The 57095-nt window shown below is 70.6% G+C and carries 48 protein-coding genes and 1 tRNA gene (2 of these 49 only partly in view); 22 read left to right on the top strand and 27 right to left on the bottom strand.

Annotated elements, in window-relative coordinates; all coding sequences use genetic code 11:
* Nucleotides 1-2418: the 3' portion of a serine hydrolase gene (locus OHB13_RS32755; protein ID WP_328379504.1), read on the top strand. It extends 939 nt beyond the left edge of the window; the window shows 2418 of its 3357 coding nt (coding positions 940-3357); its start codon lies off the left edge, out of view; its stop codon occupies nucleotides 2416-2418.
* Nucleotides 2419-2525: 107 nt separating this feature from the next.
* On the opposite strand, the gene OHB13_RS32750 is transcribed toward OHB13_RS32755, so the two are convergent.
* The 4 genes from OHB13_RS32750 to OHB13_RS32735 all read right to left on the bottom strand — a co-directional run bounded on the left by OHB13_RS32750 (nucleotide 2526) and on the right by OHB13_RS32735 (nucleotide 6453).
* Nucleotides 2526-3383 carry a PucR family transcriptional regulator gene (locus tag OHB13_RS32750; RefSeq protein ID WP_328379503.1) on the bottom strand — a complete coding sequence of 286 codons (858 nt, stop codon included), beginning with the start codon at nucleotides 3381-3383 and terminating at the stop codon, nucleotides 2526-2528.
* Nucleotides 3384-3541: 158 nt separating this feature from the next.
* On the bottom strand, nucleotides 3542-5323 hold the full coding sequence (gene dacB, locus OHB13_RS32745) for a D-alanyl-D-alanine carboxypeptidase/D-alanyl-D-alanine endopeptidase (RefSeq protein WP_328379502.1): 1782 nt from the start codon (nucleotides 5321-5323) through the stop codon (nucleotides 3542-3544).
* A gap of 7 nt (nucleotides 5324-5330) precedes the next feature.
* Nucleotides 5331-6194, bottom strand: coding sequence for a hypothetical protein (locus tag OHB13_RS32740; RefSeq protein ID WP_328379501.1), 864 nt, complete (start codon nucleotides 6192-6194; stop codon nucleotides 5331-5333).
* A 185-nt stretch (nucleotides 6195-6379) separates the two neighbouring features.
* Nucleotides 6380-6453 (bottom strand) — tRNA-Pro (locus OHB13_RS32735).
* A 113-nt stretch (nucleotides 6454-6566) separates the two neighbouring features.
* Between OHB13_RS32735 and OHB13_RS32730 the strand changes: the two genes are divergently transcribed.
* The 5 genes from OHB13_RS32730 (at nucleotide 6567) to OHB13_RS32710 (ending at nucleotide 11828) form a co-directional block, all read left to right on the top strand.
* Entirely contained in the window at nucleotides 6567-7064 is a 498-nt protein-coding gene (locus OHB13_RS32730) for a DUF309 domain-containing protein (RefSeq protein ID WP_328379500.1), read from the top strand.
* Nucleotides 7065-7193: 129 nt separating this feature from the next.
* On the top strand, nucleotides 7194-7958 hold the full coding sequence (gene cobF / locus OHB13_RS32725) for a precorrin-6A synthase (deacetylating) (protein WP_328379499.1): 765 nt from the start codon (nucleotides 7194-7196) through the stop codon (nucleotides 7956-7958).
* A gap of 220 nt (nucleotides 7959-8178) precedes the next feature.
* The gene (locus OHB13_RS32720; RefSeq protein ID WP_328379498.1) at nucleotides 8179-10200 is read left to right on the top strand and encodes an NADPH-dependent 2,4-dienoyl-CoA reductase; all 2022 of its coding nucleotides are present in this window, start codon (nucleotides 8179-8181) and stop codon (nucleotides 10198-10200) included.
* 72 nt (nucleotides 10201-10272) lie between these two features.
* Nucleotides 10273-10803 carry a PadR family transcriptional regulator gene (locus OHB13_RS32715; RefSeq protein WP_328379497.1) on the top strand — a complete coding sequence of 177 codons (531 nt, stop codon included), beginning with the start codon at nucleotides 10273-10275 and terminating at the stop codon, nucleotides 10801-10803.
* A gap of 104 nt (nucleotides 10804-10907) precedes the next feature.
* On the top strand, nucleotides 10908-11828 hold the full coding sequence (locus OHB13_RS32710) for a DUF2510 domain-containing protein (RefSeq protein ID WP_328380446.1): 921 nt from the start codon (nucleotides 10908-10910) through the stop codon (nucleotides 11826-11828).
* A gap of 75 nt (nucleotides 11829-11903) precedes the next feature.
* Here the strand turns inward: OHB13_RS32710 and OHB13_RS32705 are convergent, their stop codons facing one another.
* Nucleotides 11904-12218 (bottom strand): hypothetical protein, encoded by a 315-nt coding sequence (locus OHB13_RS32705; RefSeq protein ID WP_266850983.1) that lies wholly within the window; start codon nucleotides 12216-12218, stop codon nucleotides 11904-11906.
* Nucleotides 12219-12417: 199 nt separating this feature from the next.
* Here OHB13_RS32705 and OHB13_RS32700 point away from each other — a divergent pair, with 199 nt between their 5' ends.
* Nucleotides 12418-12975: a GNAT family N-acetyltransferase gene (locus OHB13_RS32700; protein ID WP_328379496.1), complete on the top strand. Its 558-nt coding sequence runs from the start codon at nucleotides 12418-12420 to the stop codon at nucleotides 12973-12975.
* A gap of 73 nt (nucleotides 12976-13048) precedes the next feature.
* On the opposite strand, the gene OHB13_RS32695 is transcribed toward OHB13_RS32700, so the two are convergent.
* Both OHB13_RS32695 and OHB13_RS32690 read right to left on the bottom strand, forming a co-directional pair.
* Nucleotides 13049-13873, bottom strand: coding sequence for a sulfite exporter TauE/SafE family protein (locus OHB13_RS32695; RefSeq protein ID WP_328379495.1), 825 nt, complete (start codon nucleotides 13871-13873; stop codon nucleotides 13049-13051).
* 137 nt (nucleotides 13874-14010) lie between these two features.
* Nucleotides 14011-16680 (bottom strand): glycoside hydrolase family 31 protein, encoded by a 2670-nt coding sequence (locus OHB13_RS32690; protein WP_328379494.1) that lies wholly within the window; start codon nucleotides 16678-16680, stop codon nucleotides 14011-14013.
* Between the two features lie 419 nt (nucleotides 16681-17099).
* On the opposite strand from OHB13_RS32690, the gene OHB13_RS32685 reads away from it, so the two are divergent.
* Nucleotides 17100-18821 carry a coagulation factor 5/8 type domain-containing protein gene (locus tag OHB13_RS32685; protein ID WP_266860541.1) on the top strand — a complete coding sequence of 574 codons (1722 nt, stop codon included), beginning with the start codon at nucleotides 17100-17102 and terminating at the stop codon, nucleotides 18819-18821.
* A gap of 10 nt (nucleotides 18822-18831) precedes the next feature.
* Here the strand turns inward: OHB13_RS32685 and OHB13_RS32680 are convergent, their stop codons facing one another.
* On the bottom strand, nucleotides 18832-20442 hold the full coding sequence (locus tag OHB13_RS32680; protein ID WP_328379493.1) for a glycoside hydrolase family 71 protein: 1611 nt from the start codon (nucleotides 20440-20442) through the stop codon (nucleotides 18832-18834).
* Between the two features lie 383 nt (nucleotides 20443-20825).
* Between OHB13_RS32680 and OHB13_RS32675 the strand changes: the two genes are divergently transcribed.
* Nucleotides 20826-22229: a sugar transferase gene (locus OHB13_RS32675; RefSeq protein WP_328379492.1), complete on the top strand. Its 1404-nt coding sequence runs from the start codon at nucleotides 20826-20828 to the stop codon at nucleotides 22227-22229.
* A gap of 52 nt (nucleotides 22230-22281) precedes the next feature.
* Here OHB13_RS32675 and OHB13_RS32670 read toward each other — a convergent pair whose 3' ends face one another.
* Nucleotides 22282-23220, bottom strand: coding sequence for a GDP-L-fucose synthase family protein (locus tag OHB13_RS32670; protein ID WP_328379491.1), 939 nt, complete (start codon nucleotides 23218-23220; stop codon nucleotides 22282-22284).
* Nucleotides 23221-23345: 125 nt separating this feature from the next.
* Here OHB13_RS32670 and gmd point away from each other — a divergent pair, with 125 nt between their 5' ends.
* The 3 genes from gmd to OHB13_RS32655 all read left to right on the top strand — a co-directional run bounded on the left by gmd (nucleotide 23346) and on the right by OHB13_RS32655 (nucleotide 27897).
* On the top strand, nucleotides 23346-24359 hold the full coding sequence (gmd, locus tag OHB13_RS32665) for a GDP-mannose 4,6-dehydratase (protein ID WP_266850995.1): 1014 nt from the start codon (nucleotides 23346-23348) through the stop codon (nucleotides 24357-24359).
* A 32-nt stretch (nucleotides 24360-24391) separates the two neighbouring features.
* Nucleotides 24392-27130, top strand: coding sequence for a LamG-like jellyroll fold domain-containing protein (locus tag OHB13_RS32660; RefSeq protein ID WP_328379490.1), 2739 nt, complete (start codon nucleotides 24392-24394; stop codon nucleotides 27128-27130).
* An 83-nt stretch (nucleotides 27131-27213) separates the two neighbouring features.
* On the top strand, nucleotides 27214-27897 hold the full coding sequence (locus tag OHB13_RS32655) for a hypothetical protein (RefSeq protein WP_328379489.1): 684 nt from the start codon (nucleotides 27214-27216) through the stop codon (nucleotides 27895-27897).
* On the opposite strand, the gene OHB13_RS32650 is transcribed toward OHB13_RS32655, so the two are convergent.
* A complete protein-coding gene (locus OHB13_RS32650) occupies nucleotides 27860-29020 on the bottom strand; it encodes a glycosyltransferase (RefSeq protein ID WP_328379488.1) in 1161 nt (386 codons plus the stop codon). The two genes, OHB13_RS32655 and OHB13_RS32650, sit on opposite strands and share 38 nt — an antisense overlap.
* Nucleotides 29017-29553: a WcaF family extracellular polysaccharide biosynthesis acetyltransferase gene (locus tag OHB13_RS32645; RefSeq protein ID WP_328334016.1), complete on the bottom strand. Its 537-nt coding sequence runs from the start codon at nucleotides 29551-29553 to the stop codon at nucleotides 29017-29019. Before OHB13_RS32645 ends, OHB13_RS32650 begins: the two co-directional genes overlap by 4 nt.
* Before the next feature lie 194 nt (nucleotides 29554-29747).
* Here OHB13_RS32645 and OHB13_RS32640 point away from each other — a divergent pair, with 194 nt between their 5' ends.
* A complete protein-coding gene (locus OHB13_RS32640; protein WP_328379487.1) occupies nucleotides 29748-31289 on the top strand; it encodes a hypothetical protein in 1542 nt (513 codons plus the stop codon).
* On the opposite strand, the gene OHB13_RS32635 is transcribed toward OHB13_RS32640, so the two are convergent.
* The 3 genes from OHB13_RS32635 to OHB13_RS32625 are packed head-to-tail and all read right to left on the bottom strand — an operon-like array spanning nucleotide 31262 to nucleotide 35417.
* The gene (locus OHB13_RS32635; protein WP_266851006.1) at nucleotides 31262-32506 is read right to left on the bottom strand and encodes a hypothetical protein; all 1245 of its coding nucleotides are present in this window, start codon (nucleotides 32504-32506) and stop codon (nucleotides 31262-31264) included. The genes OHB13_RS32640 and OHB13_RS32635 overlap by 28 nt on opposite strands.
* Nucleotides 32503-34215, bottom strand: coding sequence for a lipopolysaccharide biosynthesis protein (locus OHB13_RS32630; RefSeq protein ID WP_328379486.1), 1713 nt, complete (start codon nucleotides 34213-34215; stop codon nucleotides 32503-32505). Before OHB13_RS32630 ends, OHB13_RS32635 begins: the two co-directional genes overlap by 4 nt.
* On the bottom strand, nucleotides 34212-35417 hold the full coding sequence (locus tag OHB13_RS32625; RefSeq protein WP_328380445.1) for a glycosyltransferase family 4 protein: 1206 nt from the start codon (nucleotides 35415-35417) through the stop codon (nucleotides 34212-34214). Before OHB13_RS32625 ends, OHB13_RS32630 begins: the two co-directional genes overlap by 4 nt.
* A gap of 187 nt (nucleotides 35418-35604) precedes the next feature.
* On the opposite strand from OHB13_RS32625, the gene OHB13_RS32620 reads away from it, so the two are divergent.
* Nucleotides 35605-36090, top strand: a complete 486-nt coding sequence (locus OHB13_RS32620) for an adenylyltransferase/cytidyltransferase family protein (RefSeq protein WP_266851009.1) — start codon at nucleotides 35605-35607, stop codon at nucleotides 36088-36090.
* Here the strand turns inward: OHB13_RS32620 and OHB13_RS32615 are convergent.
* Nucleotides 36050-36772 (bottom strand): CDP-alcohol phosphatidyltransferase family protein, encoded by a 723-nt coding sequence (locus OHB13_RS32615; protein WP_328379485.1) that lies wholly within the window; start codon nucleotides 36770-36772, stop codon nucleotides 36050-36052. The genes OHB13_RS32620 and OHB13_RS32615 overlap by 41 nt on opposite strands.
* A gap of 83 nt (nucleotides 36773-36855) precedes the next feature.
* The gene (locus OHB13_RS32610) at nucleotides 36856-38892 is read right to left on the bottom strand and encodes an ATP-binding protein (protein WP_328380444.1); all 2037 of its coding nucleotides are present in this window, start codon (nucleotides 38890-38892) and stop codon (nucleotides 36856-36858) included.
* Between the two features lie 285 nt (nucleotides 38893-39177).
* Between OHB13_RS32610 and OHB13_RS32605 the strand changes: the two genes are divergently transcribed.
* The 3 genes from OHB13_RS32605 (at nucleotide 39178) to OHB13_RS32595 (ending at nucleotide 41292) form a co-directional block, all read left to right on the top strand.
* Complete coding sequence (locus OHB13_RS32605) at nucleotides 39178-40104, top strand: SGNH/GDSL hydrolase family protein (protein WP_328379484.1); 927 nt, start codon at nucleotides 39178-39180, stop codon at nucleotides 40102-40104.
* Nucleotides 40105-40202: 98 nt separating this feature from the next.
* Entirely contained in the window at nucleotides 40203-40823 is a 621-nt protein-coding gene (locus OHB13_RS32600; protein WP_328379483.1) for a hypothetical protein, read from the top strand.
* 214 nt (nucleotides 40824-41037) lie between these two features.
* A complete protein-coding gene (locus OHB13_RS32595; protein WP_266851017.1) occupies nucleotides 41038-41292 on the top strand; it encodes a hypothetical protein in 255 nt (84 codons plus the stop codon).
* 105 nt (nucleotides 41293-41397) lie between these two features.
* Here the strand turns inward: OHB13_RS32595 and OHB13_RS32590 are convergent, their stop codons facing one another.
* The 7 genes from OHB13_RS32590 to OHB13_RS32560 all read right to left on the bottom strand — a co-directional run bounded on the left by OHB13_RS32590 (nucleotide 41398) and on the right by OHB13_RS32560 (nucleotide 48348).
* Nucleotides 41398-42051: an ABC transporter permease gene (locus tag OHB13_RS32590; RefSeq protein WP_266851019.1), complete on the bottom strand. Its 654-nt coding sequence runs from the start codon at nucleotides 42049-42051 to the stop codon at nucleotides 41398-41400.
* The gene (locus OHB13_RS32585; protein WP_328379482.1) at nucleotides 42052-42762 is read right to left on the bottom strand and encodes an ABC transporter permease; all 711 of its coding nucleotides are present in this window, start codon (nucleotides 42760-42762) and stop codon (nucleotides 42052-42054) included. It lies immediately after the preceding gene.
* Nucleotides 42759-43751: an ABC transporter ATP-binding protein gene (locus OHB13_RS32580; RefSeq protein ID WP_266851022.1), complete on the bottom strand. Its 993-nt coding sequence runs from the start codon at nucleotides 43749-43751 to the stop codon at nucleotides 42759-42761. Before OHB13_RS32580 ends, OHB13_RS32585 begins: the two co-directional genes overlap by 4 nt.
* Before the next feature lie 84 nt (nucleotides 43752-43835).
* Complete coding sequence (locus OHB13_RS32575; RefSeq protein WP_266851023.1) at nucleotides 43836-44789, bottom strand: ABC transporter substrate-binding protein; 954 nt, start codon at nucleotides 44787-44789, stop codon at nucleotides 43836-43838.
* Nucleotides 44790-44839: 50 nt separating this feature from the next.
* Entirely contained in the window at nucleotides 44840-46861 is a 2022-nt protein-coding gene (locus OHB13_RS32570) for a CocE/NonD family hydrolase (protein WP_328379481.1), read from the bottom strand.
* Between the two features lie 167 nt (nucleotides 46862-47028).
* Nucleotides 47029-47349, bottom strand: a complete 321-nt coding sequence (locus OHB13_RS32565; RefSeq protein ID WP_266860545.1) for a hypothetical protein — start codon at nucleotides 47347-47349, stop codon at nucleotides 47029-47031.
* A gap of 147 nt (nucleotides 47350-47496) precedes the next feature.
* Nucleotides 47497-48348, bottom strand: a complete 852-nt coding sequence (locus OHB13_RS32560; protein ID WP_328379480.1) for an alpha/beta hydrolase — start codon at nucleotides 48346-48348, stop codon at nucleotides 47497-47499.
* 734 nt (nucleotides 48349-49082) lie between these two features.
* Here OHB13_RS32560 and OHB13_RS32555 point away from each other — a divergent pair.
* The 4 genes from OHB13_RS32555 to OHB13_RS32540 all read left to right on the top strand — a co-directional run bounded on the left by OHB13_RS32555 (nucleotide 49083) and on the right by OHB13_RS32540 (nucleotide 53831).
* A complete protein-coding gene (locus OHB13_RS32555) occupies nucleotides 49083-50114 on the top strand; it encodes an amino acid ABC transporter permease (RefSeq protein WP_328379479.1) in 1032 nt (343 codons plus the stop codon).
* A gap of 8 nt (nucleotides 50115-50122) precedes the next feature.
* Nucleotides 50123-51139, top strand: coding sequence for a transporter substrate-binding domain-containing protein (locus OHB13_RS32550; protein ID WP_443062981.1), 1017 nt, complete (start codon nucleotides 50123-50125; stop codon nucleotides 51137-51139).
* Nucleotides 51140-51240: 101 nt separating this feature from the next.
* Nucleotides 51241-52485 (top strand): LLM class flavin-dependent oxidoreductase, encoded by a 1245-nt coding sequence (locus OHB13_RS32545; protein ID WP_328379477.1) that lies wholly within the window; start codon nucleotides 51241-51243, stop codon nucleotides 52483-52485.
* A complete protein-coding gene (locus OHB13_RS32540; protein ID WP_328379476.1) occupies nucleotides 52482-53831 on the top strand; it encodes an NtaA/DmoA family FMN-dependent monooxygenase in 1350 nt (449 codons plus the stop codon). The genes OHB13_RS32545 and OHB13_RS32540 overlap by 4 nt, the downstream gene beginning before the upstream one ends.
* Before the next feature lie 45 nt (nucleotides 53832-53876).
* Here OHB13_RS32540 and OHB13_RS32535 read toward each other — a convergent pair whose 3' ends face one another.
* On the bottom strand, nucleotides 53877-54749 hold the full coding sequence (locus OHB13_RS32535) for an SDR family oxidoreductase (protein ID WP_328379475.1): 873 nt from the start codon (nucleotides 54747-54749) through the stop codon (nucleotides 53877-53879).
* 103 nt (nucleotides 54750-54852) lie between these two features.
* Between OHB13_RS32535 and OHB13_RS32530 the strand changes: the two genes are divergently transcribed.
* On the top strand, nucleotides 54853-55608 hold the full coding sequence (locus OHB13_RS32530; RefSeq protein WP_328379474.1) for a TetR/AcrR family transcriptional regulator: 756 nt from the start codon (nucleotides 54853-54855) through the stop codon (nucleotides 55606-55608).
* Nucleotides 55609-55668: 60 nt separating this feature from the next.
* Here the strand turns inward: OHB13_RS32530 and OHB13_RS32525 are convergent, their stop codons facing one another.
* The 3 genes from OHB13_RS32525 to OHB13_RS32515 form a co-directional block, all read right to left on the bottom strand.
* Nucleotides 55669-56517, bottom strand: a complete 849-nt coding sequence (locus OHB13_RS32525) for an alpha/beta fold hydrolase (protein ID WP_328379473.1) — start codon at nucleotides 56515-56517, stop codon at nucleotides 55669-55671.
* A 119-nt stretch (nucleotides 56518-56636) separates the two neighbouring features.
* Complete coding sequence (locus OHB13_RS32520) at nucleotides 56637-56921, bottom strand: cupin domain-containing protein (RefSeq protein ID WP_328379472.1); 285 nt, start codon at nucleotides 56919-56921, stop codon at nucleotides 56637-56639.
* Nucleotides 56922-57041: 120 nt separating this feature from the next.
* Nucleotides 57042-57095: the final stretch of a hypothetical protein gene (locus OHB13_RS32515; protein WP_328379471.1), read on the bottom strand. The gene runs 276 nt beyond the window's last position; the window shows 54 of its 330 coding nt (coding positions 277-330); the start codon falls outside the window, past its right edge — the gene reads right to left on this strand; the stop codon is at nucleotides 57042-57044.

Below are 57095 nucleotides of genomic sequence, written 5' to 3'. Positions count from 1 at the left end.
GTGCGGGAGCGCGGCTGCACCCACCTCTACTCGGTCGGTCTCGACGGCGGCGCGCCGCGACCAGTCGTCGGGGGCGCGGGGAACACCGTCGGCGACCTGGCCGTCGCGGGCGACACCGTGGCGATCCTCCTCGCCACGCCGTCCTCGTTCGGCGAGATCGCGACGGTCGACCCCGCCGACGGGACGGTCGAGGCGCGCACACACCATGGCGAGAGCGTCGCCGACGTGGAGCTGTTCGCCCGTGAGGAGCGGGAGTTCACGATCTCCGACGGCACCGTGGTCCATGGCTGGCTGGTCCGTGACCCGGCCCGTACCGGCCCTTCGCCTCTGCTGCTGGACATCCACGGCGGCCCGCACAACGCATGGAACGGCACAGCCGACGCCACCCACCTCTACCACCAGGTGCTGGCCGCGCGCGGCTGGGCGGTGCTGATGCTCAACCCACGCGGCAGCGACGGCTACGGCGAGAAGTTCCTCACCGCGGCGCTCGGCGCGTGGGGGCAGGCGGACGCGCCGGACTTCCTCGAACCACTGGACCACCTCGTCGCCGAGGGTGTCGCCGACGCCGACCGGCTTGCCGTGTCCGGTTACAGCTACGGCGGCTTCATGACCTGCTACCTGACGAGCCGCGACAACCGGTTCGCGGCTGCGGTCGCGGGCGGGGTGGTCAGCGATCTGACCAGCATGGCCGGCACCTCGGACGCAGGCCACCACATGGGCGTGCGCGAACTGGGCGGCACCCCGTGGGCCGAGGAACAGGCGTACCCGCAGCAGTCGCCGCTCACCCACGTCGACCAGGTCCAGGTACCGACGCTCATCGTCCAAGGTGCCGATGACGTGCGCTGTCCCGTGGGGCAGGCGGAACAGTGGTTCACCGCGCTGCGTGAGCGGGGCGTTCCGGCCCGGCTGGTGCTGTACCCCGGCAGCTCGCACCTGTTCATCCTCGCCGGCAGGCCGTCGCACCGGGCCGACTTCAACCGACGCGTCGTCGACTGGGTGGAGCGGCATGCAAGGCCCAAGGGAAGCGCGGCGCGGGTGCCGATCGACGCCGCGCACTGGCAGCGGCGGCTGAGCGAACTGGCTTGCGCACATCGGGTACCCGGAGCGGCGCTCGGCATCCTGCGCATCGGCGGCGACGGCGCCGACGATCTGGTGCAGGCGAGCCACGGCGTCCTGAGCAAGAACACCGGCGTCGACGTCACCGACGACTCGCTGTTCCAGATCGGCTCGATCACCAAGGTGTGGACGACGACCGTCGTGATGCAACTGGTCGACGAGGGGCTGCTCCACCTCGACGCGCCGATCGCGGACGTCCTGCCCGAGCTGCGACTGGCCGATCCGGACGTGTCGAGGCAGGTGACCATGCGCCATCTGCTGACCCACACCAGCGGCATCGACGGCGACGTGTTCACCGACACCGGCCGTGGCGACGACTGCCTGGAGCGCTACGTCGACCAGCTCGCGGGCGTCGGACAGAACCACCCGCTCGCGGCGACCTTCTCCTACTGCAACTCGGGATTCGTCCTCGCCGGCCGGGTCATCGAGAAGCTGACCGGCAAGACCTGGGACCTCGCGATGCGCGAGCGGCTGTTCACCCCGCTCGGCCTGAGCCACACGATCACGCTGCCGGAGGAAGCGCTGCTGTTCCGCGCGGCGGTCGGCCATGTCTCGCCCGGCGGCGGCGAGCCGACGTCCGCGCCGGTCTGGGGGCTGCCGCGCTCGGTCGGTCCCGCCGGTCTGGTCGGCGCGGCGACCGCGGACGTCCTGGCGTTCGCCCGGCTGCACCTGACCGGCGGGCTGGCACCCAACGGCGAGCGCCTGCTCGCGCGGGCGTCGGTGGACGCGATGGCCGACAGGCAGACGAACCTGCCCGATCCGCACAGCATCGGCGACTCCTGGGGCCTGGGCTGGATACGTTTCGACTGGGACGGGCACCAGGTCATCGGCCACGACGGCAGCACGATCGGCCAGGCGGCGTTCCTGAGGCTGCTCCCCGAGCAAGGACTCGCGGTGGTGCTGCTCACCAACGGCGGCAGTCCACGCGACCTGTACGAGGAGCTGTACCGGGAGATCTTCTCGGAGCTGGCCGGGGTGGCCATGTCGCGTCCACTCGAGCCGGCCGCCGAACCTCCCGCCGTGGACGCGCGGCGGCACGCCGGTGTGTACGAGCGGGCCGGGGTGCGCGCCGAGGTTCTGCTGACCGGGGAAGGGCTGCGCCTGCGCCAGACCCTCACCGGTCCCCTGGCCGAACTCGCGCCGGATCCGACGCAGGAGTACGACCTGGTACCGGTCTCCGACAGCCTGTTCGCGTTCCTCGCGCCGGAATCACGGACCTGGACCCCGGTCACGTTCTACACGCTGCCCACCGGCGAGCCGTACGTGCACTACGGGGTGCGGGCGGCCCCGAAGGTGGCCTGACCGTTCACGGCCGGCGTCTGCGGCTGCGATGTGGAAGGGCCCGCTCGACCAGCCGTCCTGTCGACTGGTCGGGCGGGCCCGCGCGGACGCCCTGGGAGGAGGTGAACTCATGGAGGGTCCGCTCGCATGACGCGGAGTTCGAGCATCGCGGCGAAGCGTTTCCCGGTGTCGTCAAGGTCCGTCCCGGCGATCTCCGCGGCCCGCCGCAGCCGGTATCGGAAGGTGTTCGGATGCACGTCGAGCGAGGCGGAGGCGCCCAGAACATTTCCGAGACTGTCCAGCCGGGCGGTCGGAGTCTCGACCAGGGCGGTGCCGTTTCCCCGGTCGTAGGTGCGCAGACGCTCGATCGGTCCGTCGGGAAGGCCGCCCTCGCTGCGCAGCAGATCCCCGAGTTCCAACAGCAGTGCGTCGACCTGGACTTCGGAGTACCGGGCGACACGTCTCCCGGGCCGCTGGCGGAGCACTCGCAGCGTCCGGTCAGCGTCGTGCCGGGATCGGGCCAGGTCAGCGGGGCCGGCCGAATCGACGGCACGACCGATGCCGAGAACCACACCGGTCAGCCCGTCCGAGGCCCGCTGCAGGAAGTCCCGCGCAGCCGACTGTGCCTTCTCGGGCAGATCGTCGGCGTTGGCGCCCTGTGCGGGACTCGGGACGATCGCGTAGCACACGTCTCCGACCAGAGCCGCCACGGATCCCGGGGTCACGACCGAGAGATGGAACGAGAGCGCGTCGGCAGTCCGCTCCAACAGTTGGCGGCTCATCGGTGCGCCCGCAGCGGAGGCCGCGGTCATCCCGGAAACGGCCATGGCCATCACGGTGTCGCCAATGACATCGCCACACACCGGGACATCGTTCAGGCCGCGAGCGAGGGCGATCCGGACCGGCTGGCGGAACTCGTGACCGCCCACTGGCAGGGGCTCACCGAGTCCCTCCTGCGAGGCCGAGAAGCGGATGAGGTAACCCAAAGGCCGGACAGTCAGCGTTTCCGCCCGGGGCACAAGGGCTCGTAGCACGTATCTGTCAGGTCCAGAACATGAGCGACGCGGCTCCGTTGAGACAGGTAGTCGACCACAACGTCCCTGCCGATGGAGCCGCGTTGTCCACTTGAGTGGGGTCGTGCTTCTCAGGGATTGGGGTTCCGGTAGATGCTTGCGGCCATGGCGCCCAACTGCTTGTTGGCTTTGAGTGCCAGGTCGATGGCACCGTTCACGGTGTTACCCGGTGCGGGGATGTCATTGACGTAGATGGCGAAGGCGTAGCGGCGGCCGTTCTCCGCATCGACATATCCGGCGAGTGCCTTGGTGGTCAGGGCCAACTTCCCGTTGACGGCACCGATCAGGGTGCCGGTCTTGGCTCGGATGTGGCCTGCGGCCGGGTCGGTGGGCTTGATGACGCCGGCCAGCGAGCCGTCTACGCCCATGGTCGGCATGGAGTCGTGCAAGACGCCGAAGTAGTTCTTCCCGGAGAGATTCCGCAGTAGTTGTGTCTGGGCGGCCGGTGTGGCCCTGTCACGGGTGAGGCCCTGGGCGTCCACGAGATCGAAGGAATCACGGTCGATGCCGGCACGCGTAAGAAATTCTCGTTCGGTCTTCATGCCGTCGGCGTAGGTGTGCTTGCCGTTGTGGACGGCCATCAGGGGCGGCAGAAGGTTGGCGCCGAGGTTGTGACTGACCTTGTTGATCAGTTTTGCGTATTCCTTGAAGGGGGGTGACGTGTAGCTTGCGGAGACGGGCAGCCTTTTGACCTTCTGCACCGGCGGGAGTTTGCTGCTGGGATTGTCCCCCAGGGTTGGAGAGGCGACGGAGACGCCATGCTTGGCGAGTGCTTCGATGAGTACCGTGCGGGCGAACGCGGCCGGGTCGGGCACTTGGTACGTCGCGATGAAGGGCGCGGCGGCGTCCGCCGGCACGGAACCCCCTATCCGGATGCGTCCGGCAGCGGGAGAGTCGGTCTTCACGGCCGGCTTCGTCCCGGCGGGAGTCGTGGTGACGCGCGAGTCGACGGTGAACGCGGCGGTCTTGGGGCGCCAGTCGACGGTTGCCTGCCGGCCGGGTGCTGCGGGGGTGATCAGCAGGTCAATGAGGTTGTCGTTGACGACTGTTGGCGTGATGGGTGTGCCTCCGATCGTCACAGGGGCCCAGAGGCGGTCGTCGATGACCACGTCTCCGTCGATGTGCCGGATGCCGCTCGCCGCGACCTGTCGGGCGAGGTCATTGATGCCGGCGAGGGGGTCTTCACGCGTGAGGGTGGCCATACCAGGCACGGCATTTGCATCGGTGTGGTCGAAATCCGGGATGTCGACCTTTCCGAGCGCGTTGGTCCGCCCGCCGAGTGTCAGATCGCCGCTTCCCACCATGATGAGGTTTCCGGAGAGGCGGCCGTCGTGCGATACCGAACCGGAGCGAACAAGGGGGGTGCGGAACCGATGGCTGCTCCCGAGTGTGTCGAGCGCGGCGCCGACGGCGAAGGTCTTGGCGGTCGAGCCTGTCACGAACTTGGACGTGGCGTTCTTGGACTGCACGACCTTTCCGGATTTCAGGTCGGTGACCTGAAGACCCCACTGTCCCGAGGACCATGGGGCACCTCGCATGAGTTTCTGCAGCTCTGCGCTCACCCCAGCAGCGCTCGATGATCCTGGAGCCGAAGGATGCTTGCCGGTTGTGACGGTGTGGCACGCGGAAGCGGTGAGCGCAGCGACCGTCGAGGCGGCGACGACGGCTACGGTGCGGGACCGTCGGCGTCGTCCCTTCAGCTTGACGGCGTGTGCGCCGTTCATGAGAGTGCGCTCCTGCAAGGCGACGCCTTGGCGGTCCGACAGGGTATGACGGCGCACGAAGCCAGTGATCCTGGAGAACATTTGGGGTTGATCCTCATCTTGTTGCGCGGCGGTGACGCGAGTGGTCATGCCGGAGTTACGAACGCAGGGCCCGGGCAGCGACCGTGCGTGATGTGCGGGCAGCCTGGAGGGCCAGGGCGAGGCAGGTGGTCAGGAGGGTCACAGCGGCGAGTGCGCCGAGCGTTTCCCACGGGAGACCGTTCAGAACGCGGGCGATACTGATCCTGGCTCCCGCGGCGATGGTGGCACTCGTGACGGCGATGGAGATCGCGCCGAAGAGGATTGCCGTCCCGGCGTAGATGGCTCCCTCATAGATCGTTGACCGGGTGACCACGCCCGGTCGTGCGCCGGCGACCGTCACGACGGCGGAGTCGCGGGTGCGCTCCCGCCCGACCAGGGCGATCACGGCGAGGCCGCCGACCCAGGACACGACGAAGACCCAGCCCAGAACGACCATGACGTCACCCAGCCCGGCGGTGCTTCCGGGCATGACGTTCCCCATCACCATGAAGAGCCCGACAAACGACAGGGAGAGCGCGAAGGGCAGCACCGTAGTGACGCTTCGAGCTGCCCGTGCACGGCACGAATGCAGGGCAAGGTGCCAGGCGACGCTGCGCGACGGTACGAGTGCGGTCCAGAGCTTCATCAGAGGCGTGAGAACCCACGGCCCCATCAGCAGCGCCAGGCAGATGAGGAACAGGTCGCCGGCGAAAGCGAAGGCCGTCCGCTGTTCGACGCCGCCTTCGAGTTCCAGTCCCAGCCCTGGAATCCACATGCCGACCACTCCGGCGAGGAGACACAGGGCGAGAACGCTGCGTGCGGCACCCGGCCGGGCCGGCGGATCCGAGAGGTCCCGGAAGGCGCGCATCTCCGGTGTCTTGGCGGCGCGGCGTGTGACTCCCCAGCCGCCGAGCAGACACGGAACCACCCCGAACAGCACAGCTACATGGGGACGCCGCTCCCACCCTCGCTTATGTGCGCAGCGGCCCGAGTGGGAGCAATTCGTTAAAGGGACTGGGAGCGAGCGTGCTCCCTCCCATCGCTCCCAGGGAGCGGGCCCGGGAACAGAAAAAGGGCCGTTATGAAAACGGCCCTTCACCTGCGACGTTCGATACGTTCGAACTGTCGGGACGACAGGATTTGAACCTGCGACCCCTTGACCCCCAGTCAAGTGCGCTACCAAGCTGCGCCACGTCCCGATGCCCGTCTGACCTGGGGTTTCCCCTGGCCTGACCTGCATGAGAACCATACCGCACTCCGGCCGCCGGACCGACTCCGCCATGGGGGACCGCGATCGGGAGACAATCAGCGGATGAACGAGAAGAGCGACGGCTCGCGCGACACCACGAGGGATCGCGACGCCGATGGCCGGGCGCGCAATGCCCGGCCCCGGGACGGGCTCGGGCGGCCGCTCCCGTACGGGGCCGAGGGCGTGGAACGGCAGCCGGAGGGGGTGACGCGTGCTCCTGCGGAGACCGTGCGGGAGGCGCAGCGGCTGCTCGACGCCGGGATGCCCTTCCATGCGCATGAGGTGTTCGAGGATGCCTGGAAGGCGGGGCCCGAGTCGGAGCGCGCGCTCTGGCGGGGTCTCGCGCAGCTGGCGGTCGGGCTGACGCACGCCGCCCGCGGCAATACCGCGGGCGGTGCGCGGCTGCTGCTCCGGGGTGCGGGCGGGCTCGCCGCGTACCCGGAGCCCATGCCGTACGGGATCGACATCGGCGGGCTGACCGTCTGGGCGGAGCAACTCGCGGGCGGGCTCCGGGGGCCGGTCGACGCGAGGGCGTCGGCCCCACGCCTGACCGGCGCCTGAACAGCCCTTCCCCCTGCCCCTCCGCCGGTCGGCGTCCGACCGGGCGCGGCGTCGCCGGGGGCGCCGGGCCGGGGCCGATATAAGCCCCGGCGGGCGCCGGACCTGGTGGACATGCGTCAGACTCGGCGGGTGAGAAAGATCTATGTGATCGGCATCGGTGCGGGCGACCCCGACCATCTGACGATTCAAGCGGTGAAGGCCCTCAACAAGATGGATGTCTTCTTCCTCCTCGACAAGGGTGCGGAGAAGTCCGATCTGATCCGGCTGCGCCACAACATCCTCCAGGAGCACATCGGGCACGGCCGCGGCTACCGGCTCGTCGAGGCGCGGGACCCCGACCGGGACCGCGCAGCCGGGGGTTCCGGATACGCCGCGGCCGTCGACGACTGGCGGCGGGCCCGGGCCGGCATCTACGAGCGCATGATCATGGAGGACCTGGGCGATGACGAGTGCGGCGCGTTCCTGGTGTGGGGTGATCCCGCTCTGTACGACTCCACTCTCGCCATCCTCGAAGAGGTCCTGGAGCGAGGCGCGGTCGCCTTCGACCATGAGGTGATTCCCGGCATCAGCAGTGTGTCGGCGCTGGCGGCCAGACATCGCACCGGTCTGAACCGGGTCGGGCAGCCCGTGCAGATCACCACCGGACGGCGGCTCGCCGAGGGGTGGCCCGACGGTGTGGACGACGTCGTCGTCATGCTCGACGCCGAGCAGGCATTCCGTCACCACGTGGACGAGGATCCGGTGATCCACTGGGGCGCCTATCTGGGCACCGAGGACGAGATCCTGGTCTCCGGACGGCTGTCGGAGGTCGCCGGGCGCATCGGGGAACTGCGGTCGGAGGCCCGCGCCCGGAAGGGCTGGATCATGGACACCTATCTGCTGCGCAGGGACTGACCCGCAGGAACTGACCGCAGGGACTGACCCCGCAGGGACTGACCGCAGGAACTGACCGCAGGAACTGGCAGCAGGAGCCGACCGCAGGGACGGAATACAGGACACGCAGCAGCGACATCCACGGCACGGGCAGTGACGCACTCCATTATGCAACTTGTTGCACAACAGGGTGCGGCTGGTCTAGAAAGAGCTGACCACCACTGCGCACCGGAGGCGCCGGATGAGCCCGTACCCCCACCTGCTGAGCCCCCTCGACCTCGGCTTCACCACGCTGCCCAACCGTGTCCTGATGGGGTCGATGCACCTCGGGCTCGAAGAGGCGACGGACGGCTTCGAGCGGTTGGCCGAGTTCTACGCGACCCGCGCACGCGCCGGTGCCGGGCTCATCGTGACGGGCGGGATCTCCCCCAACGAGCAGGGCAGGTCGCGCGACGGCGGCGCCAAGCTGACCACCGAGGCGGAGGCCGCCGAGCACGAGATCGTGACCGCGGCCGTCCACCGGGCGGGCGGCAGGATCGCGATGCAGATCCTGCACTTCGGCCGGTACGCCTTCCACCCCGGTCTGGTGGCGCCGAGCGCGGTCCAGGCGCCGATCAGCCCGTTCACCCCGCACGCCCTCACCGACGACGAGGTCGAGCAGACCATCGAGGACTTCGTACGGGCGGCCGAGCTGGCCCGGAGCGCCGGATACGACGGTGTAGAGATCATGGGGTCCGAGGGCTATCTGATCAACGAGTTCATCGCGGCGCAGACCAACCACCGCGAGGACCGCTGGGGCGGTTCGTACGAGAACCGCATCCGGTTCCCCCTGGAGATCGTCCGCCGGGTACGCGAACGGGTGGGGCCCGACTTCATCCTCATCTACCGGCTCTCCATGCTCGACCTGGTCCCCGGCGGTTCCTCGCAGGACGAGGTGGTCGCGCTCGCCCAGCGGATCGAGGCGGCGGGCGCGACCATCATCAACACCGGAGTCGGCTGGCACGAGGCGCGGATACCGACCATCGCGACGTCGGTGCCGCGTGGCGCGTACACCTGGGTGACGAAGAAGGTCACGGGCGCGGTCACCATTCCCGTGATCACCAGCAACCGGATCAACACCCCCGAGGTCGCCGAGGAGTTGCTGGCCGGAGGCTGCGCGGACATGGTGTCGCTCGCCCGCCCCTTCCTGGCCGATCCGGAGTTCGTCGCGAAGGCCGCACAGGGCCGCTCCGACACCATCAACACCTGCATCGGCTGCAACCAGGCCTGTCTCGACCACACCTTCAGCGGTCTGATCACCTCTTGCCTGGTCAACCCGCGCGCCTGCCGTGAGACCGAACTGGTCCTGTCGCCGACCCGGCGCCGCAAGCGCGTCGGGGTGGTCGGCGCCGGTCCCGCCGGGCTCGCCTTCGCCGTGTCGGCTGCCGAGCGCGGCCACGCGGTGACGCTCTTCGACGCCGCAGAAGAGATCGGCGGGCAGCTGAACGTGGCGCGGCGGATACCCGGCAAGGAGGAGTTCGACGAGACCCTGCGCTACTTCCGGGTCCAGCTCGAACTGCGCGGCGTCGATGTCCGGTTGAAGACCCTGGCCACGGCGGAGACGCTCACCGCGGAGGGCTTCGACGAGATCGTGCTCGCCACCGGAGTCGTCCCGCGCACCCCGGACATCCCCGGCCTCGACCACCCCAGCGTCGTCAGCTATCTGGACGTCCTGCGGGACGGCGCACAGGTGGGACCGCGTGTCGCGGTCATCGGAGCCGGCGGGATCGGCTTCGACGTCGCCGAGTTCCTCACCGACAGCGGCGAGTCGGCGAGCCAGGACCCGGCGGTCTTCTTCCAGCAGTGGGGTGTCGACACCGAGTACCGCACGCCCGGCGGTCTGCGCGCCCCGGTCCGGCCGGCCTCGCCGCGGACCGTGCATCTGCTCCAGCGCAAGACCGCCAAGGTCGGTGCGGGGCTCGGGAAGACGACGGGATGGATCCACCGTACGGAGCTCAGGCACCGCGGCGTCACGATGGTCGCGGGCGTGACGTACGAACGGATCGACGACGAGGGTCTCCATGTCACGGTCGACGGCGCCGCGCAGGTGATCCCCGTCGACACGGTCGTGCTGTGCACCGGTCAGGAACCGCGACGCGAGCTGTACGAGCAGCTGCGCGCCGCGGGCCATCCGGTGCATGTGATCGGAGGCGCCGATGTGGCGTCCGAGCTGGACGCCAAGCGGGCCGTACGCCAGGGGACCGAACTGGCCGCGAGCGTCTGAGCCACCGCATCGAGGCAGCTCCCGGCGCCGCACAACGGCAGCTCCCGGCCGGGATCTCTCTAGGATGCCCGCATGTCCCTCCCGCACGCGATCCTCACCGCCCTGCTCGAAAAGCCGTCGTCGGGTCTTGAGCTGACCCGGCGATTCGACAGGTCGATCGGTTACTTCTGGTCGGCGACGCATCAGCAGATCTACCGCGAACTGGCCAAACTGGAGCAGTCCGGCTTCATCCGCCCGCTGCCGCAGCAGCCCTCGCGCGGGCGGAAGCGGGAGTACGAGGTCCTGCCCGAGGGGCGCACCGAACTGACGGCCTGGGTGGCCAGGCCGGAGGATCCCAGAGCGTCCCGCGATCCGCTGCTGCTGCGGCTGCGGGCGGCGGCCGTGGTGGGGACGGACGGCCTCGGATCCGAGTTGGCGCGCCATCTCCGGCTGCACGAGGGGAAGCTGGCCGAGTATCTGGCCATCGAGAAGCGTGACTTCTCGCGGCCCGGCCCGTCCCCGCAGGACCGTCTCCAGCATCTGGTGCTCCGGGCCGGCATCGATCTGGAGAAGTACTGGGTCGGGTGGCTCACGGAGGTGCTTGCGGAGTTGACCGGCCGCTGAATCCGGCCCGGGTCCGCGTATGACGCGTGGCGCCCGGCGCCCTCCCCCGACCCCGATTCATGTGATTTTCACGCAGCCCGGCTACGGTGGCGGCTGTGACCCAGATGAGCCCGCCCGGATGGCACAGAGACCCCGGGTATACAGGAATAGGCCCAGTCCAGGAACGCTGGTGGGACGGCGCCCAGTGGACCGACCAGCTGCGTGTGCCGCCTGCCGCGGCCCGGCGGCGCCGGTTGCGGATCGGCGCCGCGGTCACGGCCGCCGTGGTGGTCCTGGCGGCCGTCGGGGGCGGTATCTATCTGCTGACGGACGGATCGGGCTCCGGGCACACATCGGATGCGGCGACCGCCCCGTCCAAGGCGCCCTCCGATGCGCCCAGCCGCCCCGGGACACCGGGCGGCGGTGGCGGGAGCGGCCAGAACGGCGGCGGCAGCGGCGGAGACGACGGCCCCGGGTTGCAGGCACCGCCGACCGAGGACGGCTACGCCACCGACGCGGCCAGCGGGATCAGCATCCCCGTACCGAAGGGCTGGGCGGGCCAGTCGGGGACCGTCGGGGCCGGCGTGACCATCGGCAAGTACACCTGCCCGAGCGGGTCCGGCGCGAACGGCAAGACCGCGCAGTGTGTGCGCGGCGGGGTGTTCTCCGAACCCGCGATCGCCCTGAAGATCAAGACGACCGACCCGGAGGCCGCCGCGAAGAAGGACATCGCGGGCAACGCCAAGGAGTCTTACGGGGAGACCTCTTCGGGGATCACCTCGCACCAGCAGCTGAAGTCCGAGGCCGTCACGGTGGCCGGCCAGCAGGGCTATCTGGTGCGCTGGAAGGTGGTGACGAAGAAGGGTGACGACGGGTACGTCCAGTCGCTGGCCTTCCCGTCGCCGGGGGCCGACGGCATGCTGATCGTCGTACGCTCCGGCTTCGACATCAACTCCAAGGCGCCCGCGCTCTCCGTCATGGACCAGATCACCAAGGGGATCAAGGCGGCCTCCACTTCGGGGACCGGGTCGGGCGAAGGCGCCTGACTCCCTCTGCCCCATCCGCACCCGGAACGCGGCCGTCGGCGGCGTCAGGCGTCGGCGTCGGCGTCGGCGTCGGCGTCAAGGCAGTACGAGCCAGTCGGCGGCGACAGCGGCCACCAGGCCCACGCACAGCAGCCAACTCGCGACCCGGGTACGGCCGCTGCGGCTGAGTTCGATGACCACACCGCAGAGGATCAGCGCCATTCCGTAGTCGGCCACGACCAGCAGGGACGACCGGCTGGTGATCCGCTCCGCGAGCACCAGCGCGACCGCGGCCATCATGACGGATGCCACCGCTATCCGTATCCGCCGGGCCTGACGAGGCGTCAGGCCCGGCTTCCCGGGCTCGGTCAGGTCCGTGTCCACCGCTTCGCTCTGGTCAGGAGTGCTCATGAGCGGGAATCGTAACGGAGTGCGTGCGGTCCGCGCCGACGCAGTCAGGACCGGTTCCGGCGGACCGCCCCTGACACCCCCCGAACAGACCGGATCCCTCCGTCACGGCGGCCTCCCGGCGCTGGCCGGGAGATACTGTCCGGGCTGAGTTCAAGGAGGCGCCGGTCTCCACTCCCCCGTACCGAGGTGGGCCGACGCCATGACCCTGCGCTATTTCCGAGAGAACGGCCTGCTCGTTCTGGAGACGGACCGGCTCGTCCTGCGTGAGCAGTCGCCGGCCGCGGCCGCCGTGCTCGCCGAGGGCGGCACGGCCGGACTCGACTGGCTCGACGCGGCTCCGGGCAGCGGGACGCAGATCGCCGCGAAGATGGTGGCGATGGCTGCCGAAGCCGGGGCGTACCTGCCCGGCTGGGGGCTGTTCGTGATCGAGCGCGCCGTCGACGGTACCGCGCTGGGCGGGATCGGATTCCACGGGCCGCCGTCCGAGGGCACGGTGGAGATCGGCTACGACCTGACGGAGTCGGCGCGGGGCGCCGGCTGGGCGACGGACGCGGTGATCGCGCTCACCGGCTGGACGCTGCGACTCCCCGCTGTGCACACGGTGCTGGCCACGACGGACCCGGGCAATCTGCCCTCGCAACGGGTCCTCCTCCGGGCCGGGTTCACCCGGCGCGCCGACCTGGACGGGCTGTGGGCGTACGAGCTGACCGACGAACCCGCCTCAGCCCGGCCCGGATCACCGGGGGCCGTCCGATGAGTATCGGCGTACCGCCGTTCCTGCCCTTCGGCCTGCCGGGCCTGTACCGGGATCCGCGGGACCGGGCGGCTGCTCAGCGCAGCAGCAGCTGAGCGCCGCCCAGTACGGTCGCACCGATCACCAGCCGCTCGAAGAGCCGCTGGTTGATCCGGTGCACACAGGCCCGTCCGATGAACGCGCCGGGGACGACGAAGACCACCAGCACGGCGTCCAGCAGCAGCGACTTGCCGTCGATCAGGCCCAGCCCTGCGCTGAAGGGCACCTTGACGGTGTTGACGATCAGGAAGAACCACGCCGACGTGCCGAGGAAGCCCAGTTTCCGGAAGCCCGCCGAGATCAGATAGAGCGACATGACCGGGCCGCCGGCGTTGGCGACCATCGTGGTGAAGCCGCCGAGCACTCCGTACGAGCGAGCCATGACCCGGCCGCGGCGGGCCGGCCCCACCGCTGTCCCGTCGTCCGCCGCCGTCCCGTCATCCACTGCGGTGCTGTCGTCCGTTGTGGCCGTCCCGGCCGGCTCCGTGGAACGTCTGCGCCACAGGGTGACGCCCGCCATCAGCAACAGGATCGCGCCGATCGAGGTGCGGACCACCGCGTCGTCGGCCCAGAACAGGAAGCCCGTGCCGATCACCACCCCCACCGCCACCGCCGGGAACAGCCGCCAGAGCGTCGGCCAGTGGGCGTGCCTGCGGTAGGTGAGGACGGCGAGCACGTCCCCGGCGATCAGTACGGGCAGCAGCACCCCGGTCGATTCCCGGGCCGGCAGCACCGCCGCGAAGACCGCGAGGCTGATGGTGTTGGCCCCGCTGACCGCGGTCTTGGAGAAGCCGACCAGCATCGCCGCCGCCGCGAGGGCGGCCATGCCCCCGATGTTTCCTGTGATGTTCAGCGTGTCCATAGAGATGAAGGAGATATGCCCCGCCCCCGGGGCGAACACACCCCCGAGGCACCCGAGCCCCGTTCGGCCCACCCCGGACACAGGTCAGGGGCCGTCCGAGAACGGCCCCTGACTGCTTCACCACTGCCCGGGTACCGCTACCTCCGCAGCTCGACCGAGAAGCCGTGGCCCGTGGAGAGCGACGGCGTCCTGATCTCGGTCACCCCGGTGTCCGGGTCCGTGTACCAGCCGGACTTGGCCGCCGCGAACGCCTTCGCGGAGTCCAGCCGGTGGAGCTTGCCGCCCGCCATGGCCACCTGGGACGGTGCGTCCTTGGCGTGCACCGTGAAGGTGTACGAGCGGGAGGCGGGCTTGCCCGTGTAACTGCCCACGCTGGCACCGACCTTGATGGAGGTGCTGCCCTTGCCGTGCGTCGGGGCCTTCACCTGCACGTGCTGGGTGGCCGACGAGCCCTTCGCGAACTTCCGCGTCACGCCGTCGTCCTCGTACAGCGTGTAGTCCGTGGTGCCCTTGGGGTAGATGTCGTAGTCGAGTTCGCTCTTGTTCCGGGTCTCCCAGGACGTCGTGCCCTTGGGCCACATCGGGACGATCGAGCCGCCCTTGACGAACAGCGGGAGGGTGTCGAGCGGCGCCTTGTAGCCGTTGACCGTGGTCGGGCCGTGGTAGGTCTTGCCCGTCCAGTAGTCGGTCCAGGTGCCCTTCGGGAGGTAGATGCCGTTGCGCACGTCGGTGTCGCTGTAGACGGGCGCGACCAGGAAGTCCGAGCCGGACATGAACTCGTACTTGGCGTCGGCGCCGAGCGTCGCCGGGTCGTCCGGGTACTCCAGCGACAGCGGGCGCACCGACCCGACGCCGGTCTTCGTGGCGTCCTTGGACAGCGTGTACATGTACGGCAGCAGCCGCTCCTTCAGCTGGAGGTACTTCCGGTTGATGGAGGTGTACGGCTCACCGTCCAGCCACGGCTGCTGGTCGTGCGGCTTCTTGGTGGTGATGTCGGTGGCCCAGCCGTCCATCGTCATGATGGCCGGGAGGAACGCCTTCCACTGGAGGTCACGGGCGTACATCTTGGGGTCGTGGCTGTAGATCGAGCCGACGTCACCGGTGTTGTACGCGATGCCGGACAGGGTCGCGCCGGCGTATGTGGGAATCTGCCAGCGCAGGTAGTCCCAGGACAGCTTCTGGTCACCGCTCCAGAGCACTCCGCAGCGCTGGGCACCGGCCCAGGAGACCGGCAGCCAGACAAAGCCGCGGGCGTCGCTGTTGTCCTCGATACCGGCCTTGGCCTGGTCGCAGGCGTCGAGCGCCATGCCGTAGCCGTTGCCGACCCAGGCGACGTCCAGCTTGCGGACGCGTACTCCGGCCTTGGCCTCCTCGGCCTGGTTCGGCAGACCGTCCTGGGTCCAGAGGCCGAGCTGGGTGTGGCTCTTGTTCAGACCGGCGCCGGTCTGCGGCAGGTCCTCGTAGCCGCAGCCGTAGCCGTCGTTGACCAGCATCCAGCCGAGCGGCATCTGGTTCTGGTTGTAGCTGTCCGCGATCTTGAGCGAGTCCAGGGTGTGGCGCTCGCCCCGGTTGGCGTTGTGCAGATAGCAGTCGGCGTCGCCGGGCTCAAGGCCGTACACCGGCGGCATGAACGGCTTGCCGACCAGTGAGGTGTACTCGCCGATGACCTTCTTGGTGTCACCGGTGAAGTAGTAGGCGTCCAGCCGCCGCTCCTGCTGGCCGGTCCTGACCGGTGAGCCGAAGTCGTACACCCCGGCCGTCATGGTGTTGCGGAAGACGCCGTATCCCGCGCTGGAGATGTAGAACGGCTGGGAGTTGTTGTAGCCGCCCTCGTCCCAGTCGGTGTTGTTCCCGACGTTCATGACCTGGTCGCGGTGGGAGAAGCTGCCGTTCTGTTCACCACCGCCGAAGAACTGCTCCTTGGACCCGCGCTTCAGGCTCTGCCGCATTCCGCCGGACGTCCAGCGCAGCGGGTCGGCCTCCGCCCAGATCACGGTGCGGTTGTCCGCCTTGTACAGGGCGAACGTCAGCGGCTTCTTGTAGACGCGCAGTACGACGCCCTTCGACCGGATCCCGTAGTAGGAGCCGGCGTTGAAGGCGGAGGTGTGCGACTGGACCGTCGGCTGCTTCTGGATCATATGGCTGCCCGCGGGCCCGGAGAGGTCTCCGTCCGGGGATGCCTGGAGCCGCATCGTCTCATCGGTGAAGAAGGAGGCGCGCGCCTTGAGATCACCGGCCGCGATGTCGTAGGTGCCGTGCGAGCCGCTGAAACCGGTCAGATTGCCCGCGTCGGTGGACTCGGGAAGATAGGCCTTGCCGGTGAAGGAGTTGTTGTGGACGTTGTACGGGACGACCACCACGTGGTAGGTGCCCGACGCCTTGGGGATGACCGTCGCCTCGGGGTCGGCGGTCCCGGCACTCGACGCGACCTGCTTGTTGTCCTTGTCGTAGATGTACATGTCGAAGTCGTCGGTGGGGGTCTGCCACTGGATGGAGACCGGGACACCGCCCTCGGGGTTGTCGTCCCACTGGCCCGCCGGCGGGTTCACGGTCAGATCGAACCGGGCGCACTTGGCCTGGTCCGGGTCGTCGGCCGCCGTCCCGCACTTGTCGGGCCCGTCCACGGTGCCCTTGGCGTAGACGGGGCTCTGCCAGGTGACGCTCTTCGTCCCGCTGTCGAGGACCCCCGACGGGGTCGCGGCCGCGTGTGCCTGCGACGCCGGGACGGTCAGGGTGGTGAGGGCGAGTACCAGCGCCGACACCGCGGCGGCCGCGCCCTGCCGGGGGCGGCTTCTGAGGATTCGCAAGGAGTGTTCTCCGTTCGTACCGAACAGTAAAATGTGCAATGCCTGCGCAGACATGCTTGGAACACTGGAATTTCGAGCATCACAATTCACCTTGCGGTCAGTACATGTCAACGTTTCGGCGCGATCCGCACCGCTCGTCCGGAGCGGTCCCGGACCGGGTACCGCCCTCGTCAGCGATGCCACGGAGCCCGGGCTGCCTTCCTCAAATAACCCCTTATTCAACAGAGTTGGAGAAACTCAGGTCATCGGCAGCACTTTTTGCACAACTCTTGACGTGGCACACCCGCGGAGGAACGATCCAACCCATCAGAGAGCGCTCCCACACTCTTTCGCTCTTCACTTCTTGAAGGCTCACTGTCGAGCCACCAACCGCGGGAGATTTCCCCATGCTTGTTCCCCCCACAGCACGCAGGAGAGGGATGTCGGCGGTGGCAGCGGCCGCGCTCGCCGCCGCTCTGCTCGTCGTCGCCCCATCCGCGTCACACGCCGCCGATCTGCCCGGCGGCGGTGACCTCGGTCCGAACGTGCATGTCTTCGACCCCTCCACCCCCGACATCCAGGGCCAGTTGGACTCGGTGTTCAAACAGCAGGAGTCGGCGCAGTTCGGCACCGGCAGGGACGCCTTCTTCTTCAAGCCGGGTACGTACAGCAACATCAACGCCCAGCTCGGCTTCTACACCTCGATCGCCGGTCTCGGCCTGTCCCCCGACGACACGAACATCAACGGCGATGTCACCGTGGACGCCGGCTGGTTCAACGGGAACGCCACGCAGAACTTCTGGCGCTCGGCGGAGAACCTCGCCCTCACCCCGGCGAACGGCACCGACCGCTGGGCGGTGGCACAGGCCGCGCCGTTCCGCCGGATGCACGTCAAGGGCGGACTCAATCTGGCCCCCGACGGCTACGGCTGGGCAAGCGGCGGCTATATCGCCGACAGCAAGATCGACGGGACGGTGAGCCCCTACTCCCAGCAGCAGTGGTACACCCGGGACAGCTCGGTCGGCGGCTGGGCCAACGGCGTCTGGAACATGGTGTTCTCAGGCGTCAAGGGCGCCCCCGCGCAGGGCTTCCCCGACCCCACGTACACCACTCTGGACACGACCCCCGTCTCCCGGGAGAAGCCGTTCCTGTATCTGGACGGCAACGACTACAAGGTGTTCACACCGGCGATGCGCACCAACGCCAGTGGCACCACCTGGGAGAACGGCACGCCCAAGGGCGACTCGATCCCGCTGGACCAGTTCTACGTGGTCAAGCCGGGCGCGACCGCGGCGACCATCAACCAGGCGCTCGACCAGGGCCTCAACCTCCTCTTCACGCCGGGCATTTACCACGTCGACCAGACCATCGACGTGAAGCGGGCCAACACGGTGGTGCTGGGCCTCGGGTACGCGACGATCGTCCCCGACAACGGGGTGACGGCGATGAAGGTCGCCGACGTGGACGGCGTCAAGCTGGCCGGTCTGCTCATCGACGCGGGTACCACCAACTCGGACACGCTGCTCCAGGTCGGCCCGGAAGGCTCGTCGGCCGACCACTCCGCCAACCCGACCACCGTGCAGGACGTCTTCGTCCGGATCGGCGGCGCGGGACCGGGCAAGGCCACCACCAGCATGGAGATCAACAGCAACAACACCATCGTCGACCACACCTGGCTCTGGCGGGCCGACCACGGTGACGGCGTCGGCTGGGAGACCAACAGAGCCGACTACGGGCTCACCGTCAATGGCGACAATGTGCTGGCCACCGGGTTGTTCGTCGAGCACTTCAACAAGTACGACGTCCAGTGGAACGGCGAGAACGGCAAGACGATCTTCTTCCAGAACGAGAAGGCGTACGACGCCCCGAACCAGGCCGCCGTCCAGGACGGCGCCACCAAGGGGTACGCCGCCTACAAGGTCGCCGACTCGGTGAACACCCATGAGGGCTGGGGACTCGGCAGCTACTGCAACTTCACCGCGGATCCCACCATCCAGCAGGACCACGGCTTCGCCGCCCCCGACAAGGCGGGCGTGAAGTTCCACGATCTGCTGGTCGTGTCACTCGGCGGGAAGGGCCAGTACAACCACGTCATCAACAACACCGGGTCCGCGACGTCGGGGACATCGACCGTGCCGTCCACCGTCGTCTCGTACCCCTGAGCGCCGGAGCTCAGGGCGTGTCCGGGCGGCCGCTGCTCTCCGCGTAGTACTGGAGGTCCTGGACCTGGACCTGACTCCGCACCGGGTGGCGCGAGGTCACCTCCGCCACGGTGCGGCCGTCCCGGCGCACCGTGGCCGCGCTCCACCCGGTGTGCAGCGGCACCAGGGTGGGCCGCACTCCGGCCGGCACCGGGTGGCTCTGCCGCTCGGTGCCGACCACGGTGTCCAGGACGGCGGGCGCGGTCAGGAAGGTCAGCGCCTCCACCGTGTCACGGGGCGCCGCCGTCCCGGCGCGCGGGCTCATCAGCTTCTGCTGTGCCCCGGGCAGCGGCCGGGTCCCGGCGAACTGGACCCGTGAGGTCAGATAGACCGTGTCGCGTACGATCCTGGGCCACTGCCCCGTCTTGAAGCGGGTGAGGTAGTACGAGGACAGGTCGAGGTAGACGTATCCGTTGTGCAGCGACGGTGCGAACTGGCTCCCCTCGGAGTAGTCGTTCCAGGTGGTGAGCTGGACCCAGTCGGCGCCGTCGTCGATCGCGTGACCCCAGCCGGCCCGCAGCGTAGCGGTGTTGCCCGCCTCGTCGTACACCCCCTGGTTGGGCCTGGCGTCCTGGACCGAGACCGGCTGCATCCAGGTCTTGCCCAGCCGGTGGGCCAGAGCGACGTCGGAGGCGGCGCCCGCCTGGGCGGTGTAGCTGCGGTTTCCCCACTCCGAGAAGCCGTAGCTGATCGGGGCGAACCGCTCGGCGTTCGCGGTGAAGTCGAGGAACAGCGGGACCAGGGCCGTCCGGATGCCGTGCTGGGTCCGGAGCCGCGTGGTCAGCTGCGACCACCAGCCGGGACTGTGCGCCTCCGCCTTGAAGGGCGAGATCACCAGGCGTCCGTCGCCGAGCCGGTGGGCGGCCGGTGAGGCGGCGAGACCCGCCAGGGCGTCCGCCAGCGTCGTCGGGTCGGTGTGCAGCGACGTCATGTCCGGCATCAGCATGATGCGGAAGCCCGGCGCGGCCGAAGCGGCAGCCTTGAGCAGGAGGTTGACCCGCTCCCAGTTCGGTCCGGTCAGCGAGAGGATGTCGACGCTGAACCCGTCGATGCCCGCGGCCCTGGCGGTGCGGACCTCCTGCTGGAGGTTGGCGAGCTGCCAGTCGCCGCCCCGGGGCGCCACGGGCAGTGGCCGGTCCCGCAACAGGCCGCCGTACGGGGCGTGTTTGCCGTTCTCGCCCTGCGCCGTCAGGTAGTTGCGGCTGTAGTAGTCCTGCCCGGCCGGCTTGTTGTCCAGGGACAGCGGATACGGCGTGAAGTAGTGGGCGAACACCAGGTGGTGGCCGGTTCGCAGTGTCGCGGGTGAGGGCAGGTCGAAGGGGAGCTCCTTGCCGGTGACGTGCTGCGGCCTGGGAGTGAGGTCCCCGGCACGCGCCGCCGGGCCCTGCGCGGACGGTGCGGCGGCGGGTGCTCCCCCGGCGGGCTTCCCGTCCGCCCCGAAGGGCGACCAGGCCATTCCGTTGCCGGCCAGCAGGCAGATCAGCAGCAGCCCGAGCACCAGACCGGCTCCCGGCAGCAGGATGCGCCGCCCGGCGGTTCTGCGGCGGTGGGGCGCCAAGGTTCGTTCCGGCGCTTCGGCCATCGTCGCTCCTTCCCGGAAGGCCGCCCGTAGTAAGGGGGTTGGGCAGTAGTAGAGCGGAAATGCGGCTCCGGGACAACTGGGAGTCCGTCCCGAACGAGCCAGTACGTGACCATTCGGCCAGAATTACACGAGCCCAACACCCCTTCACCACATGCCCTCCCGATACACGCCGGGGCCAATCGGTCGCAACGTTTACGTAAACGGCATTGTGCGACCTGAAGTTTGTCGTACTGTTCCCTGTTGCGACTCCAGTTCGTCGATCGGGGAATCGACGAACAGGACGAACCAGTCAACACGTGCCGGGGGGGTACATGTGGCATGTCCGAACGCCTGAGACCAGTGCGTCCGACATCAGCACTTCATCAGGCGCGATCCCGCATGGGATGCGCCTGAAAGCACCGTGGTACCTGCCGACGGCGCTGCTCGCCGACGTCGCGGCGACAGCGCTGCCGGTCGCTCTCGTGTTCCGCGCCCAGGGCCAGCCGTACGCGCTCCGGTCGGCGGCCGTGACAGCGCTCGCCTGGCTCGGGGTGCAGGCGCTCCGGCACCGCTACACCAAGCGCGCCCTGGGCGAGTCCAGGGGTGCGCTGCCGGTCCTGCACGACTGGCTGATCCTGCTGGGTGTGCTGGCCGTGGTCCGCAGCGCGGCCGAACTGCACCACCCGCCGCTGCTCTGCCTGTTGGTCCTCCTGCCGGCCCTGCTGGCCACGCTCGTCTGCCGCCGGGCGACCTACCGGCATCTGGCGGCGGCCCGCCGCAAGGCCCAGGTCGTCACCCGGGTGCTGGTCGTCGGCGAACCGTCGGCCGCCGACGAGGTCGCCGGACATCTGGCGGGCCGCACCGACCACCCGTACGTCGTGGTCGGCATCGTGGCGGTCGGCGTGGGCGCGGTGGACAGCGGCTCGCGGCTGGCGGGCCGGCTGGCCCGGCAGGCCCCTGCGGCCACCGCCGACGACACCGTGCCGCTGCTGAGCGCCGCACACGAGCTGGCCGCCGATGTCGTCCTGGTCGCACCCGGTGCGGGCATGTCGGGCGAGCGGCTGCGGCGGCTGTCCTGGGCGCTGCACGACGCCGGGGTCGAACTGGCCCTGGCGCCGGGCCTGGTGGAGATCTCCGTCAAGCGGATGGAGCCCGCGTCAGCCGCCGGGATGGCTCTGCTGCGCATCGTGCCGCCGGTGCGGCGCGGCGCCCAGCCGGTGCTGAAGTCCGTCACGGACCGGGCGGGCGCGGGTCTGGGGCTGCTGCTGCTGTCACCGCTGTTCCTGGTGATAGCCCTTGCGGTCGGGCTGAGTTCGGCCGGCCCGGTCTTCTACCGGCAGCAGCGGATCGGCCAGGGCGGCACACCGTTCGTCATGTGGAAGTTCCGCACGATGCGGCTGGACGCGGACGCCCGCAAGGCCGAGCTGGCGGCGGCGAACGAGACCGACGGGCCGATGTTCAAGATGCGGCGCGACCCGCGGGTCACCCGGACCGGACGGCTGCTGCGCAGGACGTCCCTCGACGAACTGCCCCAGCTGATCAATGTGTTGCTCGGTGTCATGTCCCTGGTCGGCCCGCGCCCGCCGCTGCCCGAGGAGGTCGCGCTCTACAACGAGACGGAGGCCAGGCGGCTGGCTGTAAGACCCGGGATGACCGGGCTCTGGCAGGTCAGCGGCCGGTCCGACCTCTCCTGGGACGAGGCCATCCAGCTCGATCTCCAGTACGTCGACAACTGGTCGTTCACCAGCGATGTCGATGTGATGGCCCGTACGCTCCGCGCCGTTGTCGACGGCCGCGGTGCGTACTGACCGGCCGCTGTCCGTGCCGCCCATGCGGGCAGGGACCCGGGCCCAGAGACCGTCAGCCGCGCTTCCAGGCGGCGTAGGTGGCGGCGATCCCGTCGCGCAGCGCGACGCCCGGCTTCCAGCCGAGCGAACTCAGCCGGGTGATGTCGAGCAGCTTGCGCGGGGTGCCGTCCGGCTTGGAGGTGTCCCAGCCGATCCGCCCCTCGAAGCCGGTCACTTCGGCGACAGTGGCAGCGAGTTCACGGATCGTCAGGTCGGCGCCGCAGCCGACGTTGACGGGTGCGTCGCCGTCGTACGAGCGGAGCAGCAGGGCGCAGGCGGAGGCCAGGTCGTCGACATGGAGGAACTCCCGGCGCGGGGTGCCGGAGCCCCAGAGCACCACCTCGTCGCGGCCTGCCGTGCGGGCCTCGTGGAAGCGGCGGATCAGCGCCGGCAGGACGTGCGAGGTCTCCAGGTCGAAGTTGTCGCCGGGCCCGTAGAGGTTGGTCGGCATGGCGGAGATGTAGGCCGCCCCGTACTGCTGCCGGTACGACTGGATCTGCACGATTCCGGCGATCTTGGCCAGTGCGTACGCCTGGTTGGTGGGCTCCAGCGCCCCGGTCAGCAGGGAGTCCTCGCTGATCGGCTGCGGGGCGAGCTTCGGGTAGATGCAGGACGAGCCCAGGAAGAGCAGCCTGCCGACGCCCGCCGCGTGCGCCCCGGCGATCACGCTCAGCTGGATCTGCAGGTTCTCCTCGATGAACTGGACCGGGTAGGTGCTGTTCGCCATGATGCCGCCGACCTTGGCCGCGGCCAGGACGACCGCGTCGGGACGGGTGTCACCGAGGTAGCGCTCGGTGCTCACGGCGTCGCGCAGATCCAGTTCGGTACGGGTGCGGGTGAGGACCTGGTATCCGTCGGCGGTGAGCCTGCGGGCCACCGCCGATCCGACGAGGCCGCGGTGGCCGGCGACGAATATACGGGCGCCCGGCGGCAGGAACAGCGATTCAGTCATGAGCCGGATCATGCCAGGACGAAGCCCGTCACCGGGGCCAAGATGCTGACTTATTTCCCGAACCACAACATAACCGCGGGGTCCGGGCGGGTCCCGGACCGGTCCGCCAGAGAGGGACATCCCATATGAGCAAGTCCGCACTGATCACCGGAGTCACCGGTCAGGACGGTTCCTATCTGGCCGAGCTGCTGCTCTCCAAGGGCTACACGGTCCACGGGCTGCTCCGGCGTTCGTCGAGCTTCAACACGGAGCGGGTCGACCACATCTACCAGGATCCGCAGCAGCCCGACCGGTCCTTCGTGCTGCACCACGCGGACCTCGCCGACGGGGTGGCGCTGGTGAACCTGCTGCGTGAGCTGAGACCGGACGAGGTCTACAACCTCGGGGCCCAGTCCCACGTCAGGGTCTCCTTCGACGCCCCCCTGTACACGGGCGATGTGACGGGTCTCGGGGCGCTGCGGCTTCTGGAGGCCATCCGGGCGAGCGGCATCGAGACCCGCTACTACCAGGCGTCGTCCTCCGAGATGTTCGGCGCCACCCCGCCCCCGCAGCACGAGGGCACGCCGTTCCATCCGCGCAGCCCGTACGGCGCGGCCAAGGTCTTCGGGTACTGGACCACGGTCAACTACCGTGAGGCGTACGGCATGTACGCGGTGAACGGCATCCTCTTCAACCACGAGTCGCCGCGCCGGGGCGAGACCTTCGTGACCCGGAAGGTGACCCGCGCGGTGGCGCGCATCAAGGCGGGACTCCAGGACCGGCTCTACCTGGGCAATCTGGACGCCGTACGCGACTGGGGGTACGCCCCGGAGTACGTGGACGCGATGTGGCGGATGCTCCAGCACGACGAGCCGACCGACTTCGTGGTGGCGACCGGAGTGGCGGCGACGGTAAGGGAGTTCGTGGAGACGGCCTTCGCGCACGCGGGTCTGGACTGGGACAGGTACGTCCGCTACGACCCGAAGTACGAGCGCCCCAGTGAGGTGGACGCGCTGATCGGCGACCCGGCCAAGGCGAACGAACTGCTCGGCTGGAAGCCGGAGGTGCTCGTGGAGGAGCTGGCCCGGATCATGGTGGACGCCGATGTGCGTCAGGTGGCGGACCAACTGGCCGGTGCGAACGTCCGCATCGACCGCTGACGTGAACGACTTCATGCCTGGGGGGTATGTACATGCGTAGATCCAGATCCAGATCGAGATCCAGAGGGCTTTCGGCCGCCCTCGTCCTCACTGTCACAGCGGGTCTGGGGGTGACAGCCGCGGCACCGGCCACGGCGGTCACCCCTCCGGTGGCGTTCACCGCGGACAACCTGCCGACCTGGCAGACCAACGGAATCGTCTGGGCGCTGGCCGAGGCGCAGGGGACCGTCTTCGTCGGCGGTACGTTCTCGCAGGTCCGGCCGCCGGACGGGGCGAGCGGGACGCCGCAGGACGCCGTCAACTTCGTGGCGATGAACGCCGCGACCGGGGCGCCGACGTCCTGCAAGCTGTCGTTCACCGTGAGCAGCGGCACCGCGACCGTGCGGGCGCTCGCGGTCTCGCCCGACAAGAAGACCCTGTACGCGGGCGGCTACTTCGGCGCCGTCAACGGTGTACAGGCCAGCAGCCTCGCGGCGATCGACATCGCCACCTGCGCCCCCGAGCCGGACTTCCACCCGAGTTTCCCGGCGACCGTGCGGGCGCTCGCGGTCACCGGCGACACGGTGTACGCGGGCGGCGACTTCGGGACCGTCGCGGGCGAGACCCGCAAGCGGTTCGCCGCGGTGGACAGCGGCACCGGGGCGCTGCGGCCGTTCCGGGCGGACGCCGACCTGCCGGGCCGCGCGATCGCGGTCACGCCCGACGGGCACGATGTCCTGCTCGGCGGTGACTTCTTCACCGTCAACGGCGCCGACTCGCACGCGCTGGCCGTGGTCGACGCCACATCGGGCGACAACGTGAAGACGTATCCGGGCTTCATCGAGACCAACTCGGTCGTCAAGACCATCGGGACCGACGCGACCGGTTTCTACACCGGCAACGAGGGGACGGGCGGCGGCGTCTTCGACGGGCGGATCGCGCTGAACCTCAGCGATCTCGGCCAGCGCTGGCGCGACACCTGCCTGGGCGCCACCCAGGCCGTGCTGTCGTACGAGAACGTCCTCTACAGCGCGTCGCACGCCCACGACTGCTCCAGTGTCGGTGAGTTCCCGGACGGCCCGCGCAACCATCTGCTGGCCCAGCCGACCACCTCGGTCGGCAAGCTCGGCTGGTTCCCGAACACCAACGACGGTCTCGGCGAGGGCATCGGCCCGCGCGCACTGGCCGTATCGGACACCGGGTCGAACAAGTACCTCTGGGTCGGCGGCGAGTTCACCACGGTCAACGCCGCGCCCGCGCAGGGGCTCACCCGGTTCGCGGCGAGCCCCGACACCGGGGTGCCGGGCGTGCCGCAGGCCAGTGCGTCCAGCATCAAGCCCGGTGAGGTGCAGGTGCGCTGGCGCTCCAGCACCGATCTGGACGACAGCAAGCTGACGTACAAGGTGTACCGCAACGGCTCGTCGACCCCGGTGTACACGGCGGACGGCGATTCGCTGCCGTGGTCGCGACCCCAGATGTCGTTCAGGGACACCGGCGTGACCGCCGGCCAGACCTACACCTACCGGGTCACGGCGACGGACGCGGCGGGCAACGCCAGCGGTCTTTCGCCCACCGCGACGGTCACCGTTCCCTCGTCGGCGGAGGCGTACCCGACGGCCGTCCTCAAGGACGGAGCCACCCAGTACTGGCGCTACGACGAGGGCAGCTCGCCCTTCACCGGCGACTCGTCCCCGTCCGACAGCAGCGGAATCCAGCTCAACGGGCCGTCGCTCCGGCAGACTCCCGCCGCGGTCAACGGCCCCAGTGCGGCGATAGGTTTCGACGGCACCGATCAGGTCGTGTACAGCGACCGCAGGACGACCGTGGACGGTGACTACTCCATCGAGACCTGGTTCAGGACGACCACCGACCGCGGCGGCAAACTCGTCGGGTTCGGCAACAACACCACGAAGACCAGCAGCAACTACGACAAGAACATCTACCTGACCGACGACGGGCATCTGGTCTTCGGTGTGTACACCGGCGGGGCGCAGACCGTCACGGCGCCGGGCACCTACAACAACGGTGCCTGGCACCATGTGGTCGCCACCCAGGGCGCGTCCGGTATGGCGCTCTATGTCGACGGTGCGCTGAAGGCGTCGTCGAAGGTGACCGGCAACCAGGCGTACTCCGGCTACTGGCGGGTCGGCGGTGACCAGCTCAACGGCTGGCCGCAGCAGCCCACGAGCAACTTCTTCGCGGGCCAGATCGACGAGACGGCCATCTACCCCTCGGTGCTCACCGCGCAGCAGGTGGCCGACCACCACAAGCTGGCGAGCGCCCCGGCGGACACCGTCTCCACCGTCCGGGCCACCGAGGACAGTTACGTCAACGCGGGTGCGCCGGGCACGAACTACGGCACGTCGAACTCGATCGCCGTGCGCGGCACATCGGCGTACGCGTCGTATCTGCGATTCACCCTGCCGTCCGCCCCGGCGGGCACGGTGCTGAAGAGCGCCAGGCTGGCGGTGAAGACCTCGACCCAGACCGGAGCGGGCTCGGCGGACAGCCAGTCCGTCGTCCCGGTCACCGGGGACTGGACGGAGTCCGCCCTGACGTACAGCAACCGGCCCGCACCGGGTCCTGGCACACTCGGCACGCTGAGCGGTGCGACGGACGGCTCCACCGTCTACTCGGCCCCGCTCGACACGACCGCGCTCACCCCGGCGCTGGGCAGCCCCTACAGCCTGGCACTGACGAGCACGGGCACGGATCCGCTCTGGCTGTGGTCTCGCGAGGCCACCGCGGCCGACGGCACCCCGCAGCTCGTGCTGACCTTCGGCGCACCGTGATCCGCAGGTGACGCCACCTCACTGACAGCGTGCGGGGCCCGGTCAGCCGGGCCCCGCACCGCCCGTACCACAGGAGCACTCTCATGCGTCCACTCCACCGGCGTGCGGCGGCCGCCGCGGCCGCGCTGGCCGCCCTCGTCTCCGTCTCCGCCTGCGGTTCGTCCGGTTCCCCGCACGACGGCGGGAAGAGCGGGGCCGGCGCCCGGCACAGCCCGGCCCCGGCGGCGAGCATCCCGGACCAGCAGACCGCGACCGGTCCCGCGCCGTCCCCCTCGGCGAAGGAGCCGATGCTGCCGGACTCCCGGCTCACCCCCGTCACCGGCTCGTTCAGCAAGAAGGACAAGAAGTATCTGAGCGGGCGGGTGCCGCAGGACATGGATCCCTCCGCCGTGCTGCAGACGGGTCAGGAGAGCTGCCAGCGGGTGGCCAGGACCGCCGCACACGACAGGAACGCGGCGGTGGGGGCGGTCATCGCGGGTGACATCCCCGACGCGAAGGCCGCCATCACGCTGCTCTGTCCGGACCAGAAGCCGGTGCTCAAGGCCGCGGACGCGGGCTTCCCCGACGGCACCCGGAAGAACCCGCGGGCGGGCACCTACCGCGCCCTGACGTCCGCTGCCGACTGCACCTGGCGGGTGTCGGGAAGCGGCGGCAAGGTGCTCGCATCCGGGCCGGGCACGGGCGCCAAGGGGACCGTCGAGGCCCGGATCCCTGCGGGCGCGGCCGAGTTCACGTCTTCCGGCTGCTACGCCTGGGTGCCCGCGTAACACCGCTCGCGCACCCCTCGTACACCCCGATGAGGGTGTCGAGCACGGCGTCCATCGAGAACGCCTCCGCCGCCAGCTTCCGGGCCGCGGCGGAGGCCGCCTCGTTGGCGCCGGGGTCCAGCAGCTCCAGCACCCCGGCGGCCAGCTCCGCGGCGCCGCCGACCACGCGGCCGGCCCCGGTGCCCGCGATGTCCCGGGCGAGCCCGTTGGAGTGCGTGACCACGGCGGGCGTCCCGGCCGCGAGGGCTTCCAGGACCGACATCGGGAACGGCTCGTCCACCGACGGCAGCACATAGACGTGGGCGTGCTGTAGCTCGGCGAGCATCTCACCGGCCGAGAGCGAACCGGGGCAGTGCACGCGCTCGCCGAGCCCGAGGCTGCTGATGAGCGCCTGTACGGAGGCGAGTTCGCCCTCGTCGGGCCCGGCCACGACGAACTCGGCGTCGGGGTGGTGGCGCAGGATCTCCGGGACCGCGGCCACGAAGTCCTGCGGCCGCTTCCTGGCCTGGAGCCTGGCCGCGTACAGCACGCGCGGGGGTCCGGACGGGGTGGGCCCGGCCTCCTGGGCCGGCACTCCGTTCACCAGGCGCACCAGGTGGAGGGGGTTCCCGGGGCCGGTCGGGGCGACGGCTTCGAGGCCCCGGCGCTCGTGGTCGGTCAGATACAGCACGGCCGATGCGCGGCGGAGCACCCTGCGGACGGCCAGCGCGTCGAGCACCTTCGCGAGGAGCCGGTCGCTCGGGTCGACCATGCCGTGGGTCTGGAGCACGAGCGGCTTGCCCGCGCGCAGGGCCGCCAGGGCGACCGGCAGGGTCACCAGGTCGCGTGCGAGGTGCACATGGACGAGGTCGGCGTCGCGGACCAGGCGCCCGGCGGCCGCGACCAGGGCGGGCGACGTGATGCCGCTGAAGCCGAGCGGCAGCATTCTGCGGGCCTGGAAGAGCCGGGCGGGCACGCCCTCCACCTCGGTGGGCAGCCGCCCGCCGAAGCCGTCGCCGAGGGCGACGAGCCGCGCCTCGTGACCGCGCTCCCGCAGTCCGCGGGAGAGGTTGAGCGCGACCCGGACGGGACCGCCGAAGGCGTGCGTCGGGCTGTGCAGGGTGACGGTGTGCAGGACTCTCATACGGGCTCCTGCACCGGACGCCGGCCATCCGCCGTGTGCAGCGTGAGGTCCGGGAGGTCCCGGTGGACGACCGTGCCCGCCGCGACGACGGCCTGCGCGCCGATGGTGACGCCCGCGAGCACCGTGGCGCGGGCGGCGACCCAGGCGCCGTCCTTCACCACGATCGGGGCGTTGCGGTAGCGGAAGTCGGCGGCACGGTGGTCATGGCTGCCGGTGCAGAGCAGCGCCTCCTGGGAGACACAGACATGCGCCCCCAGGGTGACCGGCTCCAGATTGAGCAGCCAGGCACCCTCACCGATCCAGGTGTGGTCCCCCACGGTCAGCTTCCACGGCCACAGGACCCGTACCCGGTGCCGTATCAGCACCCCTTCACCGACCGTCGCGCCGAAGGCCCGCAGCAGCGCGACCCGCAGCCGGGCCGGGCAGAACCACGCCATGAAGACGGTGTTCATCACGGCGAACCACAGCGCCTGCGTCAGCCGCCCCCGGCCCTTGTCGTATCCGGCCAGCGTGAACGCCGGTAGATTCCGCATCACTTCACCCCCACTGGCGCCTCCCCAGACGCCTGAGCGCTCAGCCTAGTGGGTGATACGCGCAGCCGCCGGAAGCTACGGGAGGACAGCGGCCTCGGTAGACTGCGGGCGGGGAAGTACAGCGGGGCGTTCAACCAGGGACGTTCAACAGGGTCGTTCAACCAGGGGCGTTGAACAGGGGGCGGGGGCCATCCATGGCGACGGACACCAGCGAGGGCGCCCGGCCGGAAGCTCCGGCCGCTGCCGCCGGGCGCGGTCCGCTTCCAGGACCTGTCCTGCCCCCCGCGGCCGCCCTCCGCTTCGCGCCCGCCGTCTCCCCGCGCACGCTGCTCTCCCGGGCCCTGTCGGTGCCGCTCGCGCTCGGGCTCTCGCTCGTGCTGCCGCTGCTCGTCGCCGTACAGCCGGGTGACGGGGTCCACGACGCCGCGTACTGGCTCCAGCTCACCCTGACCGTGTACGCGGGCGCCAGGCTGTCCGGCATGGTGCTGACCAGCCACCGCAAGCTGCTCCAGGGGTCGTTCTGGCTCTTCGTCTACATGGCGATGGGGGTGGCGCCGCTGGCACAGGCGGTGCTCGGCAAGGTCCCCACGCCGGTGGTGGGGCCGCGCTCGGACGTGACGGAGGCCGTGGCGCTGGTCCTGATCGGGTGCGCGGCCTTCGACGTGGGGGCGCTGCTCGCCCGGCACCGGCCCGGGGGCAAGGGCCGTGGTGAGACGCGGCCCGCGCTGGTGCACCGCAGGCGGCTGTATCTGCTGGTCGTGGTGGCTTTCGTGTGCAGCGGGGCGCTCGTCGTCAAACTGGGCGGGCCCGCCGTCTTCTTCAGCAGCCGCCAGGAGATCATCGCAGGGATCGAGGAGGCGGGCATCTCGCAGGCCGACTCGCAGGCCGGTCAGGCCCTGCTGCGCGGCTTCGGTACGGTCCCCGCGCTCTTCGCGCTGCTCGCGTACACGCGCTGGCTCGTCACATCGCGGCGGGCCCGCAGGTCTCCCGCCGTGATCGGCGTCTGGTTCGCCCTGGCCGCGCTGAACACGGTGGTCAACAACCCGATCTCGAACCCGCGTTACTGGTTCCTGACCGTGCTGCTCGCACTGTTGTTCACTCTCTTCCCGGTCAGCGCGGCGATGTACCGCTCGGCACTGAGCCTGGGGGTGGTGGTGGCGCTGGTGATCTTCCCGTTCGCCGACCGCTTCCGCTACGACGAGCAGAACTACCACCCGGTGGAAACCACTTCGGTGCTGGAGCCACTGGCGCTCAAGGACTACGACCAGATCGGGATGTTCGCCAACACCATCACCTTCGAGCGGTCCGGGGTGGGGCACCTCTACGGCAAGCAGCTGGCCGGGTCCATCCTGTTCGCCGTTCCGCGCTCGGTGTGGCCGGGCAAGCCGCACGACACCGGTGTGATGGTCGGTGAGTGGATGGACGCGGTCAACACCAACCTCTCCTCGCCGATCTGGGCGGAGCTGTGGATCGACTTCGGTCCGGTCGGAATGACCCTGGGGCTGCTCGCGATGGGATACGCGGCCGCCCGGGTGGACCGGAGATACGCCCGCCGCGCGATCCGGCGTACGCCTCCGGGCAGCCTGATCTCGCTCGTGGTGCCGCTCGTCGCGGGCTACTCGTTCATCCTGCTGCGCGGTCCGCTGCTCCAGGCGTCGGGGCGGGTGGCCATCGCGGTCATCTGCATCGCGATGGTCACCACCTACCGTCAGGACAGGGGCGCGGCGCTGCGCTGAGCGTCCCCGTCGGCGACCGGACCGGCCACCGGGCCCAGCCGTACGACCCGGGCCCAGGCGGCGACGGCCTTGAGCGCGGAGCCCGCCGCGAGCCCCCAGGCCGCCCCGATGGCGCCACCGAGCGGATAGCCGCCGAGCATCAGCGCCACGGAGACCAGCGAGAAGACCACCTGGAGCGACAGGGTCGCGCGCGGGCTGAGCACCCGGAGGGTGACCAGGGCGCAGGTCCCCAGCGCCATCACCGCGTACTGGCTGCCGGTGGCGGGCAGCAGCGCGGACGCCGACTGCCAGGTGGCGCCGAGAAGTTGGCGCCCCACCCGGTCGGGCAGGGCGTACAGGACCGCGGCCCAGCCGAAGCCCACCCCGGCCAGTACACAGCCCAGGACCGCGGCGGCTCGCGCGGTGGCGCGCCGGCCGCCCAGTCTGCCGAGTACCGGCGGGCCGAAGGCGTTGACCGAGTTGAACAGCACGTTGAGCGGGCCGAAGAGGGTGGTGGCGCCGCGCAGCGCGCCGACGGCCAGCGGGCTGGCGAAGAGGCCGAGGCCGAGGACCGCCAGCTGGCTGGAGGCGTTGCCGACGGCGAACTCGACGACGAACCGCATCCCGAGGTGGCCGCGCCGCAGATAGCGCCGTACCTGGGTGGTGGCGCCGCTCACCAGGGGCCGCAGCAGGAGCAGGCCGGCCAGCAGCGCCGGGACGGCGGAGAGCCCCCAGACGGCCACCAGCCGGGCGGGACCCGCGTGATGGGGCTGGAGGAGCAGCGCGGGCACCACGCAGAGCAGCCGCAGTACATCGGCGGCCAGCGCCCGGTGCGGCTGCTGGAGCGCGGAGAAGGAGTAGCGCAGCCCGTCCTGGAGCAGCACGAAGGGCAGGACAAGACCCAGCGCCAGGAAGGTGTGCCCGAGCCGGCCACCGACGGCCGCCCCGCCCGCCGCCAGCAGCGCGCCGGCGGCGAGCGAGGCGCAGGCGGTGAAGGCGGCGGCCGAGCGGCACGCGGATGCGAGCGCCGTCCGGTCGCCGCGCTCCAGTACGACTGCCTGGCCGACGTACGACATGTTGAGGCCGAGCAGCACCGTGAACGTCAGATAGACCATCGAGAACGCCGCGAACCCGGCGGTGGTCGAGACCCGGGCCGCCATCACCAGGACCAGGATGTTGGTCAGGCTGGATGCGGCCTGGTCCAGCACCGAAGCGGCGACGACGGCCGAGCGTCTCACCGGTCTCCGGCGCGGATCGTGCCGAGGGCGACGGTGTCGTCCCCGGCGGGGACGCGTGGTGCCGCCGGGGGCGGTGCCGGAAGCTGCGGCGCCGGGCCCGGCGGCAGGGGTCTGCCCGATGCCCGGCTGCCTCCGCCCCGGTGCCCGGACTTGGCCGCGGTACGGCGGCCCGCCCTGCGGGAGGCCGCGTGGGTGACGGCGCCCAGTACGGTGCCGCCCGCGCCGGTGATCAGCTCCCGGATGCGGACGAGGTCGGCCCGGTGCACGGCACGCGGATCGCAGACGACCAGCACACCGTCCACCCGGTCGACCAGCGCCAGCGCGTCGGCGTAGGCAAGGACCGGCGGGGCCAGCACGACGACCGTCGCGTTCGGTGAGTCGGCCTCCTCGATCAGCCGGGTCACCCGGGCCGATGTGAGGGCGCGCGCCACATTCCGTACGCGCTCCCCCGGGATCAGGTCGAAGACCCCCGACTCGCCCGCGTCGACCTGGAGTTGCCGCGGGCCCGGCCAGCCGGACTCGTCGAAGTCGGGCGGCAGGCTCCACCCGGGGCGGCTGGGCGAGTTGGCGCGCAGCCGGGCGGTGAGGGACGGTGTGCGCAGGTCCGCCTCGACGAGCAGCACGTCCTTGCCGGTCTCGGCGAACGACGCGGCCAGGTTGGCCGCCACGGCCGCCGCCGCTTCGCTGTTGCCGCCGCGCGGAGCGGCGACGAGCAGCCGGCGGCGGTCGGCGAACCGCTGGTCGTAGGCGAGCCGGAAGGCCACGGAGCGGTACTCCTCGGCGAGGCGGGAGTCCGACTGGTCCACGGCGAGCAGCGGGCCGCCGTCGGCGACGCGCGGCAGGGTGCCGAGTACGGGGGCCCGCACCGCACGGGCGACGTCGCCCGACGAGCGGGGCGACGGGTCGAAGACCAGCCGGACCCAGGCGGCGAGCAGCCCGAGCGCGATACCGACGGCGCCGCCGACACCGAGCGAGACGATCAGCCCGAGACCGCTGGAGGCGGTCGGCGGCACGGCCTTGACGATGACGGTGCCGGCCGTCATGTCGAGCGCCTTGAGGCTGGCTATCTGGCTGTTGAGCGTGCCGACCTTGCTGAGCAGGTCGTCATTGCGGGCCCGTGAGGAGTCGGGGGCCCCGCTGCCCTCGGCCGCCAGCTGCTTGGCCAGGTCGTTCTGCTCCTTGGCGATCGGGTTCAACTGATTCTGGGACTTGGTGACCATGCTGTCCCGGAGATCGCCCCACTGCTTCTTCCGCAGATCGAGGTACGCCTTGGTGACGGCGTTGGCCCGGCGGGCCGCCTCCCCGGGCGAAGTCGTCGTGTAGGTGAAGTGGAGCACCATGGTCTGCGGCGGGTTGGTGACCTGGAGCCCGCGCTGGAAGGCGGCCAGCTGACTGTCGGGCAGGCCCAGGGCCTTGACGGCGACCTCGGCGACGCTGCTGCTGACCGCGGTCTGCCGCTCCGTGCCCATGTTGATGGTCTTGTCGACCGAAACGGCCGGGTTGAAGGGGTCGTTGGTGGGGGCGCGCAGCCGGATGTCGCTGGCCGCCGCATAGCTCTCGGCGGATGTCACGCCGAGCCAGGCTCCGCCGAGCAGGCCGACCCCGATCCCCAGGCCGATGAGACGGCGGTAGCGCAGCAGTTGCCTGAACTGGTCCCTCAGCAGGTCCGGTTCGTCGTCCCGCGCCGCGGAAGCATGCGTGTCCGTCACGTGTGTGGACCCCCCAAGGCCTCTTCGATCAGTGCGTCGATCCGCGCCAGTCCCGCGTCCCTCGACAAGTGGGACGCCACATGACGCGGCCCCTCAGCCCCCAGAGCATCGGCGGTCACCGGATCTGCGGCGAGTCTACGCACCGCGGCCAGCAGAGCGTCCGGATCCTCCGGGGAAACGAGCACCCCGGCCCCCGAGCGGAGCACTTCCTGAGCGGTGCCGCCCTCGGCGGCGACGGAGGCGATCACCGGCCGCCCCGACGCGAAGTACGAGGTCAGCTTGGAGGGGACGCTCATGTCGAGCACCGAGGCCCGCTGGGTGACCGCGAGGACGTCGGCCGCCGCGAGAATGTCCGGGAATTCACCGTCATCGGCGGGCGGCATGAACAGCAGATTGGGTACGTCGGCGGCGAGCGCGGCGAGCGTCCCGCGCTGGTTGCCGTCGCCCATCAGCACCACGCGCAGGGCCGGATCACGTCTGGCCGCCTCGACGAGGACGTCGAGCCCCTGTTTGAGCCCCATGTTCCCGGAGTGCAGGACGACGGTGTCACCGTCGCGCCAGCCGAGCCGGGCCCGGCTCTCCGCGCGCGGGCGCGAAGGGCCCGGTATGTGGTTCCAGTTGGGCACGAGGCGGATCCGGCCGGGGTCGACGCCCATCGCCCGTACCTTCTCCACGAAGGTCTCGTGGATCACGCCCACCAGTGTGGCGCGGCGCAGGGCGTACGACTCGGCGCGCTCGGCCAGCGCTGCGGCGCGGTCCCCGCCGCGTATCCCGCTCTGCGCTGCCGCCGCCCCCATCAGGTCCTGCACCACGGGGACGTACGGCGCCTTCCAGCGGGCCGCGAGCCGGGCCCCGAGCACGCCGCCCGCGAGGCTGGGCATCTGTGCCAGCACGGCGTCCGGACGGCCGGTCCTGGGCGGCGCGGCCAGGCCGTGCAGCAGGATCGTGCCCTCGAAGAGCGCCCGCCGGACGGCGGTCTGCCGGGGCGGCACGGTGTGCCGTCTGCGGTGCACCCGTACGCCCTCGCGCTCCTCGGACCGGCGCCAGACACCGGCGTACGCCGGGTCCGTCGTCCAGGACGGGTAGTGCGGCATCCCGGTCAGTACATGTGTCTCGTGGCCGCACCGCGCCCAGTGTTCGGCTATCTGTGTCGCATACGGGGCGATACCCGCGTGCTCCGGCGCGTAGTTGGTGGAAACCAGCAGCAGTCTGCGCCGGTTCGCGGCCGGTTCGTCGTTTCGTCGCGTCTGTGTCACGCGGCGGTCCTTTCCCCCCAGAGGTGAACCTGTCGGTTCACCCCGATCGTTCACTCAACCTGAACGGAATGTGCACGCTATCGTCAGTACCTTCCACCACGCCGGGGGGTGTGGTTCGCTGGGGGGTTCAGTCATGACAGCAGGCAAACGGCACCGGGTCGGATACGCACCCGGCGCTTACGATCTCTTCCATATCGGGCACCTCAACATCCTTCGTCACGCGCGCAGTCAGTGCGACTACCTGGTCGCCGGAGTGGTCTCCGACGAGATGGCCGAGCGGGCCAAGGGGCGCCGCCCGATGATCCCGCTCGTGGAGCGGCTGGAGATCGTCCGCAGCGTCAAGTACGTGGACGCGGCGTTCGTGGAGACCGTCGCGGACAAGGTCGAGACCTGGCGGCAGGTGCGGTTCGACGTCCTGTTCAAGGGCGACGACTGGCGGGGCACCGCGAAGGGCGAGAAGCTGGAGCGGGATTTCGCCGCGGTGGGTGTGGAGATCGTCTACTTCCCGTACACGGTGCACACGTCGAGTACGCAGCTGCGCCGGGCGCTCGACGTACTGGCCCAGCCCGAACCGCAGTTCAGCGCCGAACTGCGCTCAGTTCCCGGAACCACTTCATGAGGAAGGCGGCCAGGAACAGCGCGCTGACCGCACCGAGGACCGTATAGGCCCAGCGGAAGCCCGCACCGGCCCCTAGCAGCAGGAAGACCAGGCAGAAGATCCCGTGGTCGACCGGGAGCAGCGCGACCGCGCGCAGCCGCGACGGTGCCGCGGCCGGGCTGCCGGGGGCCGGCCGTGGGGTGAGCTTCTCGGTGAGCAGTCCGCCGAAGAAGGTGACGACGGCGGCGAACTGGAAGCCGAGCGGCACCAGCAGCCAGGCGTCGTCCGTCACCCCGAAGTGGCCGGGGTGACGGTAGAAGGCGATGAGTACGGTGGAGTGCAGTGCGGTGATCTTCGCGCAGTCCACGACATGGTCCAGCCACTCCCCCGCCGCGCTGCCGCCGCCGCGCAGCCGGGCCAGCTGACCGTCGGCAGAGTCGAAAGCGAACCCCACGGCGAGACCGGCCCACACGGCGACGCCCTGCCCCCAGGAGGGTCCGGCCAGCGCCACACCCGCCACGGCGGCGAAGCTGAACACCGCGCTCACCAGAGTCACCTGATTGGGGCTCAGCCCCAGGGCGTACGACCCGGCCGCCAGATAGCGGCCCACCGGGCGGTTCACATAGCGGGAGTAGAGCGACACCCCCTTGGCGGACTTCTGCGCCGTCCGCAGTTCGAGCAGCGCGGTACCCACGGATCCCATGGCCCCCCCCAGGTCATCTGTGCACAAAGTGTGAACATCATCGCAGGTGTACGGCCACCTTCAAGACCACCCGGTTCATGGGCTCATGACAGCGGCAACTGCCCGTCCAGAGCGCGGGCGAGGTCCGGGGCGGTCCGTACCGAGGCGCCCCGGAGGAAAGCCGCGGTGTACGCCTCGTCCCCGATGGCCGCACGGGCGCTGCGCTCGCACTCCTCGCGTACGGGTCCGAGCTCCGGGGTGCCGCGCTGCGGGTGGCCGACGGTGCGCCAGAACGCCTGGCTCGTCCCGTAGACCAGGGCGGCCCGGTCACCGTCGCCCTGCGCCGCTACGGCGGCCGCGAGAACGTCCAGGCCCAGGGCGATCCCGAAGGCGTCACCGATGTGCCGCTTGCCCATGAGCATCGACTGCGCATGGGCCGCCGCGTCGCCGGGCCGGCTCTGGAAGAGCGCGATCAGCGCGAGCTGGTACTCGGTGTAGGAGCGGGTCCACCAGTCGCCGGTCGCCACGCACGCCTCACGCAACTCGGCTGCCAGAGCGTGTGCTTCGGCGAGTCGGCCGAGTCCGGTGAGCGCGAACACCTCGACGAGCCGGCACTTGCGGCGGGACGCCGAGTCCCGCGTCATGTCCGCGGAACCCGGCAGCCGCACCGCCACGGTGTGTGCCTCCGCCGGCCGGCCGGCCATGAGGTGGCTGAGGCCGAGGAGATAGGCGGCGGCGAGCGACTCCTCCGTGTCGTCCCCCGGTCGCGCTTGCGCGTCGCACTGGAGCCCCAGTTCGTGCGCCAGGTCGTGCTCACCCTGGAGCAGCGCGTTCACACCGAGCACCCACTGCGCCCGGCTCCGGACCGGCCCCCGCTCCGGGTGGCGGGCCAGGGCACGTTCCACGAAGCTGCGCAGCTCGTGCAGATGGCCGCAGCAGCTCCAGTAGAAGCCGATCAGGCCGACCAGTTCGAGTGCGCGTCCGGGGTCGGTGACCAGCAGCTGTTCCAGCGCGGTACAGAGGTCGATGTGTGCGTCGGCGACCCGCCGGTACCACTCGCTCTGTTGCGGACCGGACCAGCCGGCATCGGCGTCACGCGCGAGGGCCAGACAGTACGCGGCGTGGCGCTCGGCCAGTTCCCCGCCCTCAGCCAGCTCCGCGAGCCACATCCGGCCGTACTCCCGCACGGTGTCGAGCATGCGGTACCGCGAGCCGTCCCGGCCGACGACGGATTTCTCGGTCAGCCCCCGCAGCGCACGGCCGACGCCGTCCGGGGAGAGCGGCCCTCCGGAGCAGACGGCACGTGCGGACTCGGCGTCGAAGGGGCCGCGGAAGACGGACAGCCGCGCCCAGAGGAGCCGTTCCAGCGGTTCGCACAGCTCGTGGCTCCAGCCGATCGCGGTCCGCAGGGTCCGGTGCCGCAGCGCCCCCGGCCGCCCGCTCAGCACCAGTGTCTCGAAGCGGGAGCTCAGCCTCTCGGCCACCTTCTCCACCGAGCTGTCCCGCAGTTGCGCGACGGCGAGTTCCAGCGCCAGCGGGATGCCTTCGAGCTGTCGGCAGATCCGGTCGGCCGCGGCGGCCGCGCCCGGATCCGCCAGCGAGAGACCGGGCACAGCGTGCCCGGCCCGCTCGGCGAAGAGCGCGAGCGCTGTCCGCTCGCCTTCGACGGGCAGCGGTTCGATCTCGACCACCCGCTCACCGCCGACTCCCAGTGCCTGCCTGCTGGTCGCCAGCACCGTGAGACCGGGGGCCGCGGTGAGGAGATCGCCCACCAGACTGCGGCAGGGCCCGACCAGGTGTTCGCAGGAGTCGAGCACCAGCAGCCCCTGTTTGTCGGAGAGCCATGCGCAGAGCGCTTCCACCTGGCTGCGCGTCGTGTGGTCGGAGAGTCCGACGGCGTCGCAGACGGTGGGCAGCAGCAGCTGCTCGCCGGAGAGCGGCGAGAGGTCCGCCCACCAGGCGCCGTCCGGCCAGTCCGGTGCCGCACGGCCCGCCACGCGGAGCGCGACACGGGTCTTGCCCACCCCGCCGATCCCGGTCAGCGTGATCAGCCGGTGCCCCGCGAGAGCGTTCCGGAGATGGTCCAACTCGTTCTTTCGTCCCACGAGAGTCGTGGCCTCGCGAGGAAGGTAGCCCGCCACCGGAACAGTCTCGCCTACTTCGCGCGTCGTCGGCACCACGGGGCGCAGCCCTCCTGACGGCCCGGGGACACGGTTCGGACACACACGGTTCGGACACAGGCGTCGCGGGCGAACACCGTCTCGGCACAGCGGCGTTGAGGCACCGCCGCCGCACCGCGTCGGTGCTCGACAACGCCGGTGAAGTGAAGGAAGTTGTGGTGGACGGCGCCGCCCGCCGCGGCGCAGCCGTCCTCGGCACGCCACAACCGCACAGCTTCACCGCACAGCCAGGAGCCGGGAGCCCCAGTGAACTCACCACGCCGCACAGGCATTTGCCGCGAAGTACGACGGCTGGCCGGGGCCGCCCTCGCCGCTGCGGCGCTCGCCGTCTCGGCCACGGCAGCCGGCCTCACGCCCGCGGCGGCGGCCGGCGGAGGCACGGCGGGCGGGGCCCGCCAGGTGTATGTGGCGCTGGGCGACTCGATGGCGGCGGCGCCGTTCGTCCCGCACCGCACCGGTCCCGCCGCCTGCGGACGCTCGACCCGCAACTACCCGCACCGGCTGGCCGCCCGGCTCAGGGCCGCCGTCTTCCGCGACGTCACCTGCAGCGGCGCGCAGACCGGCGACATGACCGCACCGCAGCGGCTCTCCGTACTCGGCGTGGCCGCGGGCACCGCGCCGCCCCAGGTCGACGCCCTGACCCCCGGCACCACGCTGGTGACCCTGACCATCGGCGGCAACGACGCCGGTCTGGTCGGCGTCGCGGGCAGCTGCGTCCGGCTCAGCTCGCTCGGCGGGTACTGCCAGGACACGTACAGCAGGTCCGGGGTGGACGAGGAGGCGGCCCGCATCGACGGCCTGGGCCCGAAGCTCGCGACCGTACTCGACGCCATCCACCGTCGCTCCCCGGTGGCCAGGGTGCTGGTCACCGGGTACGGGGACTACCTCAGGCCGGGCGGCTGCTGGCCGGCCGTGCCGCTGCTCGCCGGCGATGCGGACTGGCTCCAGGGCAGCATCGACCGGATGAACCGGGTGATCGCCGCGACGTCGGCCGCGCACCGCGCCGAGTACGTCGACGTCCGCACCCCGAGCGAGGGGCACGACGCCTGCCGGGCGCCCCGTGCCAAGTGGGTGGAGGGCTTCGTACCCACCGCACCGGCGGCGCCGCTGCACCCCAACGCGCGGGGCGAGCAGGCGTACGCGGACGTCATCCACGCCCGGCTGGCGGACTGACCGGGACTGACGAGGACTGACGGGGACGGGCGGGCCGCCACCGGCCGGGATCCTGAGCCACTGGCTGTCACACAGGTCCATCGTCCATACTGCGCACCGTGGAACAGCACATAGGTCCGAAGAGCCCGCCTCCCGTGCACGCCGCCGCGACCGATCCGGCGTACGTCCCCGGCCTCATGCCGCCGCGCGCCGACACACAGGCCGCCGAGTCGCCGGAACCTGCGGACGGGGAAACCCCCGAGCGTACGGAGGGATCCGCCGATACCGCGCCGCCGCAGGAGCCGGCCGGGGACGGCGCTCCGGACGGAGCGGCTGCGCCGGAGAGCGCCGCCGCGCCCACTGAGCCGACGGAGGCCGGTGCCGACGCCGCGGAGCACGAGAGTTCCGGACCGGAGGACGCCGGGCGCGAGGGCGATACCGAAGCCGGCGAAGACGACGGAGCGGACCCGGCTTTCGAGGTCGCCGACCGCCGTTCGGTGATCATCGCGAACCGTGCGGGCATGGTGCTCCGGCTGGACGACCAGGAGGCCGAGTTCGACTGGAGCGAGATCGGCGCCGTCGAGTTCGAGACCGCCAAGTACGGGCGCCGTCTGACCGTCTTCGTCCATATGCCGAACCGCCACACCTACCAGGCCGATGTCACGGCGTCCGGCCGGGACCAGCTCAAGGAATGGTCGGCGCAGCTCGATACGGTCCTGGACAGGTATTTCGAGGAGTGAGCCGGGGCCCTGTCCCGCGCCTCCCGCAGCCGGGTTCCGGCACCGCCGGCACGTACGAGAACCGCACCCCGGTCCCCACGTCCTGACCTGTCCGCCGCCCCGTCTCCCGGACAGGTGCGTCCGTTCGGCTGGGACCGGGCGAGGCGGCTTTGGGATGCCCCTCCTAACCGATATGCATGTGCTTGCCCATGTAGTCGTCGAAATAGGAGTCTTCATGCGTCTTCGCAGCATGCTCGTCGCCAGCGCCTTCGCCGCCTCCGCGGTGCTGGGCGGCGCCGCGTCCGCCTCGGCCCTCGACTGGGGTCACGGCCACGAGCACCACCACCACCACGGCATCGCCGCCGCCGGCGCCTTCCACGAGGAGAAGAGCGGCATCTTTTACCACAACATCGGAGGTCCGGCGGGTATCACCCACGCCGGGGCCTTCAAGGAAGAGCGCGCGGGCTGGTTCGCATTCATGGCTCACTGATCCGAGTCCCTGCCGCCCCCGGTACCGCACAGTCGCGGTACCGGGGGCGGCGGTCTGTCCGGACGGCGGCGGGGCGGGCTGCCGGGCTGATCCGGACGAGAGGTTCTAGGCGCGCGAGGCGCGCAGCCCCTTGGGCACAAGGAGTCGCTGGATCAGTGCGATCAGCCCGTCGGCGGCGAGCGCCAGGGCCGCCACCCACAGTGCGGCGGCGATCACCCCTTCCAGCCCGTAGTTGGCCTGGCCGAGGACGATGTCCCCCAGACCGCCGCCGCCGGCCACCGTGGCCAGGGTCGCGGCGGAGATGACGTACACCACCGCGATCCGGATGCCGGAGAAGAGCAGCGGGAGAGCCAGCGGCAGCTCCACCTTGAGAAGGACCTGGAGGGGTGTGAGGCCCATACCGCGTGCGGCTCGGACGGTGTCCGGGTCGACCTGGTCCACGGCCAGATACGCCTGGCTGAGGATCGGGGGGATGGCGGTGATCAGCAGCGCGACGGCGATGTTGACGAAGTTGAGGCCGAAGATGCCGAGGCCGATCGCGATGACCGCGAGGTTGGGCAGGGCGCGGCCCACGTTGGAGATGCTGGTGGTGACGAACTCACCGCGGTGCAGATGTCCGAGCCACAGCCCGACGGGTACCGCGACCACCAGCGAGACGGCGATCACGATCGCGCACATCCAGATGTGCTGCCCGGTCTTCTCCAGCATCAGCGACAGCCGATCGTGCATGAAGGTGAACGATCCGACGAAGGTGTCCATTTACGCGGCCTTCCTGCTCCGGGCCCACGGTGTGAGCAGCCGTCCGGCGAGTACCAGCAGTCCGTCGGCGGCCAGCGCCAGGATGACCGCGAGTGCGCCCGCGCCGATGAACTGGGTGTTGAACGGCGACTGCAGCGCCTTGAGGATGAGCGAGCCAAGGCCGGAGTCGATGACGTAGGCCGCGATGGCGACCGTCCCGATGGTCATCACCGTCGTGACCCGCAGTCCGGAGATGAGGGACGGCAGGGACATCGGCAGTTCGACCTTGAACAGGATCTGCCGCCGGGTCAGCCCCATGCCCCGCGCCGCCCGCACCGCGTCCTCTGGGACTTCGCGCAGCCCGGTGAGGATGGTGGTGAAAAGCAGATAGAGGCTGTACGCGATGAGCGCGATCTCCACGGTGAGCACGGAGAACCCGGTGACCGGGACAAGGAGTTGGAAGAGCGCCAGCGGCGGCACCGTGTAGAGGAACGACGAGAGGGCGGAGGCCGGCATCGCGAACCACCCCTGGAAATGGGCGAGTACGGCCATCAGGAAGGCGATGACGAAGCCGGCCACGACCGCGATCACGGTGAGTTCGATGTGCTGGACCAGCGCGGGCCAGAAGAGATTCGACCAGTGCGCGGTGAACCAGTCCATGCAGAAGGTGGAGTTGTTCGCCACGCAGGCGCTGGGGCTCCCGTAGTCCGGGATGACGGGTGCTGCGCTCATGCCGCGCCCGCCTTCCGTACGGCGTCCATCGACGCGGTGCCGATGACGGCTCCGCCGTCTCCGGTGACCCGTACGGCGTCGGCGCCCTCGGCCACCATCAGGGAGAGCGCGGAGCGGAGCGTGGCCTCACCCGGGAGGACGGGCAGCTCGCCGGTGCCGGTGTCCGGGGCCCGGGTGAGCTCCAGATCGCTGAGCCGGACCAGGGACAGCCGTTTCAGTCCGCGGTCGGCGCCGAGGAAGCGGGCGACGAACTCGTCGGCCGGCTTCTTCAGCAGGGCCCGGGGCGAGTCGTACTGCGCGAGCCTGCCGCCCTCCCGGAGGATCGCGACCCGGTCGCCCATCTTCACGGCCTCGTCGATGTCGTGGCTCACGAAGATCACGGTCTTGCGGATGCGCTCGTGCAGGGCCAGGAACTCGTCCTGGACGTGTTCGCGGGTGATGGGGTCGAGCGCGCCGAACGGCTCGTCCATCAGCATGACCGGCGGGTCGGCCGCGAGGGCGCGGGCGATGCCGACGCGCTGGCGCTGGCCGCCGGACAGCTGGGTGGGGTAGCGCGAGCCGTACTCGCCGACCGGCAGGCCGACCAGGTCGAGCAGCTCGGCGACCCGGTCCTTGGTGCGTTTCCGGTCCCAGCCGAGGACTTTGGGGACGGTGGCGATGTTCGCCGCGATCGACAGATGGGGGAAGAGCCCCGTCTGCTGGATGACGTAGCCGATCGAGCGGCGCAGCTGGATGGGGTCGAGATCGCGGATGGAGCGACCGCCGATGCGTATGTCGCCGCCGGTCGGCTCGGCGAGCCGGTTCACCATCATCAGCGCGGTGGTCTTGCCGCTGCCGGACGGGCCGAGCAGCACGCAGATCTCCCCCGCGGGCACGGTCAGCGACAGGTCGTCGACCGCGGGCGACGCGGAGTTGGGGTACGTCTTGACCACGTGGTCGAAGACGATCTCCTGCGCAGAGGTGGAGATTTTATGGCTTTCCTGGCTCATTGGGGGCTTTTTCTCCTGGAGGGCGGGAAGGTCGCGGATGGGTGGCGGGACGCCGCCGCGGACGTCGCGGGGCGGCTGCCTGCGTCAGCTGATGTCGTTGGCCTTCAGGAACTTGGCCGCGACTTCGGAGGGGGCGAGCCGTACGGTGTCGACCGCCCGGTTCATCTCGCGTACCGCCTGGTCAGTGAGGAGCGCGTCCACCTTGTTCAGCGTCCTGGCGAATTCCGGACCCTGTTTCTCCTGCACGCCCTTGCGTACGACGGGGGCCACGTTCTGGAAGCCGTAGTAGCCCTTCGTGTCGTCGAGAAGGGTGTAGCCGCCGCGGGCGAGTTGCGGGTCGGTGGTGAAGACGTCGGCCGCCTCGACCTGTCCGTGGTCGAGGGCGGAGTACTGCAGACCGATGTTGAGGGTCTTCACCTCGGTGTTGTGCAGCCCGTACGCCTTCACCATGTCGCGGTAGCCGAGCGCGCCCTCCATGTTGTCCGGGTACTCGGCGAAGACGACATGGCCCGCCTTCTTCAGATCGCTGATGGTCCTGAGCCCGTGTTTCTTGGCGAAGGCGGGCTTGACGGCGATCGCGTCGCGGTTCTGGAAGGGGGTCGGGGGCAGCATCGTCAGCCCGCGGGTCTCCTCGTAGGCCTTGGCCTGCTGGAAGGTCGCGGCGGCGGAGTGCGGCACTGTCCTGCTCCGGGCCAGGACCTGGAGGATGACCCCGGTGTACTCGGGGTACAGGTCGATCTGACCGGATGTGAGCGCCCCGTCGATGACGGTCGTGCTGCCGATGTTCGACTTCAGCTCGACGTTGTATCCGGCGTGGGTCAGCGCCTGCTTGTACAGCTCACCGATGATCCACTGCTCGGTGAACTCCTTCGCTCCGATGACCACGGTGGGCTTGCCGGTGGTCTCGGAGACGGCGCTGCAGCCCGAAAGGGCGGCGAGGGACACCAGGGCCAGACAGCCGGCCAGGGCCCGCGAGGAGCGGCGGGCCGGCGGGCGCCGCAGGGGCCGGCGGCCGGTCGCCGGGGCCGCGTTCGCCATGGGGGCCGCTGGAGCCGGGGTGAGTGCCGCAGGGGTGCGGCGCAGGCGCCTCACACCTGGTCCCGGGGGACGCTGAAGGACCAGGTACGGCTGAAGATCTCGCGCTCGTCGTCGCCCGAGCCCTCGAACGCGGACAGCTGGTTGACCACGCAGAAGTCCGTGGCGTCGGCGGTCATCCGGGACCGGGTGCTGATGCGCGTCGCCCAGTCGCCCCGGCTGATGGACTCCTCGCGCTCGCTCTCCACCGCCGCGGAGAGCGGGTCGCCCTCGACCAGCCGGAAGCGGTTGAGGTCGCTGCCGGTACGGGTGAGTCCGTCGGCCCGGTCGGTCATGGTGCCGTCGGCCGGGGTGGTGACGATGACCTGCTCCCCGGTCTCGTAGTCGTAACTGACCCGCCTGTCACCGGGTATCGCCGTCAGCTCGATGCTGTGCGGCGGGACGTCGAGCGGCGGTCCGTACGGGCGCAGCCCGGCCTCATCTGCGGGGCGGGGTGCGCGTACCGGCAGGGTCAGCTCGCCGTGTGCCGTGTCGAGTTCCAGCGCCACCTGCTCGGGCGAGGGCCAGATCCAGGGCCACAACGAGGCGGAGACGGAGACCCGGACGCGGTTGCCAGCGGCGAAGGCGTGACCGATGGCGAACAGCGGTACCGCCACCTCGTAGGCGCGGCCCGGTTCCAGCGGTCGCGGGTCGGTGTGCCCGTCCCGGTGGGTGAGGTTGAGGAAGCCGGTGGTGACCAGCTTGGAACTGCCGTCGGGCCAGACCTCGCAGAGCCGCACGGCGAGCTGCGCCTGCGGCCGGTCGCTGGTGACCCGCAGGGTCACCTCGGGGGCGCCGAGGATCTCAAGACGTTCGGTGAGGGCGGGACCGGTGAAGGTCTGCGAGCGGCCGTCGTCGGCGGCCTGGTCCCCGTACTGCCCCGGTATGTCGCCGAACTTGAGGAAGTCGCCGCCGGATGCGCCGATCGCGAGCGGCGAACGCAGGACGGCCGTGCCCCGGCCGCCGCCGAGCGTGCTGAGCGGGATGACCGACGCCTCGACGCCGGGGGCCGGCCAGGAGGGTTCGGCGACCCAGCGGCCGGGGCGCTCCTCACGGTCGGCACCGACCGGGCTCGGGTCGGGTATCCAGGCCCGCAGGGCGGGTTCGTCCATGATGCCGTTGTCGGCGCCGCCCATCCAGTGGTCGAACCAGCGCACGCACTCGCCCTGGAAGTCCATGGCGGGGCCGGGCTCGGCCTGGTGGGGGTAGGTGTGCGCCCAGGGACCGAGCATGGCCTTGGCCGGTACCCGCAGGTTCTCCATGAGGCGGAAGACGGCGCCGCGGTACGGGTCGAGCCAGCCGCCGACCGCATAGACCGGCACCTTGATGGCCGAGTAGTCCTCACAGACGGAACCGTGCCGCCAGTAGGCGTCCCGGCGCTGGTGGGCCAGCCACTCCTCGGCGTACGGGACGGTCCGCTCCAGCCGGTCCAGCCACTCGTCGCGCCAGGATTCACCGAGCACGGCGGGGTCGGACGGGCGGGCGTTGTACGCGAGCATCGTCGCGGCCCAGGGCAGCATCTCGGAGGCGAGCAGGGAACCGCCCGCGTAGTGCACGTCGTCGGCGTACCGGTCGTCCGTCGAGCAGACGGTGACGATGCAGCGCAGCTGGGGCGGCTGGAGGGCGGCTATCTGGAGGCCGTTGAAGCCGCCCCAGGACTTGCCGATGATCCCGACCTGGCCGTCCGACCAGTCCTGCTGTTCGATCCAGGCGAGGACTTCGAGCGCGTCGGAGAGCTCGGTGGCGTGGTACTCGTCGAGCATGATGCCGCTGGAGTCACCGCTGCCCCGGCAGTCCACCCGCACCGCGGCGTAACCGGCCCGCGCGAACTGGCCGTGCAGCGTCACGTCGCGCGGAGCCGTCCCGTCGTTCTTCCGGTACGGGATGTACTCCAGGACCGCTGGGACCGGCCCTTCGGCGTCGGCGGGAAGCCAGATCCGGGCGGCGAGACGGGTGCCGTCCTCAAGGGGAATCCAGACATGGCGCAGGACGCGTACGGGATGCTGTGCGGGGGTTGGGGTGGTGGCAGTGCTCATGTTTCGGCACCTTAGAGGAGCCTCACATTCCGTTTGTCCCGAGTGCCCGTGTATACCTGGGTTGTTCAACCGTGAACAAAAGCACAGGCATAGGGCAGCTCATTATGGGTAAACACCCCATATTTGCACGTTGGTGTGCACGTACCGGCGGGTAATGCCCGCTGCCCCTACGCCGGATCCGGCCCGTCGAGGAACCCGAGCAGCACGGCCGCTTCCGCACGGAGCCGTTCGGCCCGGTCGGCGTGCGCGGGCGCGGTCAACTCCGCTGCGGCCCCGAGCCGTTCGACGGCCTCGGCGCGCACGATGTCCGCCATGCTCCGCTCGCTCAGCTCCCGCCTCGCCACGTCGGTGGCGCCGGCACCGGCCGGCGACCCCTCCAGGGCCGAACTGCCGGGAGCGGCGGCGTCCACCGGCACCGCCCCGGCGTTGTCCAGCGCGGCGAGCGCCGAACGCAGGGCGCTCACCGTGGCCTTCTCACGGGCGCGCATGGCTGCGGGCAGGGCTTGGCGCATACGGTTGTGCAGAGACATGCGGTGACCCTAACGCCGCCGCGCCTCGTGTCCCCAACGGAATATCCGTAACTGCCCGGTATCCATCGGTGCCGGAAGGGTTCCGGGGTCGGAGACCGGTCCCAGCTAGACCGCGAGGCTCCGGGCGACGGTGTCGGCCGCGAGGAGCGGCAGCGAGTGGTGCGAGACCCCGGGGAGCACCTCGGCCCGTACTCCCGGCAGCGCCGCACGCGCCGCCGCGGCCACCCGGGCGGCGTCGTGGCAGCGGGCGCGCTCCGCCAAGAAGAGGTCCGTGGGAGGCAGGCCGGGCCCGGTGAGGTCGGGGCGCGGACCGGTGACGGGCCGGACGGTCGGGAAGCCGGCCGTCGTGTCCTGCAGCCGCAGCCAGAACGGATCGAGATCGGCACCGGCGGTCTCCCAGGCCAGGAACCTCCTGATCCGTACGGGAGTTGGCCGCAGCAGCATGGGCAGCGCACGCAGCACATAGCCGGGCCGGAGCCCGGCGAACACCTGCACGGGGTCGAACAGCACGAGACGGGCCAGGCGCCGGGGGTGCCGGGCGGCGTGGTGGGCGGCGATCCAGGCGCCGTAGGAGTGGCCGGCCAGTGTGACGGGACCGGAGGCGGCGAGCCCGTCGATGACCGCGCCGAGCCAGCCGTCCAGGTCCCCCGTGCTGCGGATCGGCCGCCCCTCGGCCGGGACGCTGAGCCCCGGCTCGCCCACCAGGTCCACGGCGTGCACCCGGTGGGTACGGCCCAGCCCCGCGGCGACCGCCGCACGCCAGACCAGGGAGGTCGCCCCGCCGCCGGGCAGGAGCACCAGGGGCGGCGCGGCGAGAGGACCGCAGCTGTTGATGCGGGTGAGGCCGTACGGAGTGGGAAGTCCGCGGCTGTCCACCGGGAATGGCCACTGGGCAAGCGCATCGTCGTAGGCGGCGCGGAAGTGCGGTGACGCTGTTTCGGCCGGCTTGGCGGACACGGTGGACTCCCTTACCTCGCTGGGCGACAGTCTCGTCAGTCCCGTGAGTTTCGTTCAGCGAGATATTAGGGATGTCGCGGGAGCCGGACCCACTCTTCCGGGGATGAAGCCCGTGTTACGGCCGCACGAAATGAACGGCCGCCGGTCAACGGCCTTCCCGCCCGGTCAGCGCTCGCACACCGGATGCCCCTCGTGGACGTTTCCCCTGCTCAGAGCTGCGACAGCCGCCCTCATCCGGTACCGGCGACGCCGCCCCGAGCCTCAATTCGCAGAGCCCGTACGCGCATTGACGCCGCGTTCTCCGCATGGGTTACTGACGCCGGACCGGCCCGTTGATCCCCCGCCGGTCCGGCGGACACGGTTCCCCGTGTGCCGCCCGTTTCACCGAGCGCGTCCCGGGCGGCGCCCGTACGGCGGAGAGAACCAGGGTGACCTGCATGGAGAGCGCACCGGAGAGGACGGCAGCCGTCAGCCGCCTTCGCTGCGCCGTGCCGCACCCCGGCTCCTGGCGTACGCAGTCCCCCGCGGTCCGGCCCTGTCCCCCGTGTACCGGCGGGCTGCCGGCCGGCGCTCCGCACTGCGGCCGCTGACGGCCCGGACGGAGTCCCGCCCGCTCCCCCAGCTCCCCCGTCTTCCCCGTACCGCCGTTCCCGGCCCGTTGCCCCGGGGCCGCCGGCTCAGCCCGGCCGTGCCGGCCCCCGCCGTCCGGCCACCTCTTGATCGCTGGAGTACCCATGCCCGAGACGTCCGCGCCCCCTGACGAGCCGGTGACCGCCGGCCCGTCGCCCGTTCCACCCGGACAGCCTCCGGCCGGTTCTGTTGCCGGGCCCGACGGCCCGGTGCGCGATCCGCACCTCGCCGCCGAGCGGGTGCTGCCACTGCGCCACCCCTGGCGCTGGGTGCTGACGGCTGTGGTCCTGGTCCTGGTCGCCCAGTTCGTCCACGGGCTGGTGAGCAACCCGTTCTACCAGTGGGGCCGGTTCTCGTACTGGTTCTTCCGGCCGGTGGTGCTCCAAGGACTGGTGATCACCCTGGAGGCCGCGGCGCTCAGCGCTGTGGCCGGGCTCGTCGGCGGGGTGGTCCTCGCGCTCTGCAGGCTCTCCCCCAATCCGCTGCTCAGGTCGGTCTCCTGGGTCTATATCTGGGCGCTGCGCTCCGTGCCGCTGATCGTCGTGCTGCTGTTCCTGTACAACTTCAGCGCGCTGTACCGGACGCTGAGCCTCGGCATCCCCTTCGGGCCCGCCTTCTTCCGGTTCGACGAGTCCCATCTCGCCACGGACATGGTGGTGGCCGTCGTCGGCCTGAGCCTCAACGAGGCCGCGTACGCCGCCGAAGTGGTCAGGTCCGGCATGCTCTCCGTCGACCGTGGGCAGCACGAGGCGGCGTCGGCCCTCGGACTGCCGCGCTGGTTCCAGTTCCGCCGCATCGTGTTCCCGCAGGCCCTGCGGGTCATCGTGCCCACCTACGTCAACCAGTTGATCGGCCTGGTCAAGAGCACATCACTGGTCTTCTACGTATCCCTGCTCGACCTCTTCGGCACCGTCCAGAGCCTGGGCAGCACCTACCCGGGGGACGTCGTGCCGCTCCTGCTCGTGGCCACCTTCTGGTACATCGTCCTGACGAGCGCGGTCTCGGCCGTGCAGTTCTCTGTGGAGCGCCACTACTCACGGGGCGCACTGCGCACCATGCCCCCCACGCCGCTGCAGAAGGTCCGGTCCGGGATCCGCAGTGCCCGTGCCCGGATCGCGATCGGAGCGGGCATATGAGTGTCAGCATGCCCAGGAGAACACCGCTGTCCGCTCTCGCCGCGGCCGCCACCGTCCTCGCTCTGACCGCCGGACTCAGCGCCTGCGGCAGCAGTGGCAGCAATGGGGCGGGCTCGCCGGACGCAGCCGCCAAGGGGTCGGTGGTCATCGGCGCAGTCTCGAACGGGGCCGCCAAGGAGACCACCCTCCATGTTCCCGAAGTGGCCGCCATCCGGTCGCAGCTGCCCAAGTCCGTTACCGCGGACGGGAAGCTGACCATCGGCCTGGGCATGCTCCCCGCCGGGTCGGCGCCGCTGGGGTACGTCGGCGACGACCAGAAGACCGTGACCGGGTCCGAGCCCGATCTCGGCCGGCTGGTCGCATCGGTCCTCGGCCTCCGGCCCGACGTGAAGAACTCGACCTGGGAGAACCTGTTCGTCGGGATCGACAGCGGGCGCACCGAGGCGGGCTTCTCCAACATCACGGACACGGAGGAGCGGAAGAAGAAGTACGACTTCGCTTGCTACCGCGAGGACAACCTCGGCTTCGAGGTGCGCAAGGACTCCAGCTGGAACTTCGACGGCACCTACGAGAGCCTCGCGGGCAGGACGGTCGCGGTAGGAGCGGGCACCAACCAGGAGAAGCTGCTGCTCGAATGGCGGGGCAAGCTGGCGGCCGAGGGCAAGAAGCTGACGGTGAAGTACTACCAGGAGAGCAACAGCACCTATCTGGCGCTCAATTCGAAGAAGATCGACGCGTACTTCGGCCCGAACCCGAGCCTCTCGTACCACATCACCCGTACCGCATCGACCCCGCAGGCGACCCGCAGCGCAGGCACGTTCTCGGGTGCCGGGGCCTCGTTGCGGGGGCTGATCTGCGCGACCGCCAAGAAGGGCAGCGGCCTCGCGAAGCCGCTGGCCGAAGCCGTCAACTACCTGATCGAGCACGGTCAGTACGCCAAGTGGCTCCGGGCGTGGAATCTCGGCAACGAGGCCGTGAAGAGCGCCGAGGTCAACCCGCCAGGCCTGCCGGTCACCAACTCCTGAGCCGGGCCGCCCCTTCCCGGAGAAAGGCGCGAGGGGCGGCCCGCGCCTCCTCCCGAACTTCTCATCGCTCACCAGGTCATCAGGAAAGGCACCCCGCGGACATGTCTCCCTCTCCCCCTTCTCCTCCCGCGCCTCCTGCACCACTGCACCTCGCCGTGGCGCTGGACGGCGCGGGCTGGCACCCCGCGTCCTGGCGCGACCCCCGGTCCCGCCCGGACGGACTCTTCACCGCCGGGTACTGGCTGGACGCCGTACAGGAAGCCGAACGAGGCCTCATCGACTTCGTGACCTTCGAGGACGCGCTGTCCCTCCAGTCCACCGATCCGGCCGGTGACGACCGGCGTACCGACCAGGTGCGCGGCCGGCTGGACGCGGTACTGACCGCCGCCGCCGTGGCGCCGCTGACCCGGCACATCGGGCTCGTACCGACCGCGGTGGTCACCCACAGCGAGCCGTTCCACCTCGCGAAGGCCATCGCGACGCTGGACCACGTGAGCACGGGGCGCGCAGGCGTCCGGGTGCGGGTCTCCGCTTCGGCGCACGAGGCCGCGCACTTCGGGCGGCGGAGCCTGCCGGAGTTCCGGCCGGAGGACATCGGGCTGCCGGGGGCGCAGGAGCCGGCCCGCGAACTGTTCGGCGAGGCCGCCGACTACGTCGAGGTGCTCCGCAGGCTCTGGGACAGCTGGGAGGACGACGCCGAGATACGGGACACGGCCACCGGGCGGTTCATCGACCGCGCGAAGCTGCACTACATCGACTTCGAGGGCGACCGGTTCAGCGTCAGGGGCCCGTCCATCACGCCGCGCTCGCCGCAGGGCCAGCCGCTGGTGACCGCACTCGCCCACGCGTCCGTTCCCTACGGGCTCGTGGCGAGCTCGGCGGACGTCGGGTACGTCACCCCGCACGACGCCGCGGGCGCACGGGCCGTCACCGACGAGATCCTGGCCGCCCGGGACGCGGCCGGGCGAGGTGGGGAGACCGTCCACGTCTTCGGGGACCTGGTGGTCTTCCTGGACGAGACCGCTGCCGCCGCGAAGGCTCGCAGGCAGCGGCTCGACGAGACGGCCGGTGCCCCGCTGACCAGCGACGCGGAGGTGTTCACCGGCACTCCGGCCGAACTCGCCGGCCTCCTCATCGACTGGCAGCGCGCGGGCCTGACCGGATACCGGCTGCGCCCCGCCGTCACCGGCCACGATCTGCCCGCCATCACCCGGGGCCTGGTCCCCGAACTCCAGAGCCGGGGCGCCTTCCGCCGCGCCTACCAGGCCGGCACGCTGCGCGGGCTGCTCGGCCTGCCCCGGCCCGCCGGCCGCTACGCCCGGGTCCGGGCCGGAGGACAGTCATGAGCGACACCCAGAAGCAGATCCACCTCGCGGCCCACTTCCCCGGGGTCAACAACACCACGGTCTGGAGCGATCCGGAGGCGGGCAGCCAGATCGACTTCGCCTCCTTCAGCCATTTCGCGCGCACCGCGGAGCGGGCCAGGTTCGACTTCCTGTTCCTGGCCGAAGGGCTGCGGCTGCGGGAACAGGGCGGCGAGATCTACGACCTGGACGTGGTCGGCCGCCCGGACACCTTCACGGTGCTGGCCGCGCTGGCCGCGGTGACGGACCGGATCGGGCTGGCCGGCACGATCAACTCCACCTTCAACGAACCGTACGAGGTGGCACGGCAGTTCGCATCCCTGGACCATCTGTCGGCCGGCCGGGCCGCGTGGAATGTCGTCACCTCCTGGGACGCCTTCACCGGGGAGAACTTCCGGCGCGGCGGATTCCTCGCGGAGGCGGACCGCTACACCCGCGCCGAGCAGTTCCTCCGTACCGCCTGGGAGCTGTTCGACTCCTGGGCACCGGACGAGGTCGTGGCCGACCCGGAGAGCGGGCGGTTCCTGCGGACGCCGGACGCCGGTACGTTCGCCCACCGCGACCAGCACTTCGACATCGCGGGCCGGTTCAATGTGCCGCGCTCCCCGCAGGGCAGGCCGGTGATCTTCCAGGCGGGCGACTCGGACCAGGGACGGGAGTTCGCGGCGGCGACCGCGGACGCGATCTTCAGCAGGCACTCGGCGCCGGAGGCGGGCCGCGTCTTCTACCAGGACGTGAAGGGGCGGCTGGCCCGGCACGGACGGACACCGGACGAGCTGCTGATCCTGCCCGCTGCCACCTTCGTACTGGGTGACACCGACGCCGAGGCGGCGGAGCGCGCCCACGAGGTGCGGCGCAGCCAGGTCAGCGGGCAGACGGCGATCAAGTTCCTGGAACACGTGTGGAACCGGGACCTGTCCGGCTACGACCCCGACGGGCCGCTGCCCGACATCGACCCCGACCCGGGTGAGCACACGGTGGCGCGGGGCCGGGCGAGCGTACGGATGGTGCGTGATCCGCTGGCCACGGCGTCCGAGTGGCGGCAGCGGGCGAAGGCGGAGGGGCTGTCCATCCGGGAGCTGGTCATCGAGACCAGCGCCCGGCAGACCTTCATCGGCTCACCCGCCACGGTCGCCGCCGCGGTGAACGCCGCCGTGCAGAGCGAGGTCTCCGACGGCTTCATCCTGGCCCCTCATCTGGTCCCCGGCGGCCTGGACGAGTTCGCCGACACGGTGGTGCCACTGCTCCAGGAGCGCGGGGTGTTCCGTACGGAGTACGAGGGGCGGACGCTCCGCGACCATCTCGGGCTGCGCACACCGGGCGTGTGAAGCAAGCTCGTTACGGAGCGGCGGCACCGTCACCGGGCGGAGTGGTCAGCGCGCGTCGCTGTGGGACAGCTGCTCGCGCAGGAACGTGTTCAGGGCGGTGGGCTCGCGGCCGAGCAGGGTCGCGAGTGCCGGGTCGACGGCGGCGAATTCACCGGCATGGGCGGCCGCGAAGATGCCCAGCAGCTGGTCGGCCACCTCGGCGGGGGCACCGCCGCCCGTCAACTGCTCCCGGAACACATCGTCGGACACGGTGGTCCTCGTGATGGTGCGCCCAGTGACCTCCGCGGCGGTGCGGGCGATGTCGGCGAAGGTCAGCGCCTGCGCCGCGGTGAGCGGAGGCGTGGGCCCGTCGAAGCGGCCTTCGTCGGCCAGGATGACGGCGGCCGCCTCGGCGAGGTCGGCGTGCGTGGTCCAGCTGACAGGACCGTCCGCGGGAAGCGCGACCTGGCCGGACTCCAGTCCGTGGCCCGCCAGTTGCAGCCCGCTGGCGGCATAGAAGCCATTGCGCAGCGACGTGAACGGCACGCCGGATGCGCGCAGCGCTTCCTCGGTGGCGGCGTGGTCGCGGCAGGCCTGGAAATGGGACGAGGCGCCGGCGCCGATCTGGCTGGTGTAGAGGATGCGGCGGGCGCCCGCCTTGACGGCCCCGTCGATCGCGGCACGGTGCTGCCGTACGGTCTCGTCGCCCATCCGGTCGACCGAAACGATCAGCACCTGGGACGCACCTTCGAAGGCATGGGCAAGGCTGTCCGGGTCGGTGAAGCTGCCGTGCCGCACCCGCACCCCTCGGTCGGCGAACGTCTGCGCCTTCTGCGGGTCGCGGACGCTCACCCCGATCCGGTCCGCCGGGACACGCTCCAGCAGGCTCTCGACAATGCGGCGTCCGAGCTTTCCGTTGGCTCCGGTAACGATGATCATGGTGAACCCCCACGCTCTGTTTCCAGTGGCTGTTTCCAGTGGAATCACTTTCAAGATATCACCGATATTACCGAGGGAACCACCTGAGCGGTATCGTTGATACATGCCACCACCTCCGCCCACCTGGGACAGCGCCACCGCCGACGAGTCCGACACCGCGGCCTCGGACCGCGAGCAGCCCCGGCAGCGGGTCATCGAAGCCGCGGCCGACCTGCTGACACGTGAGGGCCGCGACGCGGTCACCACCCGCGCGGTCGCCGTCGCGGCCGGCCTCCAACCACCGGCCATCTACCGGCTGTTCGGCGACAAGGCCGGGCTGCTCGACGCGGTCGCCGAGTACGGTTTCGCCTCGTTCCTGGCGACGAAGGAGGCCAGGAACCCGGACGCGGAGCCGCAGGATCCCATCGAGGGCCTGCGGGCGGGCTGGGACCTGGCGGTCGAGTTCGGCCTGGCCAATCCCGCCCTCTACACACTGATGTACAGCGAGCCCACCAGGGCCGCGTCGGCAGCCTTCAAGACCGGCATGAAGATCCTGATGGGCCGCATCCGGCGGCTCGCGGCCGACGGCTGGCTCCGTGTCGACGAGGACCTCGCGGCCATGCTCATCCACGCCACGGCACGCGGCGCGGTGCTCACCTGGCTGTCCCTGCCCGAAGACCGGCGGGACCCGGCCCTGTTGACCACGATGCGGGAGTCCATGGTCACCGCCGTCACCAACGACAAACCGGCCGTGCAGAGCGGCGGCCCGGCCGGCGCCGCCCGCGCGCTGCGCGCGGCGCTGCCCGAACAGACGACGCTCAGCGGCGCGGAGCAGCACTTGCTGAAGGAGTGGCTGGGCCGCCTCGCATCGGACGGCTGAGGCGCCACGCCACGTACACCCCGGGGCGATGAAGCAGCGTGCCCCGGGGGTCGAGGGCCGTCAGGACGCCGTGGGGCGGTCCCCTCCTGCGGGTTCGGACAACTGCGTCCCGAGGAAGTCCAGCAGGACGGCGGTGAAACGCTCGGGCTGTTCCGCGCCCGGCAGGTGCCCGGCACCGTCGATGACGCTCACCGTGGCGTACGGAACGAGCCCGCCCATCGCCTCGGCCTCGGTGACAGGCGTGTAGACGTCGTCCGCGCCGACCACGATCAGCGTGGGAACACCGGCGTCGGCGACGGCGACGAGGGTGTCGCGGTAGTCGGGGCGCTCGGCCCGGCCGCGCAGCGCGGCGGCAGCCCCACGGGGATCGGTCGTGCGCATCAGACCGAGGACGTGTGCGGCCACGTCCGGGAGAGCGGCGACGTTGTACGGTGCGAGCATCTTGTCGATGACCTCGTCCGCGTAACCGTCCATCCCCTCGGCGAGCAGCCGGTCGGCGAGGCGGTTGCGGAACGCCTTGCCCTCGCCGGTCTCGGCGGGGGCCGACGTGTCGGACAGGACGAGCGCCCGCACCCGCCCCAGGTGGCGGCGGCAGAACTCCATGGAGATCTGGCCACCCATGGAGACACCGCCGATCACCGCGCGCTCGATGCCCAGACAGTCCAGGAGTGCCGCGATGTCGTCGGCGAAATCGGAGAGGAACACCTTGCCGGGCGTCACACTGCTCTCCCCGTAACCGCGCAGGTCGGGGGTGATCACCCGGTGCCCGGCCGCGCTGAGGGCCTGCGCCTGGGGAGCCCACAGCGTGCGGTTGAACGGGTGCCCGTGGATCAGCACGACCGGGATCCCGTCCGAGGGGCCGAGGTCGTCGTAGTGGAGCGTGGCGTCGTTCACGGTGATGCGGCTCATCGCGGGCTCCCTGGCTGCGGCCGTCGGCTGCGGTCGTCGGCGCTGCGGTCGTGGGCGGGACGTGGTCGTCCGGGGTCAGTACGTGGTCGCGGTGCTGACGTGCGGGGCGGCGGCCCTGGCTACTTCAGTTCGATCTCGACGAAGGCCAGCGGCGAGGATCCGGCGTTGACGACCTCGTGTTCGCCGCCGGCCGGGCGCGCGTAGGACTCCCCCGCCCGCAGCTGCGAGGCGGTGGTCGTACCGTCCGGCGCGATCACGCTGGTCAGACCATCCACGACCGGCACGACGACGTAGTCGTACTCGTGCACATGGCGACCGGTGCTCTGGCCCGGCTCGAAGTCCCAGCGGGTGACGCGTACCCGCTCGTCCTCGTGCTGCTGCGTCGCACGGGCGGTGGTCGTCATGGCGTCTCTCCTCGGCGTCGGCTGCCCATCGTGCTGCGGACGGGTCCGCAACATCCCAGGTGGCAGGCTAACTGCCGGACTCCACGGCGGCGGGGGCGGGGATGTCCCCGCCCCCGACCGCTACAGCACGACAGCAGCCCCGCCATCCCCTCCCACCGGGTAGCGGCGGGTGAG

It is taken from the genome of Streptomyces sp. NBC_00440, from assembly GCF_036014215.1.
In the GTDB taxonomy this organism is placed as follows: Bacteria; Actinomycetota; Actinomycetes; order Streptomycetales; family Streptomycetaceae; genus Streptomyces.
This window is presented reverse-complemented; position numbering and strand designations above follow the sequence as displayed.

Excerpts from the sequence above, each read along its gene's own strand:
- dacB (WP_328379502.1), bottom strand. The coding sequence starts at position 5,323 with ATGACCACTCGCGTCACCGCCGCGCAACAAGATGAGGATCAACCCCAA.
- OHB13_RS32730 (WP_328379500.1), top strand. The coding sequence starts at position 6,567 with ATGAACGAGAAGAGCGACGGCTCGCGCGACACCACGAGGGATCGCGAC.
- OHB13_RS32720 (WP_328379498.1), top strand. The coding sequence starts at position 8,179 with ATGAGCCCGTACCCCCACCTGCTGAGCCCCCTCGACCTCGGCTTCACC.
- OHB13_RS32715 (WP_328379497.1), top strand. The coding sequence starts at position 10,273 with ATGTCCCTCCCGCACGCGATCCTCACCGCCCTGCTCGAAAAGCCGTCG.
- OHB13_RS32710 (WP_328380446.1), top strand. The coding sequence starts at position 10,908 with ATGAGCCCGCCCGGATGGCACAGAGACCCCGGGTATACAGGAATAGGC.
- OHB13_RS32705 (WP_266850983.1), bottom strand. The coding sequence starts at position 12,218 with ATGAGCACTCCTGACCAGAGCGAAGCGGTGGACACGGACCTGACCGAG.
- OHB13_RS32700 (WP_328379496.1), top strand. The coding sequence starts at position 12,418 with ATGACCCTGCGCTATTTCCGAGAGAACGGCCTGCTCGTTCTGGAGACG.
- OHB13_RS32695 (WP_328379495.1), bottom strand. The coding sequence starts at position 13,873 with ATGGACACGCTGAACATCACAGGAAACATCGGGGGCATGGCCGCCCTC.
- OHB13_RS32685 (WP_266860541.1), top strand. The coding sequence starts at position 17,100 with ATGTCGGCGGTGGCAGCGGCCGCGCTCGCCGCCGCTCTGCTCGTCGTC.
- OHB13_RS32680 (WP_328379493.1), bottom strand. The coding sequence starts at position 20,442 with ATGGCCGAAGCGCCGGAACGAACCTTGGCGCCCCACCGCCGCAGAACC.
- OHB13_RS32675 (WP_328379492.1), top strand. The coding sequence starts at position 20,826 with ATGCGCCTGAAAGCACCGTGGTACCTGCCGACGGCGCTGCTCGCCGAC.
- OHB13_RS32670 (WP_328379491.1), bottom strand. The coding sequence starts at position 23,220 with ATGACTGAATCGCTGTTCCTGCCGCCGGGCGCCCGTATATTCGTCGCC.
- gmd (WP_266850995.1), top strand. The coding sequence starts at position 23,346 with ATGAGCAAGTCCGCACTGATCACCGGAGTCACCGGTCAGGACGGTTCC.
- OHB13_RS32660 (WP_328379490.1), top strand. The coding sequence starts at position 24,392 with ATGCGTAGATCCAGATCCAGATCGAGATCCAGAGGGCTTTCGGCCGCC.
- OHB13_RS32655 (WP_328379489.1), top strand. The coding sequence starts at position 27,214 with ATGCGTCCACTCCACCGGCGTGCGGCGGCCGCCGCGGCCGCGCTGGCC.
- OHB13_RS32650 (WP_328379488.1), bottom strand. The coding sequence starts at position 29,020 with ATGAGAGTCCTGCACACCGTCACCCTGCACAGCCCGACGCACGCCTTC.
- OHB13_RS32645 (WP_328334016.1), bottom strand. The coding sequence starts at position 29,553 with ATGCGGAATCTACCGGCGTTCACGCTGGCCGGATACGACAAGGGCCGG.
- OHB13_RS32640 (WP_328379487.1), top strand. The coding sequence starts at position 29,748 with ATGGCGACGGACACCAGCGAGGGCGCCCGGCCGGAAGCTCCGGCCGCT.
- OHB13_RS32620 (WP_266851009.1), top strand. The coding sequence starts at position 35,605 with ATGACAGCAGGCAAACGGCACCGGGTCGGATACGCACCCGGCGCTTAC.
- OHB13_RS32615 (WP_328379485.1), bottom strand. The coding sequence starts at position 36,772 with ATGGGATCCGTGGGTACCGCGCTGCTCGAACTGCGGACGGCGCAGAAG.
- OHB13_RS32595 (WP_266851017.1), top strand. The coding sequence starts at position 41,038 with ATGCGTCTTCGCAGCATGCTCGTCGCCAGCGCCTTCGCCGCCTCCGCG.
- OHB13_RS32590 (WP_266851019.1), bottom strand. The coding sequence starts at position 42,051 with ATGGACACCTTCGTCGGATCGTTCACCTTCATGCACGATCGGCTGTCG.
- OHB13_RS32585 (WP_328379482.1), bottom strand. The coding sequence starts at position 42,762 with ATGAGCGCAGCACCCGTCATCCCGGACTACGGGAGCCCCAGCGCCTGC.
- OHB13_RS32580 (WP_266851022.1), bottom strand. The coding sequence starts at position 43,751 with ATGAGCCAGGAAAGCCATAAAATCTCCACCTCTGCGCAGGAGATCGTC.
- OHB13_RS32575 (WP_266851023.1), bottom strand. The coding sequence starts at position 44,789 with ATGGCGAACGCGGCCCCGGCGACCGGCCGCCGGCCCCTGCGGCGCCCG.
- OHB13_RS32570 (WP_328379481.1), bottom strand. The coding sequence starts at position 46,861 with ATGAGCACTGCCACCACCCCAACCCCCGCACAGCATCCCGTACGCGTC.
- OHB13_RS32565 (WP_266860545.1), bottom strand. The coding sequence starts at position 47,349 with ATGCGCGCCCGTGAGAAGGCCACGGTGAGCGCCCTGCGTTCGGCGCTC.
- OHB13_RS32555 (WP_328379479.1), top strand. The coding sequence starts at position 49,083 with ATGCCCGAGACGTCCGCGCCCCCTGACGAGCCGGTGACCGCCGGCCCG.
- OHB13_RS32550 (WP_443062981.1), top strand. The coding sequence starts at position 50,123 with ATGCCCAGGAGAACACCGCTGTCCGCTCTCGCCGCGGCCGCCACCGTC.
- OHB13_RS32545 (WP_328379477.1), top strand. The coding sequence starts at position 51,241 with ATGTCTCCCTCTCCCCCTTCTCCTCCCGCGCCTCCTGCACCACTGCAC.
- OHB13_RS32540 (WP_328379476.1), top strand. The coding sequence starts at position 52,482 with ATGAGCGACACCCAGAAGCAGATCCACCTCGCGGCCCACTTCCCCGGG.
- OHB13_RS32535 (WP_328379475.1), bottom strand. The coding sequence starts at position 54,749 with ATGATCATCGTTACCGGAGCCAACGGAAAGCTCGGACGCCGCATTGTC.
- OHB13_RS32530 (WP_328379474.1), top strand. The coding sequence starts at position 54,853 with ATGCCACCACCTCCGCCCACCTGGGACAGCGCCACCGCCGACGAGTCC.
- OHB13_RS32525 (WP_328379473.1), bottom strand. The coding sequence starts at position 56,517 with ATGAGCCGCATCACCGTGAACGACGCCACGCTCCACTACGACGACCTC.
- OHB13_RS32520 (WP_328379472.1), bottom strand. The coding sequence starts at position 56,921 with ATGACGACCACCGCCCGTGCGACGCAGCAGCACGAGGACGAGCGGGTA.